Genomic DNA, 54155 nt, shown 5'->3' on the forward strand with positions numbered 1-54155 from the left:
AATGCCGCCACACAGACGCGGGATGGAGCAGTCTGGTAGCTCGTCGGGCTCATAACCCGAAGGTCGTCGGTTCAAATCCGGCTCCCGCAACCAAATATCAAGAAAGGCTACTCGCAAGAGTGGCCTTTTTTGTGTCTGGCGAAAAAAGCTCTACATTACAAAGATTTTGTAATTATTTTCCTTCGCGGGGATTGGTAACTTGGCTGGATACCCCCATCCTGTCGCGCATAGCTCAAGAGGTGATTGATGCGCGCCCACTCGTCTGACCCGCAAGACTCCGTTACTGCGACACAACCGATCAAAGCCGAGCGACTGCGCTGGCTGGATCGGATCAGCCAGTACCGCCAGCCCATTGGCCTCGCGGTCACGCTGCTGCTGTTTGCGATTGCATTGATTGCCTGCCGCCATCTGCTGAGCGAGCTCGATCTATACGCTTTGCACGACTCGATTCTTGAAGTGCCCCGGCCCGCCCTGCTTGGTGCGATCGCCGCCACGGTCGCCGGCTTCATCATTCTTTTGGGCTATGAATGGTCCGCCAGCCGTTACGCCGGTGTGACGCTGCCGCCACAAACCATGGTCCTGGGCGGGTTCACCGCGTTCGCCATCGGTAATGCCATTGGCCTGTCGCTGCTGTCGGGCGGTTCGGTTCGCTACCGCCTGTATGCGCGCCATGGCCTGGGGGCATCGGATGTCGCCCATATGACGCTGTTCGCCAGCCTTTCCCTGGGCTGCGCGTTGCCGCCGTTGGCAGCCCTGGCAACACTCAGCAACCTGCCCGCCGCGTCTGCCGCGCTGCACTTGCCTGCCGCCTTGCTGGGGGCTATTTCCGTGGCGGTACTGCTGCTCACCAGCGTATTGGCCATTGGCATTTACCGCCGGCGCCTGCCGGAACAGCCGCATCGGGACAGCCTTCTGGTAAAGGCCGGGCGTCGCACGCTGCGCATGCCGGGCCGACGCCTGACCTTCCTGCAACTGGTGATCACCGCGTTGGATGTCGCCGCGGCCGCCACCGTGCTGTATCTGTTGCTGCCCGAGGCGCCGCCGTTCGGCGCTTTCCTGCTGGTGTACCTGCTGGCCCTGGCTGCTGGCGTGCTCAGCCATGTACCGGGTGGGGTCGGGGTATTCGAGGCGATCCTGCTGGCCGCGTTTGCCGACAAACTCGGCGCCGCACCGCTGGCCGCCGCGCTGTTGCTGTATCGCTTGATCTACGTGCTGCTGCCGATGCTGGTGGCCTGCGTGTTGCTGCTGATCAACGAGGCGCAACGGCTGTTCCAGACGCGTCAGAGCCTGCGGGCGGCATCGGGTTTCGCCGCGCCGATCCTGGCGGTGCTGGTGTTTCTCTCCGGCGTGGTGCTGCTGTTTTCCGGCGTGACACCGGAAATCGACACCCGCCTGGAGCACATCGGCTTCCTGATCCCCCATCGGCTGGTGGACGCTTCGCATTTCGGCGCCAGCCTGGTGGGCGTATTGTGCCTGTTGCTCGCCCAAGGCCTGCGCCGTCGCCTGTCGGCCGCCTGGATGCTGACCACGGTTCTGCTGCTGGTGGGCGCCCTGCTCTCGCTGCTCAAGGGCTTCGACTGGGAAGAAGCCACGCTACTGACCCTGACGGCCGCCCTGCTGGCGGTATTCCGGCGCTCCTTTTATCGTCCGAGCCGCCTGACTGAACTGCCGTTTTCCCCGCTGTTCCTGATCGCCAGCCTCTGCGTGCTCGGCGCGTCGATCTGGCTGCTGCTGTTTGCCTATCAGGATGTGCCCTACAGCCATCAACTGTGGTGGCAGTTCACCCTCGATGCCGACGCTCCTCGCGGCCTGCGCTCGCTTCTGGGCGCCGCGGTGCTGCTGGTGGTGGTATCCCTGACCTGGCTGCTGCGCACCGCGCGTCCGGTGATCCATCTGCCGACGGCCGAAGAGCTGGAGCGGGCCAAGAAGATTCTCATGACCTCCTCGCAACCCGACGGCGGCCTGGCCCTGACCGGTGACAAGGCGTTGCTGTTCCACCCCAACGACGAAGCGTTCCTGATGTATGCCCGCCGTGGTCGCAGCCTGGTGGCGTTGTATGACCCGATCGGTCCGACCCAGCAACGGGCCGAAATGATCTGGCAGTTCCGCGACCTGTGCGACATCCACCATGCCCGTCCGGTGTTCTATCAGGTGCGCGCCGAAAACCTGCCGTACTACATGGACATCGGCCTGACGGCCATCAAGCTGGGCGAGGAAGCACGGGTCAACCTCAAGCGTTTCGATCTCGAAGCCAAGGGCAAAGAGATGAAGGACCTGCGCTACACCTGGAACCGCGGCACCCGTGACGGCCTGTCGCTGGAAATCCACGAGCCGGGCCAGGCACCGATGGATGAGCTCAAGGTCATTTCCGATGCCTGGCTGACTGGCAAGAACGTGCGGGAAAAAGGTTTCTCCCTGGGGCGTTTCAGCGATGACTACCTCAAGCATTTCCGCATCGCGGTGATTCGTTTCGAGGGTCGGCCGGTGGCGTTCGCCAACCTGTTGGAAACCCACAGCCATGAACTGGCCAGCCTCGACCTGATGCGCGCCCACCCCGAGGCGCCGAAACTGACCATGGAATTCATGATGGTCGGCCTCATCCAGCATTATAAAAACCATGACTATGCCCGCTTCAGCCTCGGCATGGTCCCGCTGTCGGGCCTGCAGCCGCGGCGCGGTGCGCCGCTGACCCAGCGCCTGGGCTCGATGGTGTTCCGCCGTGGCGAGCAGCTCTATAACTTCCAGGGGCTGCGCCGCTTCAAAGACAAATTCCAGCCTGACTGGGAACCTCGTTACATGGCCGTGCCCGCCGGACTCGATCCGCTGGTGGCGCTGGCCGATACTGCCGCCCTGATTGCGGGCGGCCTGACCGGACTGGTGAAACGCTGATGATGCAACGCTCCTGGCGATACGTAGTGGCCGCCCTGCTGGTGCTGGCGGTGATTCTCGGTGGTGGTTACTGGTACTGGAACCGCCCGGCCCCGCAACCGACCCTGGAACAACTGGCGCCTGCCGATGGCGCAGCGCTGACCCGGGTCACTCCCGGTACCAAGGCACGTGCCCGGGTGCTGGTGGCAGTCAATGAAGACCAGAAGCTCAACGACACGCAATTGACGACCCTCAGCCGCAGCGGCTCGGCGCAGATCGTCCAGGTGATCCTGCCCAAGGACTGCATGTTGCAAGGCCGTGCCCTGCAGGCCGGCCTGAGAGAGCTTCAGGGCCCGGCCACGCTGGTCAGCGGTATCGGCCCTGGCGCCGTGCTGGCCTGGCGTTGGCTGGCTGAACAGAAAGACGACAAGGCCAAGGCCGTTTCAGTGGACCTGGCCCTGGAAAAACCCGGCTGCACCCATCTGCTGCCTAAAAAGGCAGCCCACGGCCATTGGCTGGTGGCTTGGAACGATAACCCTGACGACACCAGCGCCGGTTTCGTACGGGACCAATCGAATGCCGAGACCAGCATCAGCGACTACGACATCAATCTGCCGCAAGTGCTGAATAACGAACTGCGCAAGATCCTGGTGGGCACTGAGAAGGCCAAGGGCGGCCTGAGCATTCCCGTAGTGGAAGTCCCGGCCAGCCAGACACGGGACACCGTCACCCTGTTTCTCTCCGGAGATGGCGGCTGGCGCGACCTGGACCGCGACGTGGCCGATGAAATGGCCAAGATCGGCTACCCGGTGGTCGGCATCGACACCCTGCGCTACTACTGGCAACACAAGAGCCCGGAGCAGAGCGCAGCGGACCTGACCGAGCTGATGCAGCACTACCGGCAGATCTGGGGCACCAAGCGCTTCATCCTGACCGGCTACTCCTTCGGCGCCGACGTGTTGCCCGCCATCTATAACCGCCTGCCGGCCACCGAACAACAGCGAGTCGATGCGATCATCCTGCTGGCCTTCGCCCGCACCGGCAGCTTCGAGATCGAAGTCGAAGGCTGGCTCGGCAACGCCGGCACCGAAGCCGCCACCGGCCCGGAAATGGCCAAGCTGCCAGCCGAGAAAGTGGTGTGCATCTACGGCGGTGAAGAAGCCGACGAAAGCGGCTGCACCGACAAGACAGCCGTTGGCGAAGCCATCAAGCTGCCCGGTGGCCATCACTTCGACGAAAACTATCCGGCCCTGGCCAAGCGCCTGATCGATGAGATCAACAAGCGCCAGAACAAGGTTGCCGAACAGTGATCTGAGGCAAGCTTGAAGAAAAGCCCCGGCAGCCTTGCGGTTGCCGGGGCTTTTTTGTCGCTGCCGGGTTTACACAGGCCCCTCTTGTGGCAGCGAGCTTGCTCGCGATGGCGGTGGCAGATTCAACATCTTTGCAAACTGACACTCCACTATCGCGAGCAAGCTCGCTCCCACAGGGGCTGACTCTGGCATCAGCCGTTGTGTTGCCCACAAAAAAGCCCCCGCCGCCGCAAGGCAACGAGGGCTTTTGCTTTCCTGACGCTACATCTCGACCTGCGTCCCCAGTTCAATCACCCGGTTCAACGGCAGATTGAAGAAGCGAAGGTTGCCGTTGGCATTTTTCAGCATGAAGGCGAACAGTATCTCGCGCCAGCGGGCCATGCCCTCAAGCTTGGAGGCGATGACGGTCTCGCGACTGAGGAAGTAGGTGGTGCGCATCGGGCTGAAGTCCAGGTCATCGAGGTGACAGAGCTTGAGCGCCTGCGGAACGTCCGGCTCGTCGGTGAAACCGAAGTGCAGAATCACCCGGAAGAACCCTTCGCCATAGGCGTCGACCTCGAAGCGCCGCTGCGGCGGCACCCGGGGAATGTCTTCGTACACCACTGTCAGCAGCACCACCTGCTCATGCAGAACCTGGTTGTGCAATAGATTGTGCAACAGCGCGTGAGGCACCGCGTCCGAACGCGCGGTCAGGAACACGGCGGTGCCCTGGACACGGTGCGGCGGCTGCACACGGATGCTGCTGATGAAGATCGGCAGCGGCAACGCCCCTTCATCCAGGCGCTCCACCAGCAATTGCTTGCCGCGCTTCCACGTGGTCATCAGCACGAACAAGGCAATACCGGCGATGACCGGGAACGCACCGCCCTGGATGATTTTCGGCACGTTGGCGGCGAAGTACAGGCCGTCCACCAAAAGGAAACCGAGTAGCAACGGAACAGCCAACAGCGGCGGCCATTTCCACAACAGCAGTATCACGGCGGACACCAGGATCGTGGTCATCAGCATCGTTCCGGTCACGGCCACGCCGTAGGCCGACGCCAGCGCGCCGGAAGATTCGAAACCCAGCACCAGCAGCACCACGCCGACCATCAGCGACCAGTTCACCGCACCGATATAGATCTGGCCCTGCTCGGCGCTGGAGGTGTGCTGGATGTACATGCGCGGGATGTAACCGAGCTGGATCGCCTGGCGCGTCAGGGAGAACGCGCCGGAAATCACCGCTTGCGAGGCGATCACCGTGGCCAGGGTCGACAGCCCCACCAATGGAAGCAGCGCCCAGCTCGGCGCCAGCAGATAAAACGGGTTGCGCGCCGCTTCCGGGTCGCCCAGCAACAACGCGCCCTGGCCGAAGTAATTAAGCACCAGCGCCGGCAACACCAGGATGAACCAGGCACGGGCAATCGGTTTGCGGCCGAAGTGCCCCATGTCGGCGTACAGCGCTTCGGCGCCGGTCAGCGCCAGCACCACGGCACCGAGGATCGCCACGCCCATGCCCGGGTGGACGATAAAAAAACGCACGGCCCAGGCCGGGTTCACCGCCTGCAACACTTCCGGATGTTGAGCGATGCCGTACACGCCCAGGGCGCCGAGCACCAGGAACCAGGTCACCATGATCGGGCCAAACAGCGTGCCGATCCGTGCAGTGCCGTGGCGCTGGATCAGGAACAGCCCCACCAGCACCACCAGCGACAAGGGCACCACCCAATGATCGATGCCTTCGAACGCCAGGCCAAGGCCTTCAATGGCCGAGAGCACGGAGATCGCTGGCGTGATCATGCTGTCGCCGTAGAACAGCGCCGCGCCGATCAGGCCGCAGATCACCAGGAAGGTCCGCAGTCGCGCCCTTCCCGCCGCGGCTCGCCGCGCCAGGGCGGTGAGCGCCATGATCCCGCCCTCGCCCTGGTTGTCGGCGCGCAGCACGAACATCATGTACTTGATCGACACGACCCAGATCAGCGACCAGAAAATCAGCGACAGAATCCCCAGCACCCCATCGTGATTGACAGGCACGCCATAGGCACCGGAAAACACTTCCTTGAGGGTGTACAACGGGCTCGTACCGATGTCGCCATAAACCACCCCGACCGCCGCGACCAGCATGCTCAGCGGCTTTGCTGCCGAATGCTCGGCACCTGCCACCTGACTACTTGCATGACCCATCCAACACTCCCGTTTCCCAGACCTGTCTTCTTGAACGAAGCACTATGCTTTGTTGAGGCAGCATGCGCTGTTTTACGCATTGTTACAGACGTTTTGTTGACTGTAGCAATCGCCAGAACGCAAAGGCGCGAAGCATAGCGCAGCACTCGTCGCATTTCCCGGTATAAAGCTGGTCAAGTGCGTCGACCCTGGATAGAATTGCGCACTTTTTGATCAGAGGCGCGCCAGGCGCCCTGTCTCGGCAAGAGACGATCCCCCCTACACCGAGGTTAGACATGTCCACCACTACCGCGCCCGCCAATCCGAAGGTTGGCTTCGTATCCCTGGGTTGCCCGAAGGCTCTGGTCGACTCCGAGCGCATCCTGACCCAGCTGCGCATGGAAGGCTATGACGTCGTGTCCACGTATCAGGACGCCGACGTGGTCGTGGTCAACACCTGCGGCTTCATCGATTCGGCCAAGGCCGAGTCCCTGGAAGTGATCGGCGAAGCCATCAAGGAAAATGGCAAGGTCATCGTCACCGGCTGCATGGGTGTGGAAGAAGGCAACATCCGCAACGTGCACCCAAGCGTGCTGTCCGTGACCGGGCCGCAGCAGTACGAGCAGGTGGTCAACGCCGTGCATGAAGTGGTGCCACCGCGCCAGGACCACAACCCGCTGATCGACCTGGTGCCGCCACAAGGCATCAAGCTGACCCCGCGCCACTACGCCTACCTGAAGATTTCCGAAGGCTGCAACCACAGCTGCAGTTTCTGCATCATCCCGTCGATGCGCGGCAAGCTGGTGAGCCGCCCGGTGGGCGATGTGCTCGACGAAGCCCAGCGCCTGGTCAAGGCCGGCGTCAAGGAGCTGTTGGTGATCTCCCAGGACACCAGCGCCTATGGCGTCGACGTGAAATACCGCACTGGCTTCTGGAATGGCGCGCCGGTGAAAACCCGCATGACCGAACTGTGTGAAGCCCTCAGCACCCTGGGCGTCTGGGTCCGCCTGCATTACGTTTACCCGTATCCGCATGTCGACGAACTGATCCCGCTGATGGCGGCTGGCAAGATCCTGCCGTACCTGGACATCCCGTTCCAGCACGCCAGCCCGAAAGTCCTCAAAGCCATGAAGCGCCCGGCTTTCGAAGACAAGACCCTGGCCCGCATCAAGAACTGGCGCGAAATCTGCCCGGACCTGATCATCCGCTCGACCTTCATCGTCGGCTTCCCTGGCGAAACCGAAGAAGACTTCCAATACCTCTTGGACTGGCTGACCGAAGCCCAGCTCGACCGCGTTGGCTGCTTCCAGTATTCCCCTGTGGAAGGCGCACCGGCCAACGACCTGGACCTGGACGTGGTGCCGGACGACGTCAAGCAGGACCGTTGGGAACGCTTCATGGCGCACCAGCAGGCCATCAGTTCGGCGCGCCTGCAAATGCGCATCGGCCGTGAAATCGAAGTGCTGGTGGATGAAGTGGACGAGCAAGGCGCCGTGGGCCGCTGCTTCTTCGACGCGCCGGAAATCGACGGCAACGTCTTCATCGACAACGGCAGCAACCTCAAGCCAGGGGACAAGGTCTGGTGCAAGGTGACCGACGCCGATGAATATGACTTGTGGGCTGAGCAGATCGGTTGATCTGCCGCGCTTTACAGGCTGCTGCAATACCTGTTCTTTCATCGCCGAAAAATTGAAAAGCCTCGCCATCCTCACAGGATGCGGGGCTTTTTTACGGCTATCGTATGGAGAAACCAGCACATCCAGCACAAGGAACAGGCGAACATGCGCCAGCATTCGGTCATCCATACACCGAAACCGAGCGATTACCAGGAACTGACCCAGGTTTGGGAGGCGTCGGTGCGGGCCACCCATGAGTTTCTGCCGGACAGCTACATCGAACTGCTGAAAAACCTGGTGCTCACCCGTTACCTGGATGCGGTGATGCTCATTTGCACCCGGGACGCGCGCCAGCGGATCACCGGCTTCGCCGGTGTCGCGGCTGGCAAGGTCGAGATGCTCTTTATAGCCCCGCAACACCGTGGCCAGGGCCTGGGCAAGCTGTTGCTGCGCTACGCCATGGAACACCTGAACGCCAACCAACTGGACGTCAACGAACAGAACCCGCAAGCCTTGGGTTTTTACCTCAAGCAAGGCTTCGAAGTGGTCGGGCGCTCGGCAAAAGATGGCATGAACCAGCCCTACCCACTGCTGCACATGCGCTACAAGCAGCCCGACCTGAAGGCCGGACGCGGCTAAAAGTTGCATGAGGCAAATGGACCCGCGATTAACCGGCCCCAGGCAGGTACAATGCCCACCCTCTTTTTGTTACGGCCCCCGTCATGACTGACCCGATTCGTCTCTCCAAACGCCTCATCGAACTCGTCGGCTGTTCCCGTCGCGAGGCTGAGCTGTTCATCGAGGGCGGCTGGGTCACCGTGGATGGCGAAGTGATCGACGAGCCGCAGTTCAAGGTAACGACCCAGAAGGTCGAACTCGACCCCGAGGCCAAGGCCACAGCGCCGGAGCCGGTGACACTCCTGCTGAACGTCCCGGCGGGCATGGACGTAGACACCGCGATGGCCTCTCTTGGACCGCAGACCCTGAGCGAAGAACATCGCTTCGGCAAGCGGCCCCTCAAGGGCCATTTCCTGCGCCTGACCGCCAGTGCCGACCTGCAAGCCAACGCCAGCGGGCTGCTGGTGTTCACCCAGGATTGGAAGATCTTGCGCAAGCTCACCGCCGACGCCGCCAAGATCGAGCAGGAATACGTGGTGGAAGTCGAAGGCGACATGGTCGCCCATGGCCTCAATCGCCTGAACCATGGCTTGACCTACAAGGGCAAGGAGCTGCCGGCGGTCAAGGCCAGCTGGCAGAACGAGAACCGCCTGCGCTTTGCCATGAAAAACCCGCAGCCCGGCGTGATCGCTCTGTTTTGCCAGGCGGTCGGGCTCAAGGTCGTCGCCATTCGCCGTATCCGCATCGGCGGCGTGTCCATCGGCAAGGTGCCGCTGGGCCAGTGGCGCTACCTGTCCACCAAAGAGAAATTCTAATTTTTTCCGGCGCCGCACCGAACGCAGGCGCCCACTGCCGATTGATCAGGACTGCACACATGATTCACAACGACGTACTGCGCAGCGTGCGCTACATGCTCGACATCAGCGACAAGAAAGTCATCGAGATCATCAAGCTGGGCGGCCTGGACGTCTCCCTGGCGGACCTGGCGGGCTACCTCAAGAAAGACGAGGAAGAAGGCTTCGTGTTCTGCCCTGACGAGGTCATGGCGCATTTTCTCGATGGCCTGGTGATCTTCAAGCGTGGCAAGGACGAAAGCCGTCCGCCCCAGCCGATCGAAGTGCCGGTGACCAACAACATCATCCTCAAGAAACTGCGGGTGGCCTTCGAGCTGAAGGAAGACGACATGCACGCCATCCTCAAGGCCGCCGAGTTCCCGGTGTCCAAGCCGGAACTGAGCGCGCTGTTCCGCAAATTCGGCCACACCAACTACCGCCCGTGTGGCGACCAATTGCTGCGCAACTTCCTCAAGGGCCTGACGCTGCGCGTCAGGGCTTAAACAGCAGCCAAAAATGACCTACAGCGTCTCTCCCATCGGCTTCGTCCGCTCCTGCTTCAAGGAGAAGTTCGCCATCCCCCGCCAACCGCAACTGGCTCCAGCCGCACGCGGTGTGTTGGAGTTGGTAACGCCGTTCGACCAGGGCGAGGCGGTGCAAGGCCTGGAGCAGGTCAGCCATGTCTGGCTGCTGTTCCTGTTCCACCAGACCCTGGAGGACAAGCCACGCTTGAAAGTGCGGCCGCCACGCCTGGGCGGCAACAAGTCCATGGGCGTGTTCGCCACCCGCGCCACCCATCGCCCCAATGGTATTGGCCAGTCGGTCGTGAAGCTGGAACGGGTCGAAGCCGGGCGCCTGTGGCTCTCGGGGATCGATTTGCTGGACGGCACGCCGGTGCTCGACATCAAGCCCTACGTGCCCTACGCCGACATCATCGGCTCGGCCTCCAACAGCATCGCCAGCGCCGCGCCTGAGTTGATCGCGGTGCAATGGGCGGACACCGCCCTGGTTCAAGCACACGAACATGCCACGCGCCTGGAAGAGCCGTTGGTGGAGTTGATTGAACAATGCCTGGCCCAAGACCCACGCCCGGCGTACCAGGTTCCCACAGCCGAACGGGAATATGGTGCGCAGTTCTGGGATGTGGACGTTCGCTGGCATTACCCGCAACCGGGGTTGATCCGGGTATTGGAAGTCGTTCCCACCGTTAAATAAAACCCGGAAACGAAAAAGCCCGCGCGGCCTTTATCAGGCGGCGCGGGCTTTTTTGTGGGCTGTCAGTTGGATCGAGTCGCGGCCATCGCGAGCAGGTGGATTCAATCCAAATCCCCGTGTGGGAGCGAGCTTGCTCGCGATGGCGATCTACCAGTCACCACAACAGCTTACTTCTCTACAAACGCCCGCTCGATCAGGTAGTCACCCGGCTCGCGCATACGCGGCGAAACGGTCAGACCGAAGCTGTTGAGCACTTCACTGGTCTCGTCGAGCATGCTCGGGCTGCCGCACAGCATGGCGCGGTCGTCCTGCGGGTTGATCGGTGGCAGGCCGATGTCGCGGAACAGCTTGCCACTGCGCATCAGGTCAGTCAGTCGGCCTTCGTTCTCGAACGGCTCGCGCGTCACGGTCGGGTAGTAGATCAGCTTGTCACGCAGGGCTTCGCCGAAGAACTCGTTCTGCGGCAAGTGCTCGGTGATGAATTCGCGGTAAGCGACTTCATTGACGTAACGCACGCCGTGGCACAGGATCACTTTTTCGAAACGCTCATAGGTTTCCGGATCCTGGATGACGCTCATGAACGGCGCCAGGCCGGTGCCGGTGCTGAGCAGGTACAAATGCTTGCCAGGCTTGAGATCGTCCAGCACGAGGGTGCCGGTGGGTTTCTTGCTGATGATGATCTCGTCGCCTTCCTTCAGATGCTGCAACTGGGAAGTCAGCGGACCATCGGGCACCTTGATGCTGAAGAATTCGAGATGCTCTTCCCAGTTCGGGCTGGCAATCGAGTAAGCGCGCATAAGCGGGCGGCCGTTGGGCTGTTGCAGGCCGATCATCACGAACTGACCGTTCTCGAAGCGCAGGCCCGGATCGCGGGTGCACTTGAAGCTGAACAGAGTGTCGTTCCAGTGATGAACACTGAGGACACGCTCGTGGTTCATGTTGCTCATGTACGGGGACTCCTGGGAATGATGCCTGCGCCGATAATCTGCGCAATTGCATCGCATTCTAATGGCGGCGACAATATCTGTTAAATGGATTATTAAGATAAGGGTTATCGGTTATATCGATATGCGATTTACTCTACGTCAACTTCAAGTCTTCGTCGCCGTCGCCCAGCAAGAAAGCGTGTCTCGCGCTGCGGGCCAGCTCAACTTGTCGCAGTCGGCGGCCAGCACCTCCATCACCGAACTGGAGCGCCAATCGAGCTGCCAGCTGTTCGACCGTGCCGGCAAACGCCTGAGCCTCAATGCCCTGGGCAAACAACTGCTGCCCCAGGCAGTGGCGCTGCTGGACCAGGCCAAGGAGATCGAAGACCTGCTCAATGGCAAGTCCGGTTTCGGCTCGCTGGCGGTCGGCGCGACGCTGACCATCGGCAATTACCTGGCGACCTTGTTGATCGGCGGGTTCATGCAGCGCCATCCGGAAAGCCAGGTGAAGCTGCACGTGCAGAACACTGCCAATATCGTGCACCAGGTTGCCCACTATGAAATTGATCTGGGTCTAATCGAAGGCGACTGCAGCCATCCAGACATTGAAGTGCAAAGCTGGGTCGAGGACGAACTGGTGGTGTTCTGCGCTCCTCAACACCCGCTGGCCAAGCGCGGCCAGGCGACCATGGAGGAATTGACCCATGAAGCCTGGATTCTGCGGGAACAGGGTTCGGGCACGCGACTGACTTTCGACCAGGCCATGCGCCACCACCGCAGCGCATTGAACATCCGCCTGGAGCTGGAACACACCGAAGCGATCAAGCGCGCCGTTGAATCCGGCCTGGGCATTGGCTGCATCTCACGCCTGGCCCTGCGCGACGCCTTCCGCCGCGGCAGCCTCGTCGCGGTGGAAACCCCGGACATGGACCTGGCGCGGCAGTTCTATTTCATCTGGCACAAACAGAAGTACCAGACCTCCGCCATGCGCGAATTTCTCGAATTGTGCCGGGCGTTCACCGCCGGGGCCCAGCGCAGCGACGAAATCGTGCTGCCGGCCATTGCCTGAGCCGTTACAGCAGGATCAGGCCCCACACCAACGCGATCATCGTCAGGGCAACGAACTGGGCAGCGCTGCCCATGTCCTTGGCGTTTTTCGACAATGGGTGCAGCTCCAGGGAGATGCGGTCGATCGCCGCCTCCACCGCCGAGTTGAGCAATTCCACGATCAATGCCAGCAGGCACACGGCAATCAGCAGCGCCTGTTCGACACGGCTGACGTTCAGGAAGAACGACAACGGAATCAATACGACGTTGAGCAACACCAACTGACGGAAAGCCGCTTCGCCGACAAAAGCCGCGCGCAGCCCGTCCAAGGAATAGCCGGAGGCGTTGAGGATGCGTTTCAGGCCGGTCTGGCCTTTAAAAGGTGACATAGAGTGAGCAACTGATCGAAAAGGAGTGGAGAAACTAATTCAAACCCGGTCAAAAAAGCGTGAAGCAGCGCATTAAGTCTGCGGCGAAATTGACTCAAGTTGTTGCAGCAGCAGGGCCGCCTGGGTCCGGGTGCGTACGTTCAGTTTACGGAAGATCGCCGTGACGTGGGCCTTGATAGTGGCCTCCGACACGTTCAGTTCATAGGCAATCTGCTTGTTCAGCAGGCCTTCGCAGACCATGGTCAACACTCGAAATTGCTGTGGCGTGAGGCTGGCCAAGCCCGCGCTGGCGGCCTTGGCTTCCTCGGACACGCTCACGGCTTCAAACGCCTGGGGCGGCCAGCTGACATCGCCGTCCAGGACCGCCTTCACGGCCTTTTGAATCATTTCAAGGGAGCTGGACTTGGGGATGAAGCCACTGGCGCCGAACTCCCGGGCCTTGACCATCACTGACGCTTCTTCCTGGGCCGAGACCATGACCACGGGGATCTGCGGGTATTGGCCACGCAACAGCACCAGACCTGAAAAACCGTAGGCACCGGGCATGTTCAGATCCAGCAGCACCAGGTCCCAATCGGACTTCGCCGTCAACTGGACCTCCAGTTCCGCGATACTGGCCACCTCCGTCAATCGGACATCCGGGCCAAGGCCCAGGGTCACTGCCTGATGCAACGCGCTGCGAAAGAGCGGGTGGTCATCGGCAATCAGGATTTCGTATGTGGCCATTTTTCAAATGATCCTGTTTTTAATGGCAGGCCCGAAGCATTCGCACCTCGCCAAGACAACTCAAGACACCGCCCCGCGGCGGCATCCACAGGGGCACGTGCAACGCCAACCATGACGTTTCAACACGGGCGGCGCCCTGGTCGGCGCCAAGCATGCCCAGCGAAGCCAGGGTGGTCAAGCAGCACGGCCGCCCCTGAGTCCAGTATGGGCCACTATTGAGCCAATACTGTGTGCGGCGTACGAATGAAGGGTTGCAACTCGGCATGGGCCGGGGTCGACACATTGACCTCCTGCTGGCCCTTGGCGCCCAGATAGTGCTGGCTGAACACATCGAAATAGGCATCCAGGGCCGACGCGGCGTCGCTGTCCCCCGCCAACTCCAGACACAACGCCGCCACTTCCGCAGTGCACAGGTGCTCGCTGCGGGTCGAACGACGCAAACGGTAGCGCGACAGTTTGTCGGGCAGCAGGCTCAGGATCGGCAGCCGATCGAAATACGGGCTTTTACGGAAAATTTTCCGTGCCTCCGTCCAAGTCGCGTCCAGCAGAATGAACAACGGGCGCTTGGACTGATCGAGGTCCACCGTGTGGGTGACCCGCGATGGCTCGACGTATTCGCCCGGAAACACCAGGTACGGCTGCCATTGCGGATCGTTCAGCAACGTCAGCAGTTGCTCATCGACCTCCGTGCGCGACCAGATGAACGCATGGTTGTCGCGCACCACGTCGGCGATCAGCCAACCGGTGTTGCTCGGCTTGAACACTTCCTTGTTGGTCATGATCAGGCAGACCCCGGAACGGGTTTCGACGCTCGGACGCCAGGCGCACAGGCAATGGCTCTCGATCACCCGACAGGCGCTGCAACGGGGGGCGCGCCAGCCTCGGGCCTGGATCGGCTTGATCCCTTCATCGATGCGCTGGTCGCGCAGGCGGGCTACGGCGTTAGGGGCGTGATTCATCGTGGGCGACGCCGACAGACAGGAAAACTCGACACGAACAACACTCGGCAGGGCAATAAAGGCCGGCAGTCTACCAGAGCGCACGAGCCTGTACCGTCCACCCGGGCTCCCCTATAATCCCCGGCCACTGAACGCACAGTCATGTGATCGGTCGAACCACCAGTCACTGAACCAGGAGAGTTTCATGCTGCGCCTTATCGTCCCTACCGTTGCCGTTCTGCTGGCGACGTCCTTCAGCGCTCAGGCTGCCTCGCTGAAAGAACTCGAACTGAACAAGATGCTGCAGAACGTTGCCAAGGAAAGTAGCGTCGGTACGCCGCGGGCGATCAACGAAGACATTCTCGACCAGGGGTATACCGTCGAAGGCACCGAGCTGATCAACCACCTCAGCGTGCAAAGCAGCCATGCCCAAAAAATGCGTGCCGATCCGAAGGCCGTGTATTTTCAGCTGGGCTCCACGGTGTGCACCAATCCGGGCTTCCGCAAGTTGATGGCCAAGGGCGCGACAATGCGCTACGAATTCACCGAGGTTAAGACCAACCGCCCGGTCGCGACCGAACGCTTCCAGGAATCGGATTGCCCGAAACCCGCCAAGACGAAGAAGTGATCAACCCGAGCTTGCGCGCCGCTGCTCATCGTCGGCGCGCAATTCCGCCACCAGCGCCTGCAGGTAGCGCGAGCGCCATGCCCGCCCTTCCAGTCGACGACAGCATTCCTCTTCAAGACTCACCCGATTGGCCTGTGCCGATTCCAACAACATCAAGTACAACTGCCTGTCGAGCTCCAGAGTCACCCTGGTCATCTCTCCCGCCTCCATGCCCGTCCGCTTCAATCCATCACGTAGCACCAGCCCTGAGCGCTAAATTGCATTGCCACGCTTGTTATCAGTAAATCAGAGCGGCACGCACCCGGCCGGCAATCTGACGAGCGGCACGATATGGCGGTGCACTTATCCAGCGGTTGCCAACGGTCACTTTTGAGCGCCATGATCAGGACAGCAAAGATCGGCTAGATTCAAAAGTACTCTGAGTATTTGCATCGGGCAGAAAGAGGCTGCCCGGCCAACACTTTGGTGTGCTTGTTTTCATTAAAAGGGAAAAACAGAACCCGCTGGATGGCTTGGTCGCTCTGCTGCAGACCGCGTCAAGCCAGGTCAACCTCCAGGCCGCTGCCTGGGCTGACGACGACACACGAAGTGTCGTGGTCCTGATGAATCTCTCATCCGGGCCAGGGTCCTGTTAAGAAGGAGAAGTTGAATGCCTTATAAACCGAATGACCTGCTCAGTCGTCATTTTGAGAACCACGGCCACGACCTTACCCACAAGGTCGAAGAACAACTCAACCTGGTGTCTCCCAACAGCCCCAACCTCCCCATTTACCGTGACATGATCCTGACTGTGCTGCGCATGGCCCAGGAAGATCACAACCGCTGGAATGCCAAGATCACGCTGCAGACCTTGAGGGAATTGGAACACGCCTTCCGTACGCTCGAACAATTCAAGGGCCGGCGCAAGGTCACGGTTTTCGGCTCGGCCCGAACGCCTATCGAACATCCGCTGTACGGCCTGGCCCGAGAATTGGGCGCTTCGCTGGCCCGCTCGGACATGATGGTCATCACCGGTGCCGGCGGTGGCATCATGGCCGCTGCCCATGAAGGCGCGGGACGTGACCATAGCCTGGGATTCAATATCACCCTGCCTTTCGAACAGCACGCAAACCCGACCGTTGAAGGCACGTCGAACCTGCTGCCGTTCCACTTCTTCTTCACCCGCAAGCTGTTTTTCGTCAAGGAGGCCGATGCACTGGTGCTCTGCCCTGGCGGTTTCGGCACGCTTGATGAGGCGCTGGAAGTCCTGACGCTGGTCCAGACCGGTAAAAGCCCACTGGTACCGGTGGTCCTGCTGGATGTTCCCGGGGGCAAGTTCTGGCAAAGCGCCCTGGACTTTATCCGCGAGCAGTTGGAGGAAAATCGCTACATCCTGCCCACCGACATGAAGCTCATGCGCCTGGTGTACAACGCCGAAGAGGCCGTGGAAGAGATCAACCAGTTCTACCGCAACTTCCACTCCAGTCGCTGGCTCAAGCATCAGTTCGTGATCCGCATGAATCACAAGCTAAGCGAACAGGCACTGCAGCAGATGCAGGTAAATTTCGCCGACCTGTGCCTGAACGATTGTTTTCATCAACATGACTACAGCGGTGAAGAGCACGACGAGGCCAGGTTCAGTCATCTGACACGCCTAACGTTTACCTTCAACGCCCGTAATCATGGTCGCCTGAGGGAATTGGTGGACTACATCAACCTGCCGGAAAACTGGGCCCAACCTGCCCAAAAGCCCCAACCCCTTACCTGGGAGCCGATCAAGGTAACCTGAACCCATAAAAAAACGGCCCGCTATCGAAATAGCGGGCCGTTTTTTATTCAATCATCCATGCCGCGACCGCTGAACAAGCGGTTGATCATTTCCATGGAGTAGCCTCGGTACGCCAGGAAACGCCCTTGCTTGGCTCGCTCTCGTGCATCGATAGGCAAATGCCCGGAGAACTTACGACGCCAGGTGTCCGTCAATTGCTCCTGCCAGTCGATACCGCTTTCGCGCAAGGCGAGTTCGATATCCGGGCGTTGCAAACCACGCTGGCCCAGCTCCTCACGAATGCGCAAAGGACCGTAGCCGGAGCGGGCGCGATAAGCGACGAAGCTTTCCAGGTAACGGGACTCCGACAGCAGGCCCTCTTCAGTCAAACGGTCGAGGGCCGTGTCGATCAATTCATCGGGCGCGCCGCGCTGACGCAGTTTACGCGTCAGCTCGACCCGACCGTGCTCGCGCCTGGCGAGCAGGTCCATCGCGGTTCGCCGCACCGCGACGAGGGTATCGAGTACGACGGTCATCGGATCGATCAGATGTCAGCGTCAGCCAGATCGTCAGCGGTCTCGCGATTAGCCACGGACTTGACGTCTGCGACCGGGCTCAACAGTTTGTCACGCAGTTGTTTCTCGAGGGCAGCGGCAACTTCCGGGTTATCCGCCAGGAACTTGGCCGAGTTGGCCTTGCCTTGACCGATCTTGGTGCCGTTATAGGCGTACCAAGCGCCCGACTTCTCGACGAAACCGTGCAACACACCCAGGTCGATCATCTCACCATTGAGGTAGATGCCCTTGCCGTAAAGAATCTGGAACTCGGCCTGACGGAACGGCGAAGCCACCTTGTTCTTCACGACCTTGACGCGGGTTTCGCTGCCGACCACTTCATCACCTTCTTTCACCGCGCCAGTACGGCGGATGTCGAGGCGAACCGAGGCGTAGAACTTCAGTGCGTTACCACCGGTGGTGGTTTCCGGACTGCCGAACATCACGCCGATCTTCATACGGATCTGGTTGATGAAGATCACCAGGCAGTTGGCGTTCTTGATGTTACCGGTGATCTTGCGCAGGGCCTGGGACATCAGGCGAGCCTGGAGGCCCACGTGCATGTCGCCCATTTCACCTTCGATTTCAGCCTTTGGCACCAGCGCCGCCACGGAGTCGACAATGATCACGTCAACCGCGTTGGAACGCACCAGCATGTCGGTGATTTCCAGGGCCTGCTCGCCGGTGTCCGGCTGGGAAACCAGCAGGTCGTCGACGTTGACACCCAGTTTGCCGGCGTATTCCGGGTCCAGAGCGTGTTCGGCATCGACGAAGGCGCAGGTCGCGCCGGCTTTTTGAGCCTGGGCGATCACGGACAGGGTCAGTGTGGTTTTACCGGAAGACTCAGGACCGTAGATTTCAACGATTCGGCCTTTTGGCAGACCGCCGATGCCAAGCGCAATGTCCAGGCCCAGGGAGCCGGTGGAGATGGAAGGAATAGCCTGACGGTCCTGATCGCCCATACGCATTACGGCACCCTTGCCGAATTGACGTTCGATCTGACCCAAGGCCGCAGCCAAGGCTTTCTTCTTGTTGTCGTCCATTAAAGTCCTCACGTAATCAATAAGGCCTGACGGCCAACACCTGTATAAGTAGCCAGTATTATTCCACAGCGATTGAGGATCGCCTACCCCTGATTTGAGATTTCTACAGCGGCATGTTGCAGCAGCCCCTCTAGCGCGGCCTTCACCGTTTGTCGGCGGACCTCGTCGCGGTTGCCTGGAAAGAAGCGCTGTTCGCTGATCAGCGTCTGGCCGACGGCCCAGGCGAGCCATACGGTACCCACCGGCTTGCTCGGCGAGCCCCCGTCCGGCCCGGCCACCCCGCTGACCGCCACGGCAAAACGCGCCAGGCTTTTGCGCTGGGCGCCTTGTGCCATGGCCTCGACCACCTCGCGGCTGACCGCCCCGACTTTTTCGAACAGCTCGGCCGGCACCTCCAGCTGCTGGCTCTTCTGGCGATTGGAATAGGTGACATAACCGGCCTCGAACCAGGCCGAACTCCCGGGAATCCGGGTAACCGCCTCGGCAATCCCGCCGCCCGTACAGGACTCGGCCGTGGTGACGTGGGCATTGAGCAACTGCAGGCGTCTGCCCAATTCAGCGGCCAGTTCGGTAATGTCGTCCATGGTGCTCTCCTGATTCCACGCGATTGAGGCCTACCGTACACGAGCAGTCGACGCTTGCAAGGCTCGCCGGATTACCGACCCAGCGCTCTGATATAGGCCTGACAGGCCTGCAAGGCAATCAGTGCGCGATCACCGGCGGCGGTGATGGCGATAATTCGTTGAGCATGCGCCGGGTCAAGTCGGGCGCGTGGGGCGCCATGATCCAGGCCGCCGGCGCCGGTGGCGGCAGGCACTGCACAACCGGCGGCAACATCGCCGGCGTCGAGGAGGACTGACAGCCGGACATCGGCAGTAGCAAGGCGATCGCGCAGGCGATCCTGGTCACGTTGGGCATCGCTCAGGGCTCGGTAATGGGTTTGTTCGCTGGTGGAGAGTTGTTGTTCAAGGGCGAGGCGTTTGTCCTGCTCGGCCTTTTGCTGCATCGCGGCCGCCTGGCTTATCTGACTCAACGTCGCAGTCTGGGCTTGTGCCAGTTGCGCCAATTGTTGGCCATAACGCCAATCCTGGAGGCGCCACGCGAGCATTGCCGGACCACCCGCCAACACTGCCAGCAAAACGACAATGCCAAGGGTGCGAGCAGAAAAAGGCATCAGGCCGAAGACTGGCATAACACTGCCCTCGCCCGCGCCCAGAGTTGCAGGCGCTCCTCCAAGCCGTTCAAACCGCCGTTGATGCGGCGGGTGATGGTATTGAATTGATCGCGGTCGGCCAGTTCGTTCAAGCCGTTCTGCTCCCAGAACCACGCCGCGGATTCAGCGGCCCATTGCGGTTGTTCCAGTAGCTCCGGCAAAGCCAACAGGCGTTCGTCGCCAAACAAACCCAGGCTGCAACGAAGGTAGTTGTCGTGCCCGGTTATCTGAATCAACCCTCGGCCTCGGTACTTCTGACCGTCTCCGTCGGCCTGGGGCGTATTGCCCAGGCGCACGGCCAACGGTCCCGTGTCGTACTGGCTGAGGTATTGATCACCGCCGAGTTCGCGCACATAGCGCAATTGCCCCGATTCATGGCCGACCTGCGCCAGAAACGCGGCGATGCGTTTAGGCGTTTCGATACGGTGACGGGGCATGGCGCTGTTAAGCGCGGAAACAAAAACGCCCGCTTGGCTGCGGGCGTTAGGCATGATTTTGATGAGTTGCTGTTGGGTAACGTCCATGCTCAGACCATAGAAAACAGATTATTAAAGTTGCCCAGCCAGCCAGGGCGGCGCAACCGGGCGATGTTCAATGGCCGGGAAAAACTCATCCTGCGGCCAATCCCTGAGAGCGCGACGGTAAGCCTGGAGCGCTGTGTATTGCGTTTGGTCCAGGGTTGTACCGCCGCCATCGTCCATTTCGTCGCGATCCCGGGCTACCAGGCGGTCGGTGGCCGTAAGCTGGCCGTTGCGCCAGGCATATTCGTTCGCAGTAGCCTGGGCCGCCGTCAGAGGAGGCGGATCTATGAGAATAGGGTAACCGTTGTCTGGGTTGACTGAGATTCTCTTGGGCGAAACGGCCAGTTGTTGAAGCAGCGAGAGCCAATAAGCCCGCGGGATTTCTATGACATCTTCGGGAATGTCTGAAGTATTGATACCCGGAACATAAGCTCCGCAGGTACTTGGACTGAACAACACGCTCAATTCGTTCATTCAATAACCCTTCGCGAAATAAGTGACACCCCATCCAGCCGCTACTTGCCCTACATAGTTTCGGACTTTCAGACGTACGCCTTGCCGTGTGGCTGTCCCGCCCACCACAATCACGATGGCTGAGTCGCCGCCCGCGTGAGTCGCCACTGCCGAGACGAAGGCGTTGGGAAAGGAAATGGGAAAAGTGACGAAGACCTCGCCATTGGCATCGGTCGTACCGAAGCCCCACTGGTCGATGTTTCCACTGGCATATTTCTGGTAACCCGGATTACCGAGCTGGCCAGAAAACAACGAGGTGTACTTCAGCAGAATGGTGCCGCCGATCAACCGCCATTGGTTGTCCAGTTTGATGAACTCCGCTGTTTCACCCCGCCCCAGATCGATCGGTCCCAATGCCGCACTTGACGAACCTATCGTATCGACAGCCGAGGCCGTCGAAACGGTCACCACGCCGGTTCCCACATTGATAAGGTTGAGCGTCGCCCCATGCATGACTCCGGCTGTATCGGGCAACGTGGCGCTGATCGGTGTCGCACTAGCGAAACTGACGACCCCGCCGATGTGAGCCACTGTCAACGCGGTATTGGTCGCGTATGCAGTAAAGCCGGAATACTGGAGCCCGCTGCGTCTCACGAACTCCGTAGTCGCCACGGATCTGTCGTTGTCGAACTGTGGAGCGGTGGTGAATAACCCGCTGCCTCGCAATGCTGTCAATAACTGATTGTTCAGTTGTTCCGACGGTGTCAACCCGGCGGCTTGAATGACATTAAGCACCTCTTGCGTGACGCCATTCCCCCAACTGGCGGGGATCAATGATCCCGGCGTACCTGCCAGTGGATCCTCATCCACGAACCGACCATTCTCCAGGCCCGCACTGGGCACACTTTTGGGATAATCCAAGTTCCTCTCCTTTAAATTTCAAACGGTCGAAAACGGCAATAGAAGGCCTCGCCTGTTGACTCGCACCAACAGCGCCTGGGAAAAATGAGCGTTTTTTAGCCGTCCAACCTGTATTGGGTTTAAACAGCGGACTCAGGCACGACCGGCCAGGTGATGTCGGTTGGGAAACCGGTTTGATGCTGGATGCGGTTCAATTCGACGCTGTAAAGCTTCCATTCCATCAGCGCCAGTTGCTCCTGATCGCTCGCATCGCCGATGTCCTCGGCGTATTGCAGGGGAGCGATACGCAGAACTGCGTCGCGAAGAAGAGCATCCCGTTCGGCCAGGACCCGAGTCTTGACGTCGTTCAGCTGTGACTCAACATCAAACTGCCAGGACTGGTTTGCCCAAATGTGGTAATTACCCGGCCAGGGCTCCCTTGTGAACGCAGCCGGCAACTCTCCAAGTTCGCTCCAGACCTGCTGGCCTCCATCTTCTATGCGATAAACCAGACCGCGATGATCAATCACCTCTCGAGGAACATTATTCACCAGCGCCCACGTACGGCCGCTTTCAGGCGGGGGGAGCTCAAAGGAAATTTCAACAGCATTGCTGGGAATCTGAACGCCAATACCCGGCGTTACGGAAAACTCCACGGGCCCGGACAATGCGCCGGACTTATCGAATAGATAATAAAACACAGACACCTCAGATTAGTTTCATACGCGCAGGATAGGCGACGTTACGCGGGCGAGACTTGAACGAGTAGAGCAGCGTATTGGCCGGATCCATCTGGTAGGAGGTCCCAGCAGGGAAAGTCGGGCCGCCGTTTACCAAATCTCCGATGATTTTGATTTCCTCGCGGGTATTGGCACCGAAACCGGTAAGACTATCGGACCATCTTGATCCAACCGCACCAGCCCCTTGCGCCCCTAGCGCATGAGAGTGGACAGTGCCGGGTTGAAAGGTCCCCATCGCCCGTCCCGTGTCCACAGAACGCCCTTCGTCCAGAATTCGCAGAAACTCACCCCGTCCTTCCGGCGCACGGAAAGTAAGTGCCCCGTCACCGGAGCTCCATTTACCTTCGTTCCCCTCCCGAGTGGCTTCGGTGCCGAGCATTCCGGACTGTTGGGCGTGATCCCAGAGCCATGGCCATTCAGCACGCTTCATGACTGTGCCATTTAGCGCTCCGTAACCTCCCGGGCTCAGTTGGATAGTCGTTTCAAAAAACGGGCGTCCCAAGGGAGTGTTGTCAAAGCGCCCCATGGGCCACCAGTTCCCGGCACCGTCACTGCGCAAATGCCACCAGTCTCCACTGCCCATCAATACGATAAATGGATAACCGACAGCCGAAAGGTGGGTGTGGAACTTGACTCGGTCCGCGCCGGCGGCCTGAACCACGAGACGATTACCGCTGTTGTCCAGGCGACGAATGATGACATCTCGAACACCCAGCCCGACGTTGGACGAGGGCAACCCGATGGTAGTGGCGCCAGCATTGGCGTCAATCAATACGAGACCCAGCTCACTTGCCGTCAGCGCCTTCGACAGGGCCAGACGTGTAATCACCGAACGCGTAGGGGTGGTCGTACCGATGATCTTCTGAACGGCTTTAAAAAGCTGCTGGGTGTCTGCTTCGGATGGCGCCATATCGGCGCCAGAAATCACCCCCAGGATTTCCTGTGTGACGCTGTTGCCCCACACGGCGGGGATCAGGGATCCCGGCGAGCCTTCGACGGGGTTTTCATCCACGAACCGACCGTTCACCAGCCCGACGCTGGGAACACTTTTTGGATAATCCATGTTTTATTGCTCTCTATGGATGGGTTCAAGCGCGAAGAGGTAGCGCTCGGATAGTCGCAAGCACCTCATCAGCCACTTGGCTGGCAAGATCCGCCTTGCCTTTGGCCATGTGTGCGCGAATCTGTGCCTTGGCCTTGAGGCGCAGTTCGCGAAGCGCCAGCAGGTTCGCTTCAAATTCAGCGGCCTTGGCGAGAATCTGATCCGCCGCCTGCCTGGCTGTGCGCCCTTTTACGACCCAGGCAGAAACCGACAACGGAACGGTTTTTTTCGGGTAGCCCTGATCCTTGAAGGCCTGCGCTTCAAGGGCCGCTTGTTGATATTCCAGGGCGCGTAGGGGATCACCGGCCAACGCGCGACGGGCGCTGTCGGCAGCGGAATCGATCTTGTCGCACAGGCGTTCGCCTTCCTGTTGTATAAGCACACCCGCTTTCTCAACATCCAGCACCCAACTGTCACCGTTCCAGTCATGGGCTGGAGAAGGCCGCGCGGGACGCAGCCCTTCCTCGAACTGATGCAATTCTTGAATGACGTTCATCGAATCAACTCCCAGGAAAAATTAACGTTAACAGCAGCGGAAAAGTTGATTGCAATGCCGTTGGAATAGTCCGATTGCGCAAAGGTCTTGATGCCCATGCTGAATAGCAACTCGTCACTAGCAGCATTTGCGGCCCCAAGGGTATGTTCGGCTTGGTATACCTGCCACAGCGAACGTAGTTCGGAGTGATCAAAACTGGCCGTCAAAGTCGAAACGGTAGTATCGCCAACGACATTGCTGGAAAAAATCAAGGCCGGCGCACCGGCGGAGGACCAACCATCCCAATTACTGGATGTCCCCACCGTGGGATTCAACGAGCAGTAGTTACCACCGAGCCATCCGCCCGGAGCAAAACCAACACTTGTAAGGCCAGTGGGGTGTGGCGTCGGATTACCCACTATCAAACGTGCCGCCCGGGCGTGAGGATCAAGCGGTAGTGAAACCACGCCGCTGCCATTGACGGTCTGTGTCCACAGTAACCGGGCACGGTTGTAGATCAGCCTGACGACAGGTACCGATCCGGGTCCAGCTGTCACTATCCAGGCAATGCAAATGTCTAGCGGGGTCGACTGAAAGCCCCCGCCCGCAGCGCCATTGGCGATACCCTTCAGCCCCTCGGGGGCCGAGTCATGAGGGGCTCCGCGCTGCGTGTAGAAGGTCAGCGTTCCACCGCTCACCTGCGCTCGCAAGAAGTAGCTAGAGGTCGGCAATAGATCGCCGCTGCTCCATGCCTGAGTGGTAAAGGTACGCACTCTGCCCAGCTGTCCCGGCACCACTTCCTGTCCCAGGCCAATCAATACGCCCGCGGGAATCGAAACGCGTCCGCCGCTGGTTGAAACCGCAGAGGGAGTCACCACCAGACGTCCGTCAGTACTGGCCACGGTCGGCATGGGCAGCGAACTTATCGGCAAAGCAGAATCAAGCGTCCATCCCCTGGCCGACACACTGCGAATTGCTTGCAGCAACTGATCATATTTCTGCTCGTCCGGCGTCAGCTCACCCGCCTTGATGACGTTCAGAATTTCCTCCGTCACCCCATTTCCCCAATCCGCCGGAATCAACGACCCCGGCGTCCCGGTCAGCGGGTTTTCATCCACGAACTTCCCATTCACCAGCCCGGCGCTGGGCACACTCTTCGGATAATCCATCTTCTATTCCTTAGTCATAATTGATGTGAACCTTGGTATGCGCCGGTGCACTGCGATGAATCAGGCACTCCAGGGCCGAGCCCGGATTAACGCCAAAACGCTCGCCCCAATAGCTCGCACCAAAACGCCGCCCCAGCAGCAGCCGGCCACCGGTATTGAGGGTCCACATGAACTGCGCCTGCCAGGTGCCAAAATGCGCTTCGCCGAACCGGGCGCGGCCCATGCGCGGCGCCTTCAGTTCAGTGATGGTGGCGTTGGGGTAACCCTGGCTCTTGGCGATTTCCACGTAGTAGGCAATGGCTTGGCTGCCCACCGCCAACAACCGTCGGCGCACCGCCAGACGGCGATCGTCATACAACGGCGTGGCCCCGAGGCACGGATCCGGCAGGTTCATCACCCGCTCCCAGTCCGGCACCAGCTCACTCACGCCCGCCGGATCCATCTCGTTGAGCAGGTCGGCGGCACGGGCGTCGAGGCGGGCCAATTCCTGGGCGATGCCTTGCAGCACGTCGTCCAGCTCCGGTACGTGCTCCGGATCCCATGCCGGGCCGCTGGGCAGCAGGCTGCGCAGTTGGGCCTGGTACTGTTCGGCGGTTCTTATTCCAGCCATGTGCAGCCTCCGAACGTCAGCAACTGATTGCTGGCGGCGACGACATCGGCGACTGGCGCGCTGAGTTTGTGGTCGGTTTCGCCGGTGGCGCTGCTGATGGCTTCAGCGATATGACTGAGCAACAGCGTTTCGCCGAGGCCGGCTTCACGGTTATGCAAGTCGCGCAGTTGGGCCTCGATGGCGGCCCGCACGGCGCTGGTGTCCGGCGTGATGCGCAGCCTGTAGTTCACCGGTACCTGCGTCGGCGCCAGCACGTGCAGCTCAGCGGTCACCGGGCGCAAGGGCTCGATGTAGGCCCGCACGTCTTCCAATTGCTCGGCGTTGGGGATCGGTTGCGGATCGTCGTCCCGCATCACGAACAGGCCGACGGTGCCTGGCCCCAGGTAGCTGCCCCGGCACCACGCACGGGTGATGCCGGGGCACTCCAGGGCCCAGGTTTCATAGTCCTGGGCCGAACCGCCGTGGGGAATCACGCGATAGGAACGGATCACCCTGGCGCGCAGGGACTCAAGGCTTTCCCGGGCAACACCGCCGGTTAGCCCCGGCGCCAGCACGGTGAAGCGATTGTCGATGCCCAGAAGCGGCTGCACCGGTGTCAGCACCAGGCCGGCATCGGCATTGCCCAGGCTACCGGCTTCCAGCGCCGCGACGGTGGCGGTGTTCAGGCCATTGCTGGTGGTGCGGGCGGTGGTCACTTTATAAATGCGGCCATCGGTGGATTGCAGCAGCGTATCGACATCCAGCACGGCACCTGCCGCAGCGCTGAAGCTGACATTGCCGCTGGCTACTTGGGCCGCTTTGCGCGCCTGGTTCAGGCGCAGGGCGGCGATGCGTTCCAGGGTGGACTCATCGGCCTTGTCCGGCAGGATCTGCTCGGCGATCCAGTCCAGGTAGCCATACAGGCCGTAGGCGGCGCCGCCAAGGGTGCGGGCCAACACTTGGGCATCGGACTGGCGCAGCGAATCGCTGGCCAGGTCGCTTTGGGCGCGTTTGATCAGCACCGGCAGCGAAGGGGTTTCAAACGGCATAGGTCACCTGCCAACTGTTATCGGGGTTGATGTCCAGGCGCTCGCCGTCGGCCAGGGTCAGGACCGTGCGCAGGTTCAGGCGCTGGGCGTCGAGGCGTTCGCTGATGATGTCGATGGCACTGCAGTGGCCGTCATCGATCAGCCATTGCAAGGCCTCGCGGGCATAGAATTCGGCGTCGAGCTGGGTCTGGCGGGTCAGCTTGACCCGGCGCAACAGCCACAGCCGCGAGCCGATGCGGTCGTCGGCAACGGTGGGAAAGGTGTCGCCCCACCAGCCGAAACGTTCGTCATCGTCGACGGCATCGTCATCGGCGGCGCGGCGCCAAGTGAACAGGCTGATCAGCACCGAACGGGTCAGCGCGGCGTGCAGGTTCTGGCTGATGAACATCATTGACCTCCCGCCGGCGCGCCGGTCTGGCCGTTGCCGGCCTGTACGCCGACATGCACATGTTTGATCTGGCTGATGCCGCCGGCGATCTGGTCGCCTTGGGAGACGATCTTGCCGGTGTGGTTGATGACCGGGCTGTCGATGTTCACCGCGCTACTGGCGCGGATGTTCAGGGTTGCAGTCTCGATGTCGATGACACGACCGCGCTTGAAGTGGAGCTTGTCGCCTTCGTCGGTGTAGAGCGCCACTTCGCCGGGGGCCAGGGCCTGGAGACGGAAGCGGCGATCGGCGACCACCAGGACCACGGCATGGGAACGATCGCCCCCCAGGAACGTGGCAATGCCCTCGGCACCGGCCAGCGGGTTGCTGGTGAAGCCGTAGGGTTCGAAGTGCTCCATGTCGTCGTTCACTTCGCCGGCGGTGAGGCGCATTTGCAGCGACTGCAACTTGGTGGCCGAATTGGCGAGCACGACAGTGCCGCGCGCCAGGAGGCGGGTCAGTAGGCTCATTGAGGTTTCCTTGAGAATCGGGGACTTGAACGCGGTGTTCGGATCAACGTCTCCATCGGCTAAACTGCCGCCATCGCGAGCAAGGGATCTGTAGTGGGCGGACACTTTGGAGGCGGTCTCGAAGTACTGTGGGAGCGGGCTTGCTCGCGAAGGCGTCGGGACAGCCAATATCGATGCAAGCTGGCCCACCGCTTTCGCGAGCAAGCCCGCTCCCACAAGGAGTTTTGCATTGGGCTCAGGATTTGGGCGGCACCGGGTTGGCGTCGAAGGTATGCGGCGGTGCGACTTGCAGGGTGGTGACGGAGCCTTGGGCCGACAGCGAATACGTCACTTTGGAAATCAACATGTCACCGTCGAATCCCAGCACCGGGTCGATCACCCGTACCAAGGTGTTGTGCCGCCACAAGTCACCATTGGCCTGGCGCCAGCCTTGCACGCGGTAGGTGGTGGTCAGGGCCTTGCCGCTGCGGATGGCGCTTTCCCAATCGGCCCGTTGCTGGGCCAGTTCGAAGGTCAATTGCGCGCTCTCGCTGATCACCGTCACCCGCTTGCGCTTGAAGCCTAGATCGGTGGCGGTGCCAGAGACTTCACTTACCGCCGCCCCGCTCTGCTGATCATTGCCCTTGTGCTGGCCGATGACCCGGTATTCGGAGAACACCTGGCTATAGTCCATCGGTGCGTTGCCCGACAGAATGTTCTTGCCCAGTTCCAATACATCATTGGCCCGCCCACCGCTGCCGGGTTTGGCCAGCAACACACGCCCTTGCGCGTCATCGGTGGAAAACACTCGGAACAACGTCAGTAAACGGTCGATGGATTGGAAGACCGTTTCCCCCGGCACGATGCTGTGTTCGCTCAACCGCGCGGTTTCAGGGATCTCGCTGACAACCCCCACGCCGTATTGCGATGCCAGGGCCTGGACGATGCTCAGCAGCGTTTGCCCGCGCCATTGAGTCGGACGGTTGATCGCCGCGCAGTCCACCAGGTCCTGGGTTTTGGAACCGCCTTCAATGCTCAGGCTGATCTGCCGGCCGTCATAGCTGACCGGTGCCTTGAACACATAACCGCTGAGGACTAGGTCGGCACCAATGCGCACCTGGCATTCATCGCCCGGACGGATCGGCACCGCTTGGGTCTGCCCCGGCCATTGCCAGGTGATATCGAGTTTGAAGGTGCGGAACTGGCGCTCCAGGTCCGCACTGATTTCCACGCTTTTCCAGCCGCCGTAATCCAATCCGCCGACGGTAAGCGAGACAGCGTTGTCGAGCTCGTTCATGGCTTACTCCCCCGAGACTTTCAGGTCATTGGGCGGCAGGAAACCAGGATGGGCGACGCCGTTACGCTGGGTCACTTCCGTCACCCGGGTGGCATCGGCGAATTGCTGATACGCCACTACCAGCGCCGGCAGGCTTTGCTTGAACGACAGGTTGATCAGCCTGACGCCTGAAGACGCCACCGCCGTCAGGTGCGCGGCCATTTGCTGGCGCAGGTTGTTCATCGCCTGGTAGTGCTCCGGATCAGCCTTGAGGGAGGCCTGCCAGATCGCATCGTTAAGGCCATCGCGCAGGGCCAGCACATCGTCGGCCACCGGCACGTCCCGGCGCCGGACCGGTTGCACGGCCTGTTGCGCCACCGACGGCGTGGCGCCCAACTTGACCGCAGGCGCTGCTACCGGCATCGCCGCAATCCATTGCGCGGCTTGCACCAGCAGCGTGTCCTGCACCAGGTCGGCCACGGCCTGGGCCGCCGCCGTGGTGTCCTTGCCCGTCGTGAGTTTGGGCGCGTCGGCCTTGCGAATGGCCTCCACCTGTTGCGACACGCTGGCGATCACGCCGCGATAGCCGTCACGGGCAAAGTCCTTCAGTTCCCGAATATCGCCCAGCAACCCTTTGAACTCGGCCACCACCTCCTTAGGCAACGTTTTCACCGCCTTGACCAGATCGCTGAGTTGCCGATAGGTCTCGATCAACGGCTTGAGCTCCTGCTCGATCACGCCGTAGATTTCCTTGAGGCTGTTGCGCAGGTCAGCGATGCCGATCCGTGCGGCCTTGATCAAGGTCATGGCGTCTTCGAAGCGCCGCACCGCCGAACCGAGGAAGCTGTCGGCCGAAACCAGCAGCAGTTTCTGGCTATTGATCGTGGCCGAAGGGAATTGCAGCGGCTGGTCGGGGTAAAACTTCAGGGCGAACGTCACCAGCCCGCCGTCCTGACGGGTCTGGGTCATGTCGCACTCGCCGACCTTGACCTGCAGGCGCCCCAGCCACGGATGCACCAGTTCACCGCTGCCCTGCTCCAAGGCCTTGAGCAGCTTGTCGCGCTGCTCCAGGCAATCGGGGCCGACGATGAACGCAGTCAGCTCATGAGTCTTCGCCTGCTGGCCGAGCCCCTCGAAAAACGGCTGGTCACGCTGTGGATATTCATGCAACTGGCCTTTGTGGCCGACCGGGGTTTTCGCCTGGTCGACCCAGAACCCGACGCCTCGAAACGACGCCGGCAACAAACGATCACGCCAGCTCATTGGAGCCTCCTGTGGACAGTGAGCGATAGCCGATGCGCGAACTCACCGCCAGGGCCGGTTGATTGGTCTGTGGTGGGTCGGCGCGCAACCCGGCCGGCGCATTTTCGAAGCGCACGGTCAGGCCGCCTTCGAGTTGCGTACGATTGTTCGCCGCGCTTTGTTGCACCAGGGCGCTGGAGGTTTGTGGCAAGGTACCCGGCGCCAGCGAGGTCTTCGCCGGAACGTTGGCGGATGCTGGCGCCAGGCTGGACGACAGGCCCGGAGGCTGCTCGTTGGACGCGCCAAAAAACGCCGGCGCCAGCTCACCTTTGCCTTCGGCGTTGGTGGCGCGCTGCGCCTCGGTCAAGCCCTCGACCTTGCCGGTGAACGAGGTGATCATCTCGCCGAAGCCGCCGTTGAAAAACGCCTTGATCGGCGCGATCACCGCCTGCAACTCGTTCCACCACTGGCTGAACCACTCGCCCACCGGCCCCCACTGCTTGACGAGACCCTCGATGGGTGACCAGTCGAACAGGCCGCTGAACACCGCCAGCATGATTGACACCTGGTTGCGCACGCCCTCCCAGATCCCGGCGAAGACTTCACCGATCGTGCCCCAGTTGGCCATGATCAGTCCCAACGGCGTCCAGTCGAACAGGCCTTTCAAGGCGTCCATCACCGGCACGGTCAAGGCCTTGAGCAGGTCCCAGATCGCCGCGAACAACCCGGTCAGGGGCGCCCAATTGGCAACGATCAAGCCCAAGGGTGACCAGGCGAACAACGTCTGCATGAAACCGATGACCGGCGTTGCCGCCGCCACGATCACATTCCAGAGTGCGCCAAAAAAGCTGCTGATCGGCCCCCAGTTGCTGATCACCTGCCCCATCGGGGTAAAGGCGAACATCGTCTTGAAGAACTCGACCATCGGCAGGACGATCGGCGCAAGCCTCTGCCAGAGTCCGGCGAAGAACGCTGAAATCGGCTCCCAATGGGCGATGATCATCCCGGCCGCCAAGGCGATGCCCATGGCAATCAAGCCGATGGGGTTCATCTTCAAGGCCAGGTTCACCACTTCGAACGCCTGGCTCGCGCCGCTGACCGCCATCTGAATCGCGTTGAACGCCACGACGCCATTCGCCAGGCCCTGTACCAGTTGCGGGTTGTCCTGCAGCACCTGGGCCACGCCGCTGACCATGGGCTGTAAACTGACCGCCACTGCGTTGACCGCTGGCCCCAAGGCCGAGCCGAACTGCACCGACACGTTACTGATGGAAGTCTTCAATCCATCCAGGTTCTGTGCCGCTACACGGGACGCTTCAGGGGCCTGGACGGCGCTGGCCGCCGCGCTCGCGGCGCCCGCTTCGTCCTTGAAGGCCAGCGCCGACTTGAGCCCGTCCATAAAGGGCTGGGCCAGGCCGCCGCTGGGCAACAGACCGGAAATATCCAGGCTGCCCAGACCCGTGGCGTCGAGGTTCTGCTTGAAACTCGCGACCTTCGCACGAAGGCCGGCGAGCTTGGGTGACAGCTCGTCGATGCCCGTCAGCAGCACCGCTTTTCTCTCTACCTTTTGTGTGTCTGCCATCACTGCACCTGCTGCATCGCATTGATCCGTTGCGCGTGCTCCAGAGATTCGCGGAGCACATCCAGTGGCCTGGCCATCATCTGTTCGGGGTCAACCTTCCAGAACCAAGCCAGGTCATAGGCGGCGGCGATCAGGTCGCCGATGGCTGCGACGCCGCACTCATGAAAAAACTCGCGACGGCCCAGCTCAGGGCGTTGAGGTCAGCCAGGTCCAACTGGTTGACCGACGACGGTGGGATGCCGGCGCACACCGCGATGTATTTGGCCGCGACGTCCATGTCCAGGCTCACCTCCTCGCTCTTGTCGATCTTGTAGGGCAGCGCCTTGATCGCCCGGACCTCTTGCACCGTCGGACGGCGCAGGGTGAGTTCGCTCAGCGGCTCGCCGTGGGCCTCGATGGCCACGCGCAGCGTCACGACATCGGTCATTGCCAAGTCCCCTTGATGCCTTCGAATTTCAGCTCGATGGTGGCGTCGTCACCCTTGGACACCGGCTCTTCCACCAGGTAGGCGCCGGCCAACACATAGACCTTGCCGTTGTTGAATTCGCAGGTGACGGTCATGTCGGTGCCGGCGACCAGCTGCTTGAGCGGGAAGTCCGCGGTGTGCAGGGCCGTCACCTTGAAGGACGGGGCGATGTCGGTTTCCTTGTAGAAACCCGGTACGACGGTTTCGCGTTTGGTGAACATCAGTGGCGCTTCGCAGCCGCCATTGATGGTCAATTGAGCGCCGTCCACTTTGACGTAGCAGGTGCCCGCAATCAGTTGACCCATGGTGTTTCTCCCTTCAAATAAAAAGCCCACGCAAGATGGGCTGAATGCATGCGACTGAGTGCTACCGTCAGGCGGCGTCGTCGTATTGCAGGCGGAATTGGTTGAGTAGCGCGAACACCCGCAGGCCGTTGATGTAGTCCGGTGGGAACAGCACATTGACCCGGCTCGGGTCCTGGCTGTCACGCTCGACGACCAGGTGTTCGGCGAACAGTTCGGCGTTTTCCACGTGGCCTTCCAGTTCGAGCTTGGCGTATTGCGCGATCAGTTCGCCGCGGATGGTGCTCGGGGTCACGATGGGCTGGCCGGCGCCGAAACGGGTACCGTCGGAGGCCAGTTTGTGGCGGCCGTACTTGCTGGTGATCACGCTTTGCAGACGGCGCACGATGAACGCCGACTGGTGCATGGTTTCGCTGTCCAGGTAGGAGTTGTCAGCCTGGCCGAAGGCATTCTTCTGATACGTGGTGATGGAGCGCTGGATGCGTACGTAGCCACCTTCGTAATATGCCGTGGCGATGCCATAGTTGAGCAGCGACTGGCGCTCGGTCAGGGTGAAACGCTCGCTGGCCGGTGCCGGGTCCAGGCCTGGCAGGCTGCCGCTTTGGGTCGGACGGCTGGCGTCGGCGGAGATGAACACCGCCGTGCGAGCCGCCAAGGCAGCGGCCTGGACCCAGAACGGTTGCGGTACGCCCAGCTCCAGGGCCTGGAGGGTCATGTGCTGGTCGTTGCGCGCCTGTCCGGCGGCAACCAGGGTACCAATGGTGCCGCGCTTGGCGCTGTAGACATGGCCGAACAACTGCTTGGCCCAGGACCAGCGGCCGGTGTTGTCGTCCATGACCGCTTGCCAGGTGTTGAGGCTCGCCACGTCGGACCAGGGCATGGCGATGAATTCGAAAGGCTCGTCGCCCAGGGCCGCGACGGCAGCGGTCTGGTCCGGCACACCGGCGCCCCCGGTCATCGCGTTGATGGCAGTGGTCAGCCCCGCCGGGGTGTCTTCGCCATTGCTCTTGCCCAGGCGATTGAACTGCAGGCTGATGTCGTTGCCGCTGTCGCCGGTCCATTTGGCGCTGAGCGTCACGACGCCTTCGGCGGCCACAGCGGTCACCGGCAGGTCGGCGGCGGCGTTGATTTTCAAGGCCAGCGCAGTGGCGGCCTGGGCCGCCGTGGCACCGTTGACGATGGCGGCCTGGACGCGCACACCGCCGACGTACAGGTTGAGCACACCGCTTTCAGTCGCGGTGCCGGTGAAGGTCAGCACGCCCTTGGCGATGGCGCCTTCGACGTTGTGCAGCGGCAGGCACCAGATTTCACCGAGCGGGTCGGTCTTGCGCCAGGTTTCGTACATCGAGGCAAGCATCGAGCCTTGCCCGCCGATGTTCTTGGCCAGCGCGACGCTGGACACCAGCACCAGTTTGCCGACATCGGCCGGGGCGACATTGTCGTTGACCTGGGCGACGATCAACCGGCGCATGGCCGATGACGCACTATTGGCCGCCGAGTTGTCCATTTCGGCGTAGAACAGCGGAACACGAATGTCCGCGGGAATGTTGCTGAATCCGATCGCCATTATTTGGCTCCCTGTGGTTTGGCCGCTTTCACGGCTTTGGTAGTGATATCGCCATCGGCCAGACGTCGACGCCACCAGGCGTTGTCCGGCACTTCACGGCCCTCGAGGGGCAACAGATCGCCCGCTTCCGGGTCCGGTACGGCACGGCCCGGGGCCGGCAGCACGGTGATGCGTTTGCTCATGGGGTTACGTCTCCAGAGAAAGTCAGTTCCACGCGCCCGTCGGGGCCGGGACGTTTCAGGTTGGGGTCCGCCGGGTCGATGGCATCGACCCGCACGGTGGCCCCGGTAAAGGACGACAAGCCGTCCAGTTCACGCTCGTGCCAGCTTTCGGCAGGCTGGCTCGCCAGATTGCGGCCCAGCTGGAACTCGGCGAAAAAACGCAGCCGGTACACCACACGGCTGCTGTTGAGGGAAACCAGCTCACCGCCGTCGTACTCGATGCCGGTGTACTCAGCGCCCGGCTTGAACCCCACCAGCGCCCGCCACAGTTCGGCCCGCAGGTCGTGCAACAGATCCAGCGCTTTTGTCGCGTCAGTGGCGTCGAGCACCAGCACGGCATCGAAGCGATCACGCACCGCTTGCAGCGTGACGTTCTGAGCCGCGCTCTTGCTGGCGATGTCGGCGGTGGGCAGGACATAGGCGCAGGGGGTTTGCAGCGGGGTCTCGGCTTGCAGCGTGGCGAGGTCAAAACATGCGGCCACACGCTGGGCAAGCGTCGGACATTGCTCACGCAACTGCGTGAGGATCGGTGTGATCTTCATGGGGGACTCCAGTATCTGAAGGTGCGAGTCTCCCCTGTGGGAGCGGGCTTGCTCGCGAAAGCGGTGGGTCAGGCAGCATTGATGTCGGATGTGCCGGCGTCTTCGCGAGCAAGCCCGCTCCCACAGGAGGACTCGGTTGGGCGCAAAGGTATGTGCAACGCTGAACAAAAACTGTGGGAGCGGGCTTGCTCGCGATGGCGGCGTGTCAGTCAGTGCAAATGTTGAATGTCAGAGCACAATCGCGAGCAGGCTCGCTCCCACAGGGACGATGAGGTCAGGCCCTGGCATCCAGGCAGGTCGCGTCAATCTTGCAGCGATAGCTGTTTGCACGGTCACCGGAGGCGGTGACTTTATCGATCGACCAGCGACCACGCATGAAGTCCGGCCAGGAGGGGTCCAGCAGCACGATGCCTTCCGCCGACAGCCCCGGGTTGCCCGGGCATTCGATCTTCACCTTGAGTGCTTCGCGCATCATCCGACGCACCTCCCCTTCACCGGCGGCGCGGGCATCGTTGGCGCTCTGGAAACGTTGGCGCAGGGTCTTGAACGGCGCGATGCCGCTCTCCTCCACTCGCAATGTGCCGGTTGCCGCGTCCCACCAACGGGTCTTGCAACCCTGGTATTTCGCCCGGGCGGTTTCATCAAGGACGGCCGAGATAAAAGCCTGGTCGCCTGGACGATTATTCGTCGTCACCGACAGTTTGATTTGCGGCAGGACTTTGCCCGACAACGACTTCGCCTGACCGCGTCGCGCCAGTACATACAACTCGTTGACCGGCTTGGCGACCGCGTCATAACGGTGAGCCAGGCGCGTCAGGAACCCCATATCGGTTTCGTTGGACTGGTCGATGTGTTCGATCTTAATCAGCGACAAGTCCGGCGCCACACGGGGAGAAAAGCCATGCCTGGAGGTCAATTGACGAAACAGCGCGCCCAAGGTCGTCGGGCCATGGCTGACGGAGCGGCGCTGCTTGAATCCGGTCTGGTCCGCCGCACTGAACGGCGCGGCCATGGCCACCAAGGTCAGGCGCAACGGGAACAGCGTCGGCGTGCGCCGGATAATGACGAACTCGCCCTTGTCCACCAACCCCGACTCCAGATAACCGACCCGCAGACCGATTTTCCCGCCCAGGCTGGGCAAGCCTTCAAGCCCCTCCAGGCTGATCGTCAACGTCAGTTGGTCGGACTCGATTCCCGCCGCATCGACGTGGCTCCAACTGAGCAATCGTTCGTTGAGCAGCGCGGCGTTCGCGCCATAAATTTCCACCGCAGGCGTGAAACCCAATGACATGTCGCCTCCTTAATCCCAGGCCGAAACCGGTGGGGTTGCCACGGGTTTGAGGTCCACTTCCGGCAAGACAACCCATACGCCCGCCGACAATACCGGGCCCCATTCAGCCAACTCCGGATTGAGCAGCCAGAGCGCCTCCTCGACGATATCGTCACAACGCTCCAGCTCTCGGTACAGCAACAGATTCACCGAGTCACCGGCGATACTTCGAACCCTACGCATTGGCGAACTCCATCAATTCAACCACCCAGCCGACCACCATCGCCGTGCCGTCATCGATGATTTCGGTCTGGGTTTCCGTGACCTTGTTGATCTGCCACAGACCCCAGTTGCGACCGATGCCATCGACCAGCGGCAGCGGGATGCGCTGCGCCTGCAATGCGCGCAGCTCATCGAGACGATCCATGGCAGTCGCGTACATCGACTTGCCCGTGATCGTCAGCCCTTGCAGGCCTTGGCCGATCTGGCTGGACTTGGGTTTACTGGTGAGAATGTCGATGCTTTTCCAGCCACCGTCCGACGTGTGTACCAACTGGTGGTACGCAAACTTTCTCGACAGCCCAAAGATGAAACTGCCGAGTGCCATTTGTTGACGCATCACGTACCTCCGTCGGTCAGGGCGGCGTCACTGCGCATGGCCAGTGGGCTGGGCATGGTCGTTAAGCCGAATTGGCCCGAGAGCTGCTGCACGACCAGGTTGGCCAACTGACTGGCACTGGCCTGATCCTGGCCGTTGATGTAGATGTTCGCGGTCATGGTGTTCTGCTGTGTGGTTGTCTGGGTGCTGGCCAGGTCTTTGCTGATCTGGTCTGGAGCGGCGAGCCTGTCGGCGGGGGCGACGAGTTTTTCACCCAGGGACGCGCCGACATCGCTCCCCAGCCAGCCGCCCAGCAGCCCGCCAATCACCCCCCCGATGGCAGTGCCGATCACCGGAACGACACTGCCCAAAGCGGCACCGGCCGCAGACCCCGCAGCAGCGCCTGCCCAGCCGCCACCCGCGGCTCCGAGGCCTGCGCCCATCATCCGTTTGTCGCCGGTCAGCACACCCTCGGCCACATCAGCGACGGCGCCGACGGCTTTCAATGGGCCGGGTGCGTTGCGCGTCATCGAGCGTAATGAGGCCGTGGGCCCGAATGAAAAACGCCCTGCGCCTCCCCGCGAGCCTCGTGTACTGACGCGTATTTTCGGCCCTCTCGTGGATTCGGGACGCTGGCTGGCATTGCTTGTATCCAGCTTGTCCCCAGGAGGATTTTTCCTGAAGTCCTCGGAGATCACCTCGCCCAGTCGGCCGGGAAGGTGCGGAGCGGCCTTGCCCAACACCCGCTTGGCCACCTGATTGGACATCTCATCCGCTACGGCCTTGAGCAGCGCCCCCACCAGCGGTTTGATCGCCGCCCCCAGCAGCACAATGGCCGCGGTGGCTTTAGGGGAGGACTCAGCCAACTCACTCAGGCCATCGGTCAGCGAGCCCAGCCACTGAAACGAGTTGTCCGCCACAGGCATCAGGGCGTTTCCCGTGGTCACCGACAAACGCTCGTTACGGGCATTGAGGATGTTCAACTGGCCTTGCCGGGTGTTCGACAGCGCCAACGCGTCCTGCCGCACCGAGCCGTCGTTGCCCAATTGCGACGTGGCGTATTGGCCTGGGTCTTTCACCTGCGAGAAGGCGGCGTTCACATCGGGCAGTTTCTGCGCCATGCGCAGCACCGCCTCATCGCCATTGCCGAATAGTGTGGCGGCAAGGGTCGAGCGCTTTTCGGCCGGTTGCGCGTTCAACGCCGCCAGCACCGTCATCACCGTGCCAGGCGCGGTGTCCTTATCACGCAAACCGCTCGCCACCGCCTTGGGCTCCAGGCCCAGCTGTTTCCAGGCCATTTGCTCGGTGGCGGAAGTCTGGTCAGCCTTGCCCAGGGCCGTCGTGAAACTATCCAGCGCCACACCGGCTTCAGCTTGTTGGGTACCGGTATTGAGCAACGCCGCCGTCAACGCTGCGGCTTGTGCAGGGGCCAGGCCTGCCGCCGTCGCCGCCGCACCGTCACGCTGCAAGACCGCACCGATCTCAGCCGGTTTCGCCCCATCGGGTAGCTTGCCCAACTGGTTGGCGGCATCCGCCAAGTCAAAGGCTTCGGCACCGCTGAGCTTCATGGAAATGCGCCAGTCGGCCAGCATTTCGGCGGCCTTCATGGCCGGCATCTCGAACGCCGTTGCAGTGACGCCAGCGTCCGAGGCAAAACGCGACAGTGCCAACTGCCGCTCAGAGGCATCGTGCACATCGCTACCGATGCCTTTGCTGGCCGCCAGGCTTTGCATCCTCACCACTTCAACCGCCGTGGTGCCCCTGGCCGCCACCAGCGGTGCGGTGGCGATCTGCTGGGTTGACTCAGCCACCTGTTGAACCTGGCGCGGCCCGAATTGGGTGGCCTTTTTCAGATCGGCCATGGCCGAATCCATCGCTATCGCGGGTTTGAGCAACGCCGGTGGTTCGATACCGCCACTCGGCTTGCCCTTTGGCTCACTGGCCGACTCGCCCTTGGCGTCGGCGCCCATCGTTTGGGAAAGCAATCGTTGCGCCGACAGCTTCACGGTCAGCGACTCGATTGCCGTGGTCAGCAGGCCGAGCTTGAGCCCGAGTGTTTCCAGCGCCAGATCGAGGCTTGCCAGTTGATCCCTGGCGAACGCGCCTTGCGCCGACACGCCACTGGTGAGGCTGGTATTACCGAACGCCAACCCACTCTCGTTGAAGGCTGCGTATTTGAGCGAATATCTATCGTCCGCCATCCCGCTCTACTCCTGTTTCACGCCAAGGCGAGTGATCGCGATGTCGTAGCGGCGCAAGGCCTTGCCGGCGTCCCACTCCAGGATTTCCGCCTCACTTACCGAGTAAATGAGCGGCACCACATCGAGGATCACTTCGATGTCGCGCTCCGAAAGAAGTCCGCCGGTTTGTTTAAAAAATCGTCGATGCGCACCTGCAACTGGGTCCAGTCGGGCACGGTCAGCCGGTCGAGATCGGGAATCATCAGGCCGGTGCAATGGGCGGTGATGAACTCGGCGCGTTCCTTGGCCGTCTTCAGTTTTTTCATCGCCTTGGTGGCCCGCAGCACCGGCATTTCCAGGGTCAGCGAAGTCATGCTGCGCCCCGCGACGTCGAGCGGTTGCAGCAGCTGTACCTGGTCAGGGTCGGCGGGTGCGCCGGCCACCTGTTCCAGGAAGTGGGACGTCGGAAGGGTGGACATTTCATGCACGTATTGCGCAATGCTCACGTAGTCCGGGCGCTTGAGCTGGTCGAGTTCCTTGACCGACAGCCCCGTGGCCAGTTTGGCCAACTCGAAGAACTGATCGTCTTCGTCATCGCCGGCACGGGCCAGGGCGTCTTTTTGCGCGGCGTAGTACAGCGGCTTGAGGGTGAGTTGCTCGATCTGTGTTTCGTCGTCACCGGTGATCGGCGACAGCAAGACGTGAACGGGAGGCGTCCAGGACATGGAATCAGTTCCTTGATGAATACTGGGAAGGCGCAACACGGGGCAGTAATCGCAAATCTCTGGCTGGGCGGATTCCCCTGTGGGAGCGGGCTTGCTCGCGAAAGCGGTGGGTCAGGCAACATTAATGTTGGATGTGCTGGCGCATTCGCGAGCAAGCCCGCTCCCACAGGGACTGCGTTTAACTGACCGGCATTGCGAGTACTGCGGTGTTTAAGGCAACAACACCGCACGGCGAGCATCGCCGAGGATGTCGACGCCGTTGAGCACGAACTTCTGGGTGCGTACGTCGATGTCGATCACCGGGACGCCGTTTTCCAGGCGGTTGTAGGTGCGGCAGGACAGATCGAGGATGGTCTTGGGCTTCTCGTTCATTTTCAGCGTCGTTTCCTCAAGGGACTTCAACTTGCCGCCCACCGTGTGGTAGGTGAACCAGGTGTTGCCGTCCTGATCCTGGCCGGCTTCACGCACGTTTAGCAGAATGTCGTCGCCCACACTCACGCCCAGCGCCAGCATGACTTCCGGACCGAGGCCTTGCAGTGTCAGCTTGGCCGTCAGCGCTTTGCCGGCCTTGGCCATCTCCTCGCCAATGAAACGGCCGCCACGCATCTCTTCCATCTCGAATTCGATCTTCGGCGGGGTGAAGTCTTCCACGGTCGCCGACAACGGCAGGCCCTGCAGGGTGGCCGCGATGGCCTGTCTTACGCGGTTGGTAAACATTAGAGAACGTCCTCCAAGAACTGCTCGATGATTTCATCGCGGGCATTGAGTTGATAAATCATGTGTTCGTTCGGCGCGTAGCGGCCGTAGTCGATGACCACGTACCAGGTGCCGTTCTTGTATTTCTCGACGCTGTTCAATTCCGGGTGCAGGTACACGCTGCCGCCCGGGATGGTTTCGTCGGCGACCAGGGTTTGCAGCCAGTCGTTGATGCGCTTGACCTCCTGGTCCATGAACGACTTGGTCAGGTTCTTGGCCATGGCTTTCTGGCCGGCCTTGACCAGCTTGCGGCTGATGGCATCTTCCAGGCCGACGTAGCTGATGAACTTGCCGGTGATGGAGCGGTTGCCCAGCAGCGAGAAGCCGCCGAGGATGGTCCGGGCGTAGTAGCTGACGCCGTAGCGGTTGAGCAAATCGCCTTCGGTGGAGGTGTCGAGGATGTTGTATTCGACGGTGCGGGAAACGTCTTCGGCGTAGGTGACCTGGTTGCCCGGGCTCTCCCATTGCTTGACCTTGGCGAGGGCCGCGATGGCCAGGCTCGACGGCGCCAGGAAGACGTTTTTCTTCGCGGCCTTGGAGTACACCGCCGGCATGTTGTGCACCACCAGGCAACGGTCGAAACCGAGGTCCGCGCCGCCCAGTTCCTGGCTGTAGGTCACCTGGTCGGCGACCGCGGCGTCCTTGCCATCGAGCACCACACGGGCCTTGATGCGCTTGCCGAACGAGGCGAACTCGCTGGCCACAGCCTTGGTGCCGGTGAAGCCTGGCGCGCCGATGATGGTCAGGTCTTCAGCGACCCCACTCAACGCGGCCAAGCCCAGCTTGCGCCCGGTCTGCGCCTCGATACCGCCGATCACATTGTTCTGCGTGTCGGCCAGCGTGGCGCCCTCTTCGACGATGACCACGTACACCGGCACCTTGACCACCTTGAGGATCTGGTAGACGGCATGGAACAACGTCCCCGCTTCGGCACCGGTCGGGTCCAACTGGGCCTGGGTGGTGAAGCTGTTGATGCGGAATGGGGTGTTTTTCGGAATCAGCGGGTTGGCATTCGGCGCGGTGCCGACCAGCCCGACGACGTTGTCACCCAGGCCACCCATGGCCTCGGGAGATTCAGTGGCATTGACGGTAATGCCGTTGTGCTCGAAGTTCAAAACCTCAGCCATGGTTATTCAGCCTTCTTGGTGGCGGCCTTTTTGGCCGGGGTGGATACGGAGACCGATTCGCCGGCCTCGGTTTTTTTCAGCTCCAGGCGACCGGCACTGCGCAAGGCGTTGGCCTCGACGTCGAGCAGGTCGAGTTCCTGGCCGGTGGTCGACCAGTGACCACCGCCGATGGGGAATGGGAGGAGCACGGTGTAGGTTTGGCGTGGTGCCATTTTTTTGGTTCTCCAGATACGAAAAAGCCCCTTGAGAAGGGGCTGTTGGGTGTTGGACGGATAAGAAAACGCCCCGTCGGGGCGGGGCGTTTATTGGGGCTGTTTAAGCAGCCAGGACGGTGTTATCGGACGGTGATCGACCAACGGGAACTCTTTCCGCTCCGGCCAGTTGCGTAGCGTTCGTCGATACGTTTGAAGCTCCGAGTACTGTTCGACAGAAAGAGTGGTCTCTCGCCCCTCCTCCAGCTCGTCTCGATGCCGGGCAACCATGCCATCGGTCACAACAAGCTGGCCGTCACGCCATACACGCTCAATCGCTGCTAAAGACTCAGGCGACTGTTCAGGTGGATTGACAAGTATTGGATAACCATCTTCGCCACTTGAAATCCGCTTCCCTTTGGACTGTCCCTCAAGAAGCTCCATATGTCGCTCTTGGGTTATTTCGACTACATCTTCGGGGATCTGAGCAGCAGAGTGAATGGAGTCATCGTAGAAACCACCCGTTGTCTTGCTTGAAAAAAGAGTCACGTTCTCACCTCACACTCACAGTCCCTGTATCCAAGACTGATAAAGTAGTTTTATTTTGTTAGGAGTTCCTTATCCTGAATGTCAGTAACCGATGGCAAACAGGAAGATGGCGTCGCCCCCAGTCGCCAACTGACTCGCGATGCTGGCTGATACTTTGGAACTTCCAGATGGATGAGCACCACATGCGTACATGCTGCCACCAGAAGCCGTGGCGTCGTTACTGGCAAACACACGAAACACTGCGTTTGGGAATGCTATCGGGTAAGTCCATGTACCAAATCCGTTTGTAGTCCCGGCAGTGCCCCACTGGATGATCAGACCGCTCGGGAGTCTCTGATAGCCATTGGCCGCGAGACTAGCGCCAAACTGGCTACTGTGTTTGTTAAGGTGAGAACCGCCAACCATTCGCCAGCCTGATCCGACGTTCACAAGAGTGATTGAATCAAGCGCCTCAATTGAAAACGAGGTGATGGTTGAACCCGTTGCCCCTACGTTCGGACCTATGATGTCGGACCCTGCTGCCGCAATAGTGGTATCAGCCACACCGGCAGAAAAATGAATCGTCGCGCCGGTTGGCAGCCCACTGATAGGTGGCAACGTAACAATTTTACCAAGAAGTCCAACGGACCCTACCAGTAGGAAGCCACAATGCGCAGCCGTCAGGCTGATCGTATCGGTAATAGCTATAGCGGCACTAAGATTACCCAGAGCTCGTTGCACAAACAGGTTTGTAGCAAGCTTGTTCGTGTTATCAAACTGAGCCCCTGTTTGAGCTGTAGGCGCTCCTTGGAAAGCTGGGGAATTAATCGGCGCAAACCCTTGAGTGATGTTCTGAAAACTCAGCGCCGTAGTACCTAGCACGATCACACCATCGGTTATCAACTGCCAGATCGTATTAGCAAATGTCGTCCCTTCCTCAACCGAGACAATCAACCCCGAGGTAACCTCGGCACTTGCGTCGGCATCTTTCGCACGAATCCATGCGCTGTTTGCAACCACATAGATTCCATTGTCTTTCGCCAACGTCTGGGCTTTAACAAGCACCCGATCCCCGGCGACGGCGGCCACTCCATCGATCATTTGCGCGCCACTCAAGACAACATTGATGGTCGTCGCCACCCGCACAGACTGTTTCCTGTCGAGCTTGGCAAGCTCATCGGCAACGTAGCTTTGCACCCAGGCCCGCGTCGCCTTGACCACCGTATCGTCAATCAGCAACGTCACCGACTCAGCATTGCTGGTCTCGAAAATCGACCGAATGTAAAACTCTTTCCCTGAACCGGAAGTCGCCAACACCGGTTTGAACGACTCCGGATACTTGACAATCGCATACAAAATCCCGGTATCGGTCCAGAGCCCGGCCTCTCGCACATACCAGCCGCCCACTTCCGGCGGGATGGTCACTTCAGCCAGCAACCAACTCGGGTTTTTCTCATCCTGGAACAGCGCATTGAGCGGCCCACGCCAGACTTCGCGCTTGAGTGCCGTCGCCGTTGCGGCCGGGTTGTATTCCGCGCCGCCGCCGTCACCGACGGAAATCTGCGACAGCTTGATCGGTGTGCCCGCCGCCTTGCAGGCGGTTTCGTAGGCGATCCCCGCATCGGTGAGCAGGGTGTAGTAGTCGGCCATTTAGGACCCCTGTGGATAAATTGTGGAGGTTTCGACGGTGTAGAGCCCGGCGGCCATGAAGGCCTGGCCCGAGGCTTCGAGCCCTTCGATGACAACTGGATAAACCGTGGTCAGTTCGCCGCACAGCGTGGCAGCGCCTATGACGTGGCGGCCAAAGGCCCTCAAGCCGACAGACACCGTCAAGGTGTCGCGCTCGCTCTTGGCATCGGCCAGGCGACGGTCGAGACGGGCGTCGATGGCTTCGCTGTAGGGTTGCTCGGTAAACGCCCTGACGGAAAAACTGTAGGGCGGGCCCGGTGGCGTTTGCTCATACCAGGCGCGTACTTCAGGCATCAGTTGCAAACCCTTGGCGGCATTTTCCAGCGCCTTTCGCGTTCCGGCCTGCCGTGCGGTGGGCCAGGCGAGTTCAACGGTCAGGCGCTTTTCAGTTGCGGGCGCCGCAGAACTCCATTCACTGACCCCACGGTCCGCCGCGAGATACGGCAGGAATGCGAGGGGCGTGGCCGCCGGGTTCATCAGCTCGGGAAACGGCGGATCGATGCGTTCGAGCAACCGGGCGAAACCAAGATCCAGGGCCCGTTCCAGTGGCGAACTGTTGATCGGCAGCAGGCTCAGGCGGGGTGTGTCGTCAGTCATAACGTCTCCACCTCGACCTCGACGCCCGCGCAGTACGGGGCTTGAAAAGCCGTCGTCACGATCGGCTGGAGCGGTTCGAGAATCTCCAGTTGAACCGCGCCGGCACTGTGCAACGTGTAGTCGATCCAGCTCGGGTCCACCCGACCTTCCAGTCGATGACACGCCTCGGCGTATTCCCGCAACTGCTGTTCGGCGGCAACCTGGGTCAAGCCCGAATCCGGGCCGGCATTGATCTTCGCCACGACGCGGATTTTGTAAGGTTTGATCTGCGCGGCCTGCACCATGACCAGATCGGTTTCCGGTCGTACATCAGGCCGAGCGAAGTGCTGGCGAACACCGTTCAGCAGCGCTTCGGACGGTGTGCCATCGCCCTCGCGGGAAAGCACCGTGACCGTGACTTCACCCGGTGCTGTCCGGCGTCCGTTGCCGTCCTTGACTTGCGCGGCGAGACCATCCGGATCGAACGTGTAGGTCACGTTCACGACACCGCCTGCGGTACTCTCCACCTTCACCGTTGGCCGTTCGCCGAGGGTGAAAATCTCCCGCCGATACTGCATGCGCGAGCCGGCTGCCGGGGCGTGGGGCGCCAGGTAGTAACGCAACCGCGCATCGTCATCGCTCTCGTAGACCGGGGGGATAGGCGGGAACGCCGCCGGGTCGCCCGGGTCGAGCAACTGCCGCTCCAAGCCCATGTCCGCGAGGCGGGCATCGAGGTTGGTCCCGGTGGCCCACCACGCTAGCATCTGCTTGATGCGAGCGTTGTATTTGCGTTCGTGGGTTTGCAGCCGGACACAGAACGCCTCGAGGGCCAGGGTCAGCAGTTCGCTTTCGTTTTCGAGGCTGTCCACCAGCTTCGCCGCGCTGGCGGGAGAACGTGCGGCGACGTACTCAACCACGAAGGTTTTGAACTCTGCGAGAAGGTCCTCGAATGCGTCGACGGTGACGATGGCCGGTTCGGCCAGTTGGTTCTGGCCGGGTATCAACATGCTCATGTCACCACCTCGAAAGTCTGTTTGCGGTTTTTCCAGGTGCCGGCAAAACGCAGCAGCAATCCGGCACCGTGCCGGCTGGCGACAATGACCTGCGGCTCGAAATCATCGATGCCATTGTCCGGGTTGTAGAACGCTTGGGCCGCGTGGCTCTGGGCGAGGATCAGCAGGTCGTCGCCGAGGTTCTGCCCCAGCAACTGAGTGAGTGCGCAGCCATACAACGGGCGCTTCTGGCGAGTGCCCAACGGCGTGGTCAATGCACGGGTGGCGCGCTGCACGAACTGCAGCCAGTCGTCGACCGTGGCGCCGGTATTTCGATCGATTCCAATCATGAGGAAATCTCTATGCGGTACTGATGACGCGTCCCTGGTGATCCACCACCGGGCCGCTCAGGTGCACACCGGAAGCGTCGAGCCGAATGCCGACGGCGCCGACTTGCAATTCGATGGCTTCGGCTGTCATCGCCAACCGCGACGGGCCGATGCTCAGTTGGAGGGCTTCACGGGAACCGCTGAATGCCGCCGGGCCGTTTTTCCAATGCAGGACATGGCTGGCGTGGTCATAGCCGTTTTCCGTACCGTCCTGATAGAGGCGCCGCGTCAGCGAAGCCTGCGTCGAGACGGGCGGGAACTGACCGCCGTTGAGGCCGAACAACGCCACCGCCTGCCCGCCGCTCTCGCCGCCGCCATGGTTCAGCAACAGGCACTGCTCGCCCACGGACGGAATCCGCGACTCGCTCTGGGCGCCGGCGCTCGGATTGAAAAAGCGGATCGCCGGTGTCAGCAACCCGCCATGGCTGACCTTGCAGGTGTTGCTGGCCGCATCGACTTCCTGGCAAACGCCGATGCGGCAGAAACTCTCCGCACGCCGATGCAGGTCTTCCAGCTCGGTTTCCATCTGTGCCAGACGCTCGATGATCGGCCCCAGATGCATCTGTAACAGCCCATCGAACATGGCTCAGCCCTCGAGTGCGGTGTATTGATCCGGGTCGTCGATGTTCGACACTTCCCAGGTACGGGCAAATTTCGGGATGCCCAACGGGTCCTCCAGCAGCGTCGGGCCGAGGTACAGGGTTTGGTTGAAGGAAAGGCTCCAGGCGCTGTACACCCGTGCTTCGTGGATGAACGTGGATGCGATGCCATCGATTTCCGTAGGCAGATCGCATTGATCACCGGACAGGCCCCAGCGGTTATCCACGACCAAGTGCTTCAATTCACCGGCCAGATCGCAGGCCTCCCAGCCTGGAACGGCCATGACCACTTGCAGGGAAACCGTCAGGACATGGGCGATACGCCCGTCATTGGCGCGGTTGCCTGACGCATCGCGCTCAATGGCAATCAGCACCCAGGGTTGGTCATCGGTGCCATCGAATTCCTGAGGGCTACCGACTTTCAAGGTGGGGTAAGTGATGCGCAGCGTCTGGGCGATGGCGGCGAACAGCTGCGACGGTTTTTCGATGAGGGCGGGCATTGATCGCCTCCTGGTGTATGGATCAGCGGTGTGGGTTCACGGCTGGTCGGGAGGAAGGTCCCGCGGTGGCACTTCGCAAACGCCGATCCGCTTGGCGACCCAGCGCTCGTAAAGACCGATCGCCACATCGGCACCGGCCATGGCGGTCAGGCAACCCAGGGCGCAAGCGCTCCAGATCGACATGCCGAGGGCATACAACAGCATGGTTGCCGAAACCCCGCAGACCACGCAGGCACCGGAGCGCAGCACCACGCGGCGCAGCAACGGCCAGCCACGGGCGCCCTCCTTGTCAGCGCGCCACATCTCGCCGGACACCCCGCCCACCAGGGCGAGCACGATGACCAGCCAGATCGGCATGTCCAGCAACGCTTGTTGCTCGTTTGTCATGTCTCGTTTCCTGGGGAGTAAGGGTTTGAAGTTAAGGGGCCCAATCGCGCTTATCGAGTGATGAGCATGTCGATGCTGGTCGCGTCGCAGGAGTTGTTGGCCTTCCGGTCGATGACCAGATAAAGCGAAGACGTCGGCGTAACCGCTACGCTATTCAACATAAACGTAGTGCTGCCGCCGTTTGCCAGGCTTCCGGACTGGAGCACGGTGTCGCCCAGGTTGAGCGACCAGCCAATCCCATCCCCGCAGGCGTTATGCAGGTCGTTGACCCGACCCAGCACGTTGATGTTGCCGGTGACAGGACTGGCCCAGCGAAAGATGCTCTGGCTGTTGGTGCCGGGATGTGTGGCTACGTCGCCCTGCTTGAATACGAAACTGGTGCCTGAACCCGTGAAGGTGAAATTTGCGTTGGGAATGGAAATCCAGGCTCCCGTAGCATCGTCCCGCCAGCAGGTGGTCGGCTTGCCATTACATGTCCCCGCCTGGAACGCAGGGAAGAGCGTGTAGTTTGCCGAGGCATTCACGCCCGATTTGTTTTGCATGAAGGACCAGGGCGAACCGGCCGGTGCGGCTTCGGTCATCAGGTACATGTCCCGGGCCAGGTTCCACGACATGGCCGTATCAGCCCAGGTGTTCAGAGATACGAAGGACGATAGAAACGCAGTCGCCAGGAGGATTTTTTTGAGCATTTTCATTTTTCTTACCTCGATGAATGTCATTGGGTACGGAGTGCTGGGTCTCTTCCGCACGCTGTTCGCTCGTCGGCGTTCACTCGAGGCGCAACGGCCTTCACATGATTCAACGTCCCACACCGGGAACATTTGATCTGGAGTTCGGTGTTCTCGCCCATGCGAGCCAGAAGTCGTTTGCAGTGACCGCATCTGAAATCCTTCAGCATTGAAAGCCCTCCATTGGCGGCGGTGATGTGTTTGAACGCACCTCACGGTGCAGGCATTCCAAAAAGCCCGGTCGCCCAGGCTTTTCAGTAATGCGCTTGATCTTTCGGCGCGACTGGCGCGGTACGGATCCATTCAAATTGTTCCTCCGGCCGCGGTCCCTGCCCGCCGGATAACTGCTTCTGGTGCTTTACGCTGCACACCCGGGTCAGTTGCCAACCCTCTGAACCGTTAAGGCCGGTTCATCGCTGCCTGTTGGTGGAACTAAAGAGCTTTGTTGCCAGCCGCTTTGTCGAGCGGCTTGGACACAGAATATGCATGGATGCATATACAGTCAATGCGTAAATGCATTTATTTATGCACGAGGAATGCGTAGACGCATAAAACCTCGTAAATACGGGGGGTAGTGGGTTTTCTGGAGGCGAAAAAAACCCGCACGACGGCGGGTTTTATCTGACAGCGGAGGGGTTAACGGGCGTACATGCCCCACCAGAAGACGTGGCCGAGGATGACGATTTGCTCATCCTGCATTTCCTGGAAGGTGTAGTCCTCATCCGGATGTTCGTCGCGGTTGAAGCTGCGCAGGCGGATACCGGTGGGCAGGCGATAAAGCTGCTTCACCCGCAGTTGGCCGTTGTGGTTGATGGCGTAGAGGTCACCGTCGACGATGTCGCCGATCCCGCATTTGCCTGCGTTCACCCCAACCGTGGCACCGTCGCGCAGCACCGGCAACATGCTGTTGCCGCGCACCGTCACGCACTTGGCCTGGTCGAACTGCACGCCGTTATGCCGCAGGCTGCGCTTGCCGAAGCGCAGGCTGGAGCGCTCGCTTTCCTCGATGACGAATCTTCCTGATCCAGCAGCCAATTCAACCTCGCGCAGAAAAGGGACCGACACTTCGTCTTCTTCGACGGGTGTCTCGTCGTCCCACAGGCTTATGTCCTTGAGTTCGGAATGCGGCTCATCGCGGCGGGCATTGCCGGCGGGCGCAACGTCCGCGCGCCCGCGCAACTGATCGGTACTCACGGCGAAGTACTCGGCGATCTTCGAGATGTGTTTATCCGAAGGATCGACGATCTTGCCGCTGAGGATCCGCGAGAGGGTGGACTGAGGCACGCCGGTACGCCGGTGAAGCTCCGTGGGGGAGATCCCGTGCTGATCGAGCAATGCTCTTAATACGGTAGAAACGTTGCGTTTTTGCATAACGCGCATAGTGCTTGTTCTTTTCGCAGAAGACAAATGCTGTTTTGCATAAATATGCAATTTCAAGCCTTTTGAATTCATTGTGGCGAGGGAGCTTGCTCCCGCTTGGGTGCGCAGCGCCCACAAAAAGGGTCTGCTGCGCAGCCCAGCGGGAGCAAGCTCCCTCGCCACGGAATCGCCCTACACTCCCTTAGGAAAAGGCTCCGCCCCCGTCCTTCAAATGTGCGACCAGGCTACATCGCCTTGCGCCTCTGCCTACAACTGCGCCAGAATCCGCCGGCTTGTCCACCTTGGATCCCATCGGTACTTTGATTCTCGTCACTGCCCATCAGTGATCGGGTTTAGTCGCTCGGTATTCCAAGGTGCTTATTGCTCCATTCAGTCAGGTACTTCTATTCCTGCACTTGATGGTAGCTGTGCGCAGGGCGCCCTCGGGCGCGCCGGTTTCTTGGATCCCCGGTCGACTAACCTGCGTACAGCTGCCGCCCCTCGTTTAGTCGCGAGTGAGTGGTGGCTCAACTTCAAGGATCCATAGAATGCCGAAGAACACTCCAAATCCCCCAGACGATCACGTCTCCCGCAGCCAGTCGGCCAACGCCAAGAAACTCGATGACGCGGCCACCCGCGCCCTGGACTATTACCTCAAGCCGAAAGCCGACAAAAACACCTGCGACACACCCGACACCCTTTTCATCATCGCCCCCGACATCGACGCCGAATGCCTGCTCGCCAACCTCAGCGAAACCCTGGCCTCGGCCAATGCCATGGTCAGCGACCTGGCATTCGACCTGGAGGGCTCGCGACGACATATCGGGTTGGGGGTCCAGCAGATGATTGAGTTGGGCCAGTTGCTGGCGAATCGGGCGTTGGATGTGGTTGAAGTGAGGTAGGCCTTCTAAGAGAAGCCCGAGTAATCATTGTGGGAGCGAGCTTGCTCGCGATAGCGGTAGTCCAATTACAACTAAGTAGTATTGGCAGCCGTCATCGCGAGCAAGCTCGCTCCCACAGTTGGATCGGGGTACAACCGGAAAAACAGGTCGGCTGTCAGGCCGCCTTCGCGAGCAAGCCCGCTCCCACAGGGGAAACGCAGTCCCACCAAGCATCAGGTCGGCTATCAGGCCGCCTCGACCCGCCGTCAGGGCGGAACCCTAAGCAGCCGTTACCGCAACAACGGATATGCACACGTTCCCAAAACCACTCACATATGGGTCCCACCAGACCACCCATGTTAACCTTGCGCCCATCGCGGAAAAGCCGGGCCAATGCCCCTCCTTTTGCCCCACACCTTTCAACGAGCTTGCCTGACACCCCATGAATACAGCCGTGAACGACCTGTCCTCCCACACGCCGATGATGCAGCAGTATGAGCTTCAGAGTGGCTTAGGCGGTGCACTACAAGGGCTGCAGACATTTTTCGTCTAAAACTCTTGGCTTAATTCGCGTGTGTTTCGGCCAATAAAACCAAGATAGATTGAGGTAGTTTTAGACACGCGTCGGCGCCCCTACCCATCTCAATATCCCCCGAAAAACCATAACGACGGAGCCTAGGCTTGGTCCGTGCGCTATCAACTCATTTCAGCGACGAGACACTGTTGATTCGTCCAGATCGCCGCTCTTCCGACTGATCGTCATACCAGCCAGCATTCGCGAAGCATGTTGTCGCCTGCTACTCTCAAGCAAAGGTACGGCCCCTATTTGTTTAATCGGATTGGCGCTCGCTGCGCAGCAAGAGGCGGCCGTACCCTCCCATAAAGCGTGAAAGCGTGCGCCCCATGACCAAACCACTTGTTCAACCCCGAATCCTTAGGGCCTCTCAAGCGCCATCCTACCTGGGTATGTGCCGGGACGAGTTCAACAGGACGGTACGGCCCAACGTTCAGGAGTTCCCAATCGGAAAGCTGGGTATCGGCTTCGATCGCCTAGAGCTAGATGCCTGGGCTGATGCGTATATTGCCGCCAACGCTATCGAAAAACATCCGCCGATATGCGCGCCCACGCAACAGTTGGGCTCCGCCGTACGGCCAATGTCGCGCGCGCAGCCCGGAACGGCCACTAGGAAAACGGCGCCCGCTCACGCAACAAAGGAAGAATTTGAAAGATTGATAGAAACGATCTTGGGCAAACGAAAACGGAAGCTCTAATCAGGATCCAAGCATGCGTTGCCGGGGAGGTTCCCTATGGATGATGAGTGTGAGGTCGTATACGTAGCAGGCCTAGGAAAAATGCTCGGGCGAACTGAAGCCTCGGTAAGAGAAGGGATTCGCCGCGGCGTGGATTGGCTGCCGAAGGGATTTAAGATGGGCGCCAGGCATTGCTGGCTCAAGGATGATGTGAAGGAGTTCCTGCGCGCTTGCCGGGATGGCGAGAACAAGACGCCGAAAGTGGGCAGGAAGCGCCGGCCGCAGCCGACGCTCGTAACTCTTCGCTGAAGGGAGAGCAGCCCGTGCCAAGCAGAGCCGAAACAAACAGCATTGATCGCTTCATGCGCCTCGACGAGGTACTTCACGTCACTGGCCTTGGCCGTAACACGGTTTATCGCCGCATCAGGGAAGGCACATTTCCAAAGCAAGTCAGGATAGGCCCCAATTCAGTTGCTTGGCGTCAGTCGGCAATCGTTGAATGGATGGGTTCGTTCACGCCGAACAAAGATCAGCCCTGGTGAAAATATGCGCTATTTGACCATCAGAAAATTTGCTAACGAGGTCGGATACACTGAGGCGGCAATACGATCGAAGATCGCTGATGGAACGTGGATTGAAGATCAAGTGTGGAGACGAGCTCCTGACAATCGGATTTTGATCGACGTGCACGGATTTGAAGAGTGGGTGGTAAACGGGAAAAGTCGCGAAGTATTAAAGCAGCCCCTCCTGCGGTCGCCCTCTTCCAAGATAAGCAAATCTTCACTCAGCCCGCCCCCTTTAGTCCAAACCTCGCAGGGGGTGCCTGAGCTCACCGGCGACAAGATTCATGAGAAGAGGCTAGCCGAGCTGATCGGAACCACCCCCAAAGCGCTGGAGCACAAGCGGCGAGAAGGAATTATTCCGGAAGGAGTCTGGCTCAAGGAGCGCGGACGGATCATGTACAGCCTGGCGAGATATAACGAATGGGCAGAAAAACAATGGGTTTCACGAATACAGGCGAGCCCGGGTGCCAAAGCGTGGGAATCGATTTCACCTAGATCGGTGCACGCCCAAGCAAAACGAGTTCCGATAAAGCCTCCTCGCAAGGGATCGCAACGGCCGGTGATCACTATGCTCGAGTGAAAGAGAATTCGGCGCGTAGCTATGACGAATGCCCCCTACCCCAATCGGCATGCAGCCTGAACCGCGAGACGCCGACCTTAGGTTGGCTTGCCAGGGCCGCCTACGGGACAACGAGAAGTCCATAAATGTCCAATTCTGACCTTCTTCCCTCCCTCCTATTCAGGATCAACGAAAATCAGCTCGCCCTGGAAGCTGCCATCATGGAACTGACCAACTGGGCCGAGCGGCAAGGATCTGCCGAGGTTGCTGAGAACGTACGTGGCGCCTTGGCAACGATCAGCCTGAATGAAGAGTTCGTCAAAATGAGCCTGGCAATCATGATGTCTCCCGACTGACGGCTAGCAACTCGTCGCTCAGTCCTCGCCGCACTATTGCGCCTCGATTACTGTACATCCAAACAGTAGTCAGCCAGCGATCCTAACCATGAACTTTGACCAAGCCAAAGCGCTGAGACTTCAGCTTTGGCGAACGACCCTTGATGACCACGAATTCCGAATGGAAAACCCTGAGGCTCACAGATCAAGCCTGCATGAAACCAGCGCCAGGCTCGCCGAGGAAGGCTTGATTGACCGCATGCAGCAGTTGGAAATGGATGAAATGGCGGATTCCGCTTACTGGCACGCCGTAGAGGAGCTGCAGTCAAACCCAGTCATGTACCGCGGCGCATGTGGATATGACGTGGTGCCCCGGGATGGCGGCCCAAGGATCGGGACGATATTTCATTCAGTCCTTCGCCTGGAAGAAAGCTGCGGCGACAAGCCGCGTCCCTATGATGGAAAAGTCTACCGGGACAAATCGGGGCTGGTACTCAATTACAGCTTCGCCACAGCCACCGGGCGCATAGTAGGCCTCATCCTGACGATGGATGACGGTCGACAGTTCGACCTGATTGAGACGAAACGAATGGTCTCGGGCAAGGTGTACGAAGCGATTGATGACCCAGATGTCTATCGATGGATGGTCGATGTTGTCCAGGTCGCGACAGAGAACCGGGATGTTGAAATCGTGCAGAGGCTCAGGCCTTTGCTGGAACTGGCAAGGTTTGTCCAATGCTCGAAGTGCCTGGATCAGTTCGGCGTACGCGAGGACTGCGAGCCTTGTAGCGGCTTGGGCTTCGTCGAAAAGCCTCGATGCTCAAGCAAACTTCCTGTGAATGGCTAGGGTCCACTGAGAAATGCAGAATCAGGGGATCGTAATGTGCGGCGGAGTTGAGGCGGCGGACAAAAACAGAGCGTATGAACGGGTGAAGGTGTACTTCCCGAACCCCAAGGCTGCGTTTCCCGTGGTGCTTGAAGACGGGACCGACCTTGGATGGGTGCGATGGGGCCGGCGCCGTGAGGAGAAAGGCACCGGCCCATCAGGAGGATGGGCGAAGCTGGAGACGGTGGAGCGTGGCGGGTG

At 60.6% G+C, this 54155-nt stretch carries 66 protein-coding genes and 1 tRNA gene (1 of these 67 running past the window's edge); 19 read left to right on the forward strand and 48 right to left on the reverse strand.

Translation table 11 applies throughout. The annotated features are described in order from the left end of the window. The first annotated feature begins 16 nt into the window (after nt 1-16). The 3 genes from BT125_RS22680 (at nt 17) to BT125_RS22690 (ending at nt 4178) form a co-directional block, all read left to right on the forward strand. Nucleotides 17-93: transfer RNA gene (locus tag BT125_RS22680), tRNA-Met, on the forward strand. A gap of 153 nt (nt 94-246) precedes the next feature. Further along, nucleotides 247-2889: a bifunctional lysylphosphatidylglycerol flippase/synthetase MprF gene (gene mprF, locus BT125_RS22685; protein ID WP_072410528.1), complete on the forward strand. Its 2643-nt coding sequence runs from the start codon at nt 247-249 to the stop codon at nt 2887-2889. Next, complete coding sequence (locus tag BT125_RS22690) at nt 2889-4178, forward strand: virulence factor family protein (protein WP_072410530.1); 1290 nt, start codon at nt 2889-2891, stop codon at nt 4176-4178. Before mprF ends, BT125_RS22690 begins: the two co-directional genes overlap by 1 nt. Nucleotides 4179-4439: 261 nt before the next feature. Here the strand turns inward: BT125_RS22690 and BT125_RS22695 are convergent, their stop codons facing one another. Further along, nucleotides 4440-6281 carry a potassium transporter Kup gene (locus BT125_RS22695; RefSeq protein ID WP_371857822.1) on the reverse strand — a complete coding sequence of 614 codons (1842 nt, stop codon included), beginning with the start codon at nt 6279-6281 and terminating at the stop codon, nt 4440-4442. A 335-nt stretch (nt 6282-6616) separates the two neighbouring features. Between BT125_RS22695 and rimO the strand changes: the two genes are divergently transcribed. From rimO to tsaA, 5 genes are all read left to right on the forward strand, one after another. Continuing rightward, nucleotides 6617-7957, forward strand: coding sequence for a 30S ribosomal protein S12 methylthiotransferase RimO (rimO, locus tag BT125_RS22705; protein ID WP_014336847.1), 1341 nt, complete (start codon nt 6617-6619; stop codon nt 7955-7957). A gap of 144 nt (nt 7958-8101) precedes the next feature. Next, nucleotides 8102-8575, forward strand: coding sequence for a GNAT family N-acetyltransferase (locus BT125_RS22710; RefSeq protein WP_072410535.1), 474 nt, complete (start codon nt 8102-8104; stop codon nt 8573-8575). Nucleotides 8576-8658: 83 nt separating this feature from the next. Beyond that, nucleotides 8659-9369 carry an rRNA pseudouridine synthase gene (locus tag BT125_RS22715; protein ID WP_072410537.1) on the forward strand — a complete coding sequence of 237 codons (711 nt, stop codon included), beginning with the start codon at nt 8659-8661 and terminating at the stop codon, nt 9367-9369. 59 nt (nt 9370-9428) lie between these two features. Next, entirely contained in the window at nt 9429-9890 is a 462-nt protein-coding gene (locus tag BT125_RS22720) for a YehS family protein (protein ID WP_072410539.1), read from the forward strand. A gap of 13 nt (nt 9891-9903) precedes the next feature. Further along, nucleotides 9904-10602 carry a tRNA (N6-threonylcarbamoyladenosine(37)-N6)-methyltransferase TrmO gene (gene tsaA / locus BT125_RS22725; RefSeq protein WP_072410541.1) on the forward strand — a complete coding sequence of 233 codons (699 nt, stop codon included), beginning with the start codon at nt 9904-9906 and terminating at the stop codon, nt 10600-10602. Nucleotides 10603-10769: 167 nt separating this feature from the next. On the opposite strand, the gene fpr is transcribed toward tsaA, so the two are convergent. Beyond that, nucleotides 10770-11549: a ferredoxin-NADP reductase gene (fpr, locus tag BT125_RS22730; protein WP_003184787.1), complete on the reverse strand. Its 780-nt coding sequence runs from the start codon at nt 11547-11549 to the stop codon at nt 10770-10772. 121 nt (nt 11550-11670) lie between these two features. On the opposite strand from fpr, the gene BT125_RS22735 reads away from it, so the two are divergent. Continuing rightward, complete coding sequence (locus BT125_RS22735) at nt 11671-12597, forward strand: LysR family transcriptional regulator (RefSeq protein ID WP_024617637.1); 927 nt, start codon at nt 11671-11673, stop codon at nt 12595-12597. Nucleotides 12598-12601: 4 nt separating this feature from the next. Here BT125_RS22735 and BT125_RS22740 read toward each other — a convergent pair whose 3' ends face one another. From BT125_RS22740 to BT125_RS22750, 3 genes are all read right to left on the reverse strand, one after another. Continuing rightward, nucleotides 12602-12964 carry a diacylglycerol kinase gene (locus BT125_RS22740; protein ID WP_053118952.1) on the reverse strand — a complete coding sequence of 121 codons (363 nt, stop codon included), beginning with the start codon at nt 12962-12964 and terminating at the stop codon, nt 12602-12604. Nucleotides 12965-13036: 72 nt separating this feature from the next. After that, nucleotides 13037-13690 carry a response regulator transcription factor ErdR gene (erdR, locus tag BT125_RS22745; protein ID WP_072410545.1) on the reverse strand — a complete coding sequence of 218 codons (654 nt, stop codon included), beginning with the start codon at nt 13688-13690 and terminating at the stop codon, nt 13037-13039. Between the two features lie 212 nt (nt 13691-13902). After that, nucleotides 13903-14649, reverse strand: a complete 747-nt coding sequence (locus BT125_RS22750; RefSeq protein WP_072410547.1) for a tRNA-uridine aminocarboxypropyltransferase — start codon at nt 14647-14649, stop codon at nt 13903-13905. A 184-nt stretch (nt 14650-14833) separates the two neighbouring features. On the opposite strand from BT125_RS22750, the gene BT125_RS22755 reads away from it, so the two are divergent. Then, nucleotides 14834-15256: a quorum-sensing-regulated virulence factor family protein gene (locus tag BT125_RS22755; RefSeq protein ID WP_003198359.1), complete on the forward strand. Its 423-nt coding sequence runs from the start codon at nt 14834-14836 to the stop codon at nt 15254-15256. Here the strand turns inward: BT125_RS22755 and BT125_RS22760 are convergent, their stop codons facing one another. Beyond that, complete coding sequence (locus BT125_RS22760) at nt 15257-15451, reverse strand: hypothetical protein (protein WP_072410549.1); 195 nt, start codon at nt 15449-15451, stop codon at nt 15257-15259. Between the two features lie 454 nt (nt 15452-15905). Here BT125_RS22760 and BT125_RS22765 point away from each other — a divergent pair, with 454 nt between their 5' ends. Further along, nucleotides 15906-17024: an LOG family protein gene (locus BT125_RS22765; RefSeq protein ID WP_072410551.1), complete on the forward strand. Its 1119-nt coding sequence runs from the start codon at nt 15906-15908 to the stop codon at nt 17022-17024. Nucleotides 17025-17071: 47 nt separating this feature from the next. Here BT125_RS22765 and recX read toward each other — a convergent pair whose 3' ends face one another. The 42 genes from recX to BT125_RS22975 form a co-directional block, all read right to left on the reverse strand. After that, nucleotides 17072-17539 carry a recombination regulator RecX gene (gene recX, locus BT125_RS22770; RefSeq protein WP_072410553.1) on the reverse strand — a complete coding sequence of 156 codons (468 nt, stop codon included), beginning with the start codon at nt 17537-17539 and terminating at the stop codon, nt 17072-17074. Between the two features lie 8 nt (nt 17540-17547). Continuing rightward, complete coding sequence (recA, locus tag BT125_RS22775; RefSeq protein ID WP_003198351.1) at nt 17548-18600, reverse strand: recombinase RecA; 1053 nt, start codon at nt 18598-18600, stop codon at nt 17548-17550. Between the two features lie 83 nt (nt 18601-18683). Further along, nucleotides 18684-19184 carry a CinA family protein gene (locus tag BT125_RS22780; RefSeq protein ID WP_072410555.1) on the reverse strand — a complete coding sequence of 167 codons (501 nt, stop codon included), beginning with the start codon at nt 19182-19184 and terminating at the stop codon, nt 18684-18686. 71 nt (nt 19185-19255) lie between these two features. After that, nucleotides 19256-19792, reverse strand: a complete 537-nt coding sequence (locus BT125_RS22785; protein ID WP_072410557.1) for a lysis system i-spanin subunit Rz — start codon at nt 19790-19792, stop codon at nt 19256-19258. Further along, nucleotides 19774-20337 (reverse strand): glycoside hydrolase family 19 protein, encoded by a 564-nt coding sequence (locus tag BT125_RS22790; RefSeq protein WP_072410559.1) that lies wholly within the window; start codon nt 20335-20337, stop codon nt 19774-19776. The genes BT125_RS22785 and BT125_RS22790 overlap by 19 nt, the downstream gene beginning before the upstream one ends. Nucleotides 20338-20361: 24 nt before the next feature. After that, nucleotides 20362-20808 (reverse strand): phage tail assembly chaperone, encoded by a 447-nt coding sequence (locus tag BT125_RS22795; RefSeq protein WP_072410571.1) that lies wholly within the window; start codon nt 20806-20808, stop codon nt 20362-20364. Further along, nucleotides 20809-21708, reverse strand: a complete 900-nt coding sequence (locus BT125_RS22800; RefSeq protein WP_072410584.1) for a gp53-like domain-containing protein — start codon at nt 21706-21708, stop codon at nt 20809-20811. It abuts the gene before it with no gap. Between the two features lie 119 nt (nt 21709-21827). Then, the gene (locus BT125_RS22805; RefSeq protein WP_072410805.1) at nt 21828-22388 is read right to left on the reverse strand and encodes a tail fiber assembly protein; all 561 of its coding nucleotides are present in this window, start codon (nt 22386-22388) and stop codon (nt 21828-21830) included. Between the two features lie 7 nt (nt 22389-22395). Then, nucleotides 22396-23490: a phage tail protein gene (locus tag BT125_RS22810; protein ID WP_072410586.1), complete on the reverse strand. Its 1095-nt coding sequence runs from the start codon at nt 23488-23490 to the stop codon at nt 22396-22398. Between the two features lie 25 nt (nt 23491-23515). Continuing rightward, the gene (locus BT125_RS22815) at nt 23516-24025 is read right to left on the reverse strand and encodes a phage tail protein (protein ID WP_072410588.1); all 510 of its coding nucleotides are present in this window, start codon (nt 24023-24025) and stop codon (nt 23516-23518) included. Then, a complete protein-coding gene (locus BT125_RS22820) occupies nt 24022-25173 on the reverse strand; it encodes a phage tail protein (protein ID WP_072410590.1) in 1152 nt (383 codons plus the stop codon). Before BT125_RS22820 ends, BT125_RS22815 begins: the two co-directional genes overlap by 4 nt. 10 nt (nt 25174-25183) lie before the next feature. After that, a complete protein-coding gene (locus BT125_RS22825; RefSeq protein ID WP_072410592.1) occupies nt 25184-25783 on the reverse strand; it encodes a YmfQ family protein in 600 nt (199 codons plus the stop codon). Next, the gene (locus BT125_RS22830; protein ID WP_072410594.1) at nt 25771-26811 is read right to left on the reverse strand and encodes a baseplate J/gp47 family protein; all 1041 of its coding nucleotides are present in this window, start codon (nt 26809-26811) and stop codon (nt 25771-25773) included. The genes BT125_RS22825 and BT125_RS22830 overlap by 13 nt, the downstream gene beginning before the upstream one ends. Further along, entirely contained in the window at nt 26801-27199 is a 399-nt protein-coding gene (locus tag BT125_RS22835) for a phage GP46 family protein (RefSeq protein ID WP_072387841.1), read from the reverse strand. Before BT125_RS22835 ends, BT125_RS22830 begins: the two co-directional genes overlap by 11 nt. Further along, nucleotides 27199-27708 carry a phage baseplate assembly protein V gene (locus tag BT125_RS22840; protein WP_072410595.1) on the reverse strand — a complete coding sequence of 170 codons (510 nt, stop codon included), beginning with the start codon at nt 27706-27708 and terminating at the stop codon, nt 27199-27201. Before BT125_RS22840 ends, BT125_RS22835 begins: the two co-directional genes overlap by 1 nt. Before the next feature lie 235 nt (nt 27709-27943). Continuing rightward, nucleotides 27944-28984 (reverse strand): phage baseplate assembly protein, encoded by a 1041-nt coding sequence (locus BT125_RS22845; protein ID WP_072410605.1) that lies wholly within the window; start codon nt 28982-28984, stop codon nt 27944-27946. 3 nt (nt 28985-28987) lie between these two features. After that, on the reverse strand, nt 28988-30226 hold the full coding sequence (locus tag BT125_RS22850; protein WP_072410617.1) for a DNA circularization protein: 1239 nt from the start codon (nt 30224-30226) through the stop codon (nt 28988-28990). After that, on the reverse strand, nt 30213-31787 hold the full coding sequence (locus BT125_RS22855) for a phage tail tape measure protein (RefSeq protein ID WP_072410619.1): 1575 nt from the start codon (nt 31785-31787) through the stop codon (nt 30213-30215). Before BT125_RS22855 ends, BT125_RS22850 begins: the two co-directional genes overlap by 14 nt. 130 nt (nt 31788-31917) lie before the next feature. Continuing rightward, nucleotides 31918-32214, reverse strand: coding sequence for a phage tail assembly protein (locus BT125_RS22860; RefSeq protein WP_045155211.1), 297 nt, complete (start codon nt 32212-32214; stop codon nt 31918-31920). Next, complete coding sequence (locus BT125_RS22865) at nt 32211-32558, reverse strand: phage tail tube protein (RefSeq protein ID WP_003198314.1); 348 nt, start codon at nt 32556-32558, stop codon at nt 32211-32213. The genes BT125_RS22860 and BT125_RS22865 overlap by 4 nt, the downstream gene beginning before the upstream one ends. Nucleotides 32559-32625: 67 nt before the next feature. Continuing rightward, nucleotides 32626-34122: a phage tail sheath subtilisin-like domain-containing protein gene (locus BT125_RS22870; protein ID WP_072410621.1), complete on the reverse strand. Its 1497-nt coding sequence runs from the start codon at nt 34120-34122 to the stop codon at nt 32626-32628. Continuing rightward, nucleotides 34122-34304, reverse strand: coding sequence for a DUF2635 domain-containing protein (locus tag BT125_RS22875; RefSeq protein WP_003198311.1), 183 nt, complete (start codon nt 34302-34304; stop codon nt 34122-34124). Before BT125_RS22875 ends, BT125_RS22870 begins: the two co-directional genes overlap by 1 nt. Then, nucleotides 34301-34885 carry a phage tail terminator protein gene (locus BT125_RS22880; RefSeq protein ID WP_072410623.1) on the reverse strand — a complete coding sequence of 195 codons (585 nt, stop codon included), beginning with the start codon at nt 34883-34885 and terminating at the stop codon, nt 34301-34303. Before BT125_RS22880 ends, BT125_RS22875 begins: the two co-directional genes overlap by 4 nt. A gap of 274 nt (nt 34886-35159) precedes the next feature. After that, nucleotides 35160-36176, reverse strand: a complete 1017-nt coding sequence (locus BT125_RS22885; protein ID WP_072410625.1) for a contractile injection system protein, VgrG/Pvc8 family — start codon at nt 36174-36176, stop codon at nt 35160-35162. A gap of 9 nt (nt 36177-36185) precedes the next feature. Then, entirely contained in the window at nt 36186-36398 is a 213-nt protein-coding gene (locus tag BT125_RS22890; RefSeq protein WP_072410627.1) for a tail protein X, read from the reverse strand. Beyond that, the gene (locus BT125_RS22895) at nt 36391-36774 is read right to left on the reverse strand and encodes a phage tail protein (protein WP_072410629.1); all 384 of its coding nucleotides are present in this window, start codon (nt 36772-36774) and stop codon (nt 36391-36393) included. The genes BT125_RS22890 and BT125_RS22895 overlap by 8 nt, the downstream gene beginning before the upstream one ends. Continuing rightward, nucleotides 36774-38954: a phage tail tape measure protein gene (locus BT125_RS22900; protein WP_072410632.1), complete on the reverse strand. Its 2181-nt coding sequence runs from the start codon at nt 38952-38954 to the stop codon at nt 36774-36776. The genes BT125_RS22895 and BT125_RS22900 overlap by 1 nt, the downstream gene beginning before the upstream one ends. Nucleotides 38955-39082: 128 nt before the next feature. Continuing rightward, nucleotides 39083-39658 (reverse strand): phage tail assembly protein, encoded by a 576-nt coding sequence (locus BT125_RS22905; RefSeq protein ID WP_072410642.1) that lies wholly within the window; start codon nt 39656-39658, stop codon nt 39083-39085. A 210-nt stretch (nt 39659-39868) separates the two neighbouring features. Next, a complete protein-coding gene (locus tag BT125_RS22910; protein WP_072410645.1) occupies nt 39869-40375 on the reverse strand; it encodes a phage major tail tube protein in 507 nt (168 codons plus the stop codon). Further along, nucleotides 40375-41541: a phage tail sheath protein gene (locus BT125_RS22915; RefSeq protein ID WP_072410647.1), complete on the reverse strand. Its 1167-nt coding sequence runs from the start codon at nt 41539-41541 to the stop codon at nt 40375-40377. Before BT125_RS22915 ends, BT125_RS22910 begins: the two co-directional genes overlap by 1 nt. Nucleotides 41542-41543: 2 nt before the next feature. Then, entirely contained in the window at nt 41544-41753 is a 210-nt protein-coding gene (locus BT125_RS22920; RefSeq protein ID WP_072410649.1) for a hypothetical protein, read from the reverse strand. A 90-nt stretch (nt 41754-41843) separates the two neighbouring features. Then, nucleotides 41844-42281: a phage tail protein gene (locus BT125_RS22925; protein WP_072410651.1), complete on the reverse strand. Its 438-nt coding sequence runs from the start codon at nt 42279-42281 to the stop codon at nt 41844-41846. A gap of 81 nt (nt 42282-42362) precedes the next feature. Next, a complete protein-coding gene (locus BT125_RS22930; RefSeq protein WP_072410653.1) occupies nt 42363-43910 on the reverse strand; it encodes a phage tail protein in 1548 nt (515 codons plus the stop codon). After that, the gene (locus BT125_RS22935) at nt 43911-44546 is read right to left on the reverse strand and encodes a phage tail protein I (protein WP_072410655.1); all 636 of its coding nucleotides are present in this window, start codon (nt 44544-44546) and stop codon (nt 43911-43913) included. Beyond that, the gene (locus tag BT125_RS22940; protein WP_072410657.1) at nt 44543-45538 is read right to left on the reverse strand and encodes a baseplate J/gp47 family protein; all 996 of its coding nucleotides are present in this window, start codon (nt 45536-45538) and stop codon (nt 44543-44545) included. The genes BT125_RS22935 and BT125_RS22940 overlap by 4 nt, the downstream gene beginning before the upstream one ends. After that, nucleotides 45535-45867, reverse strand: a complete 333-nt coding sequence (locus tag BT125_RS22945) for a phage baseplate protein (protein WP_014336817.1) — start codon at nt 45865-45867, stop codon at nt 45535-45537. Before BT125_RS22945 ends, BT125_RS22940 begins: the two co-directional genes overlap by 4 nt. 10 nt (nt 45868-45877) lie before the next feature. After that, a complete protein-coding gene (locus BT125_RS22950; RefSeq protein WP_072410660.1) occupies nt 45878-46489 on the reverse strand; it encodes a phage baseplate assembly protein V in 612 nt (203 codons plus the stop codon). 3 nt (nt 46490-46492) lie between these two features. Then, nucleotides 46493-47005: a hypothetical protein gene (locus tag BT125_RS22955; RefSeq protein WP_072410662.1), complete on the reverse strand. Its 513-nt coding sequence runs from the start codon at nt 47003-47005 to the stop codon at nt 46493-46495. Between the two features lie 36 nt (nt 47006-47041). Further along, nucleotides 47042-47392 (reverse strand): phage holin family protein, encoded by a 351-nt coding sequence (locus tag BT125_RS22960; protein WP_025212143.1) that lies wholly within the window; start codon nt 47390-47392, stop codon nt 47042-47044. Nucleotides 47393-47442: 50 nt separating this feature from the next. After that, nucleotides 47443-48087 (reverse strand): hypothetical protein, encoded by a 645-nt coding sequence (locus tag BT125_RS22965; protein WP_072410664.1) that lies wholly within the window; start codon nt 48085-48087, stop codon nt 47443-47445. A 20-nt stretch (nt 48088-48107) separates the two neighbouring features. After that, nucleotides 48108-48290, reverse strand: coding sequence for a Com family DNA-binding transcriptional regulator (locus BT125_RS22970; protein ID WP_072410666.1), 183 nt, complete (start codon nt 48288-48290; stop codon nt 48108-48110). Between the two features lie 466 nt (nt 48291-48756). Beyond that, a complete protein-coding gene (locus BT125_RS22975; RefSeq protein ID WP_072343527.1) occupies nt 48757-49491 on the reverse strand; it encodes a LexA family transcriptional regulator in 735 nt (244 codons plus the stop codon). A gap of 536 nt (nt 49492-50027) precedes the next feature. Here BT125_RS22975 and BT125_RS22980 point away from each other — a divergent pair. The 8 genes from BT125_RS22980 to BT125_RS29545 all read left to right on the forward strand — a co-directional run. Then, on the forward strand, nt 50028-50381 hold the full coding sequence (locus tag BT125_RS22980; protein WP_072410669.1) for a DUF6124 family protein: 354 nt from the start codon (nt 50028-50030) through the stop codon (nt 50379-50381). A gap of 945 nt (nt 50382-51326) precedes the next feature. Then, nucleotides 51327-51632 carry a hypothetical protein gene (locus BT125_RS29745; protein WP_371857823.1) on the forward strand — a complete coding sequence of 102 codons (306 nt, stop codon included), beginning with the start codon at nt 51327-51329 and terminating at the stop codon, nt 51630-51632. A 36-nt stretch (nt 51633-51668) separates the two neighbouring features. After that, nucleotides 51669-51920 (forward strand): hypothetical protein, encoded by a 252-nt coding sequence (locus BT125_RS22990; protein WP_072410673.1) that lies wholly within the window; start codon nt 51669-51671, stop codon nt 51918-51920. A gap of 53 nt (nt 51921-51973) precedes the next feature. After that, nucleotides 51974-52153 (forward strand): helix-turn-helix transcriptional regulator, encoded by a 180-nt coding sequence (locus BT125_RS22995; RefSeq protein WP_072410675.1) that lies wholly within the window; start codon nt 51974-51976, stop codon nt 52151-52153. A 4-nt stretch (nt 52154-52157) separates the two neighbouring features. Beyond that, nucleotides 52158-52754 (forward strand): hypothetical protein, encoded by a 597-nt coding sequence (locus BT125_RS29540; protein WP_177344971.1) that lies wholly within the window; start codon nt 52158-52160, stop codon nt 52752-52754. 125 nt (nt 52755-52879) lie between these two features. Then, nucleotides 52880-53089 carry a hypothetical protein gene (locus BT125_RS23005; RefSeq protein WP_072410677.1) on the forward strand — a complete coding sequence of 70 codons (210 nt, stop codon included), beginning with the start codon at nt 52880-52882 and terminating at the stop codon, nt 53087-53089. 88 nt (nt 53090-53177) lie between these two features. After that, a complete protein-coding gene (locus tag BT125_RS23010; RefSeq protein ID WP_072410679.1) occupies nt 53178-53915 on the forward strand; it encodes a hypothetical protein in 738 nt (245 codons plus the stop codon). Nucleotides 53916-53928: 13 nt separating this feature from the next. Next, nucleotides 53929-54155 carry the beginning of a hypothetical protein gene (locus tag BT125_RS29545; RefSeq protein WP_177344972.1) on the forward strand. It continues 247 nt past the right edge of the window, so only the first 227 of its 474 coding nucleotides appear in the window; the start codon lies at nt 53929-53931; the stop codon falls past the right edge of the window.

It is taken from the genome of Pseudomonas sp. NFACC04-2, assembly GCF_900119265.1.
GTDB classification, from domain to species: domain Bacteria; phylum Pseudomonadota; class Gammaproteobacteria; order Pseudomonadales; family Pseudomonadaceae; genus Aquipseudomonas; species Aquipseudomonas fluorescens_AA.

Bases quoted from the DNA above. Each gene is read 5' to 3' on its own strand.
- BT125_RS22910 (WP_072410645.1), bottom strand. From the start codon at position 40,375: ATGTTTACCAACCGCGTAAGACAGGCCATCGCGGCCACCCTGCAGGGC.
- BT125_RS22850 (WP_072410617.1), bottom strand. From the start codon at position 30,226: ATGAGCTGGCGTGATCGTTTGTTGCCGGCGTCGTTTCGAGGCGTCGGG.
- BT125_RS22765 (WP_072410551.1), top strand. From the start codon at position 15,906: ATGCCTTATAAACCGAATGACCTGCTCAGTCGTCATTTTGAGAACCAC.
- BT125_RS22720 (WP_072410539.1), top strand. From the start codon at position 9,429: ATGATTCACAACGACGTACTGCGCAGCGTGCGCTACATGCTCGACATC.
- BT125_RS22940 (WP_072410657.1), bottom strand. From the start codon at position 45,538: ATGAGCATGTTGATACCCGGCCAGAACCAACTGGCCGAACCGGCCATC.
- rimO (WP_014336847.1), top strand. From the start codon at position 6,617: ATGTCCACCACTACCGCGCCCGCCAATCCGAAGGTTGGCTTCGTATCC.
- BT125_RS22695 (WP_371857822.1), bottom strand. From the start codon at position 6,281: ATGCTGGTCGCGGCGGTCGGGGTGGTTTATGGCGACATCGGTACGAGC.
- BT125_RS22970 (WP_072410666.1), bottom strand. From the start codon at position 48,290: ATGCTGAAGGATTTCAGATGCGGTCACTGCAAACGACTTCTGGCTCGC.
- BT125_RS22750 (WP_072410547.1), bottom strand. From the start codon at position 14,649: ATGAATCACGCCCCTAACGCCGTAGCCCGCCTGCGCGACCAGCGCATC.
- mprF (WP_072410528.1), top strand. From the start codon at position 247: ATGCGCGCCCACTCGTCTGACCCGCAAGACTCCGTTACTGCGACACAA.
- BT125_RS22715 (WP_072410537.1), top strand. From the start codon at position 8,659: ATGACTGACCCGATTCGTCTCTCCAAACGCCTCATCGAACTCGTCGGC.
- BT125_RS22930 (WP_072410653.1), bottom strand. From the start codon at position 43,910: ATGGCCGACTACTACACCCTGCTCACCGATGCGGGGATCGCCTACGAA.
- BT125_RS22865 (WP_003198314.1), bottom strand. From the start codon at position 32,558: ATGGGTCAACTGATTGCGGGCACCTGCTACGTCAAAGTGGACGGCGCT.
- BT125_RS22760 (WP_072410549.1), bottom strand. From the start codon at position 15,451: ATGACCAGGGTGACTCTGGAGCTCGACAGGCAGTTGTACTTGATGTTG.
- recA (WP_003198351.1), bottom strand. From the start codon at position 18,600: ATGGACGACAACAAGAAGAAAGCCTTGGCTGCGGCCTTGGGTCAGATC.
- BT125_RS22710 (WP_072410535.1), top strand. From the start codon at position 8,102: ATGCGCCAGCATTCGGTCATCCATACACCGAAACCGAGCGATTACCAG.
- BT125_RS22790 (WP_072410559.1), bottom strand. From the start codon at position 20,337: ATGGACGTTACCCAACAGCAACTCATCAAAATCATGCCTAACGCCCGC.
- BT125_RS22965 (WP_072410664.1), bottom strand. From the start codon at position 48,087: ATGAAAATGCTCAAAAAAATCCTCCTGGCGACTGCGTTTCTATCGTCC.
- BT125_RS22920 (WP_072410649.1), bottom strand. From the start codon at position 41,753: ATGGCACCACGCCAAACCTACACCGTGCTCCTCCCATTCCCCATCGGC.
- erdR (WP_072410545.1), bottom strand. From the start codon at position 13,690: ATGGCCACATACGAAATCCTGATTGCCGATGACCACCCGCTCTTTCGC.
- BT125_RS22795 (WP_072410571.1), bottom strand. From the start codon at position 20,808: ATGAACGAATTGAGCGTGTTGTTCAGTCCAAGTACCTGCGGAGCTTAT.
- BT125_RS22900 (WP_072410632.1), bottom strand. From the start codon at position 38,954: ATGGCGGACGATAGATATTCGCTCAAATACGCAGCCTTCAACGAGAGT.
- BT125_RS22945 (WP_014336817.1), bottom strand. From the start codon at position 45,867: ATGATTGGAATCGATCGAAATACCGGCGCCACGGTCGACGACTGGCTG.
- BT125_RS29745 (WP_371857823.1), top strand. From the start codon at position 51,327: ATGTGCCGGGACGAGTTCAACAGGACGGTACGGCCCAACGTTCAGGAG.
- BT125_RS22905 (WP_072410642.1), bottom strand. From the start codon at position 39,658: ATGTCCTGGACGCCTCCCGTTCACGTCTTGCTGTCGCCGATCACCGGT.
- BT125_RS22810 (WP_072410586.1), bottom strand. From the start codon at position 23,490: ATGGATTATCCAAAAAGTGTTCCCAGCGTCGGGCTGGTGAACGGTCGG.
- BT125_RS22855 (WP_072410619.1), bottom strand. From the start codon at position 31,787: ATGGCAGACACACAAAAGGTAGAGAGAAAAGCGGTGCTGCTGACGGGC.
- BT125_RS22690 (WP_072410530.1), top strand. From the start codon at position 2,889: ATGATGCAACGCTCCTGGCGATACGTAGTGGCCGCCCTGCTGGTGCTG.
- BT125_RS22935 (WP_072410655.1), bottom strand. From the start codon at position 44,546: ATGACTGACGACACACCCCGCCTGAGCCTGCTGCCGATCAACAGTTCG.
- BT125_RS22755 (WP_003198359.1), top strand. From the start codon at position 14,834: ATGCTGCGCCTTATCGTCCCTACCGTTGCCGTTCTGCTGGCGACGTCC.
- BT125_RS22820 (WP_072410590.1), bottom strand. From the start codon at position 25,173: ATGGATTATCCGAAGAGTGTGCCCAGCGCCGGGCTGGTGAATGGGAAG.
- BT125_RS22785 (WP_072410557.1), bottom strand. From the start codon at position 19,792: ATGCCAGTCTTCGGCCTGATGCCTTTTTCTGCTCGCACCCTTGGCATT.
- BT125_RS22875 (WP_003198311.1), bottom strand. From the start codon at position 34,304: ATGAGCAAACGCATCACCGTGCTGCCGGCCCCGGGCCGTGCCGTACCG.
- BT125_RS22825 (WP_072410592.1), bottom strand. From the start codon at position 25,783: ATGGCTGGAATAAGAACCGCCGAACAGTACCAGGCCCAACTGCGCAGC.
- BT125_RS22895 (WP_072410629.1), bottom strand. From the start codon at position 36,774: ATGCGTCAACAAATGGCACTCGGCAGTTTCATCTTTGGGCTGTCGAGA.
- BT125_RS22780 (WP_072410555.1), bottom strand. From the start codon at position 19,184: ATGGACGACATTACCGAACTGGCCGCTGAATTGGGCAGACGCCTGCAG.
- BT125_RS29540 (WP_177344971.1), top strand. From the start codon at position 52,158: ATGCGCTATTTGACCATCAGAAAATTTGCTAACGAGGTCGGATACACT.
- BT125_RS22735 (WP_024617637.1), top strand. From the start codon at position 11,671: ATGCGATTTACTCTACGTCAACTTCAAGTCTTCGTCGCCGTCGCCCAG.
- BT125_RS22845 (WP_072410605.1), bottom strand. From the start codon at position 28,984: ATGAACGAGCTCGACAACGCTGTCTCGCTTACCGTCGGCGGATTGGAT.
- BT125_RS22830 (WP_072410594.1), bottom strand. From the start codon at position 26,811: ATGCCGTTTGAAACCCCTTCGCTGCCGGTGCTGATCAAACGCGCCCAA.
- BT125_RS22740 (WP_053118952.1), bottom strand. From the start codon at position 12,964: ATGTCACCTTTTAAAGGCCAGACCGGCCTGAAACGCATCCTCAACGCC.
- BT125_RS22955 (WP_072410662.1), bottom strand. From the start codon at position 47,005: ATGCCCGCCCTCATCGAAAAACCGTCGCAGCTGTTCGCCGCCATCGCC.
- BT125_RS22960 (WP_025212143.1), bottom strand. From the start codon at position 47,392: ATGACAAACGAGCAACAAGCGTTGCTGGACATGCCGATCTGGCTGGTC.
- BT125_RS22815 (WP_072410588.1), bottom strand. From the start codon at position 24,025: ATGAACGTCATTCAAGAATTGCATCAGTTCGAGGAAGGGCTGCGTCCC.
- BT125_RS22840 (WP_072410595.1), bottom strand. From the start codon at position 27,708: ATGAGCCTACTGACCCGCCTCCTGGCGCGCGGCACTGTCGTGCTCGCC.
- BT125_RS22990 (WP_072410673.1), top strand. From the start codon at position 51,669: ATGGATGATGAGTGTGAGGTCGTATACGTAGCAGGCCTAGGAAAAATG.
- BT125_RS22890 (WP_072410627.1), bottom strand. From the start codon at position 36,398: ATGCGTAGGGTTCGAAGTATCGCCGGTGACTCGGTGAATCTGTTGCTG.
- tsaA (WP_072410541.1), top strand. From the start codon at position 9,904: ATGACCTACAGCGTCTCTCCCATCGGCTTCGTCCGCTCCTGCTTCAAG.
- BT125_RS23005 (WP_072410677.1), top strand. From the start codon at position 52,880: ATGTCCAATTCTGACCTTCTTCCCTCCCTCCTATTCAGGATCAACGAA.
- BT125_RS22870 (WP_072410621.1), bottom strand. From the start codon at position 34,122: ATGGCGATCGGATTCAGCAACATTCCCGCGGACATTCGTGTTCCGCTG.
- BT125_RS22950 (WP_072410660.1), bottom strand. From the start codon at position 46,489: ATGTTCGATGGGCTGTTACAGATGCATCTGGGGCCGATCATCGAGCGT.
- BT125_RS22835 (WP_072387841.1), bottom strand. From the start codon at position 27,199: ATGTTCATCAGCCAGAACCTGCACGCCGCGCTGACCCGTTCGGTGCTG.
- BT125_RS22975 (WP_072343527.1), bottom strand. From the start codon at position 49,491: ATGCAAAAACGCAACGTTTCTACCGTATTAAGAGCATTGCTCGATCAG.
- BT125_RS22880 (WP_072410623.1), bottom strand. From the start codon at position 34,885: ATGAAGATCACACCGATCCTCACGCAGTTGCGTGAGCAATGTCCGACG.
- BT125_RS23010 (WP_072410679.1), top strand. From the start codon at position 53,178: ATGAACTTTGACCAAGCCAAAGCGCTGAGACTTCAGCTTTGGCGAACG.
- BT125_RS22980 (WP_072410669.1), top strand. From the start codon at position 50,028: ATGCCGAAGAACACTCCAAATCCCCCAGACGATCACGTCTCCCGCAGC.
- BT125_RS22885 (WP_072410625.1), bottom strand. From the start codon at position 36,176: ATGTCATTGGGTTTCACGCCTGCGGTGGAAATTTATGGCGCGAACGCC.
- BT125_RS22995 (WP_072410675.1), top strand. From the start codon at position 51,974: ATGCGCCTCGACGAGGTACTTCACGTCACTGGCCTTGGCCGTAACACG.
- recX (WP_072410553.1), bottom strand. From the start codon at position 17,539: ATGACCGTCGTACTCGATACCCTCGTCGCGGTGCGGCGAACCGCGATG.
- BT125_RS22860 (WP_045155211.1), bottom strand. From the start codon at position 32,214: ATGACCGATGTCGTGACGCTGCGCGTGGCCATCGAGGCCCACGGCGAG.
- BT125_RS22915 (WP_072410647.1), bottom strand. From the start codon at position 41,541: ATGGCTGAGGTTTTGAACTTCGAGCACAACGGCATTACCGTCAATGCC.
- fpr (WP_003184787.1), bottom strand. From the start codon at position 11,549: ATGAGCAACATGAACCACGAGCGTGTCCTCAGTGTTCATCACTGGAAC.